This window comes from Chryseobacterium sp. HNCC26DJ240 (assembly GCF_057180485.1).
Map to the genome: position 1 here is coordinate 1 of NZ_JBXUGK010000005.1, position 57,671 is coordinate 57,671.

Annotated in this window: 56 protein-coding genes (1 of these 56 running past the window's edge); 22 read left to right on the top strand and 34 right to left on the bottom strand. The window is 34.9% G+C overall.

All coding sequences use genetic code 11. From position 1 onward, the window contains the following. Nucleotides 1-603 (top strand): Fpg/Nei family DNA glycosylase (locus AC2A1G_RS10580; RefSeq protein ID WP_484046884.1); only part of this gene is annotated, 603 nt, incomplete at its 5' end. A 628-nt stretch (nt 604-1,231) separates the two neighbouring features. On the opposite strand, the gene AC2A1G_RS10585 is transcribed toward AC2A1G_RS10580, so the two are convergent. The 3 genes from AC2A1G_RS10585 to AC2A1G_RS10595 all read right to left on the bottom strand — a co-directional run bounded on the left by AC2A1G_RS10585 (nt 1,232) and on the right by AC2A1G_RS10595 (nt 2,636). Further along, on the bottom strand, nt 1,232-1,648 hold the full coding sequence (locus tag AC2A1G_RS10585) for an arsenate reductase ArsC (RefSeq protein ID WP_484046885.1): 417 nt from the start codon (nt 1,646-1,648) through the stop codon (nt 1,232-1,234). 131 nt (nt 1,649-1,779) lie between these two features. Continuing rightward, nucleotides 1,780-2,250, bottom strand: coding sequence for a DUF6428 family protein (locus AC2A1G_RS10590; RefSeq protein WP_484046886.1), 471 nt, complete (start codon nt 2,248-2,250; stop codon nt 1,780-1,782). Nucleotides 2,251-2,309: 59 nt separating this feature from the next. After that, nucleotides 2,310-2,636, bottom strand: a complete 327-nt coding sequence (locus tag AC2A1G_RS10595; protein WP_262148106.1) for an ArsR/SmtB family transcription factor — start codon at nt 2,634-2,636, stop codon at nt 2,310-2,312. A 160-nt stretch (nt 2,637-2,796) separates the two neighbouring features. Between AC2A1G_RS10595 and AC2A1G_RS10600 the strand changes: the two genes are divergently transcribed. The 6 genes from AC2A1G_RS10600 to AC2A1G_RS10625 all read left to right on the top strand — a co-directional run bounded on the left by AC2A1G_RS10600 (nt 2,797) and on the right by AC2A1G_RS10625 (nt 6,857). Next, nucleotides 2,797-3,501 carry an AAA family ATPase gene (locus AC2A1G_RS10600; RefSeq protein ID WP_484046887.1) on the top strand — a complete coding sequence of 235 codons (705 nt, stop codon included), beginning with the start codon at nt 2,797-2,799 and terminating at the stop codon, nt 3,499-3,501. Beyond that, a complete protein-coding gene (locus AC2A1G_RS10605; protein WP_484046888.1) occupies nt 3,498-3,869 on the top strand; it encodes a hypothetical protein in 372 nt (123 codons plus the stop codon). The genes AC2A1G_RS10600 and AC2A1G_RS10605 overlap by 4 nt, the downstream gene beginning before the upstream one ends. Before the next feature lie 179 nt (nt 3,870-4,048). Continuing rightward, nucleotides 4,049-4,498, top strand: a complete 450-nt coding sequence (locus AC2A1G_RS10610; protein ID WP_484046889.1) for a hypothetical protein — start codon at nt 4,049-4,051, stop codon at nt 4,496-4,498. 174 nt (nt 4,499-4,672) lie between these two features. Beyond that, nucleotides 4,673-5,629 carry a hypothetical protein gene (locus tag AC2A1G_RS10615; protein ID WP_484046890.1) on the top strand — a complete coding sequence of 319 codons (957 nt, stop codon included), beginning with the start codon at nt 4,673-4,675 and terminating at the stop codon, nt 5,627-5,629. Nucleotides 5,630-5,754: 125 nt separating this feature from the next. Further along, the gene (locus AC2A1G_RS10620; protein WP_484046891.1) at nt 5,755-6,333 is read left to right on the top strand and encodes a hypothetical protein; all 579 of its coding nucleotides are present in this window, start codon (nt 5,755-5,757) and stop codon (nt 6,331-6,333) included. 62 nt (nt 6,334-6,395) lie between these two features. Then, nucleotides 6,396-6,857, top strand: coding sequence for a GNAT family N-acetyltransferase (locus AC2A1G_RS10625; RefSeq protein ID WP_484046892.1), 462 nt, complete (start codon nt 6,396-6,398; stop codon nt 6,855-6,857). A 337-nt stretch (nt 6,858-7,194) separates the two neighbouring features. Here the strand turns inward: AC2A1G_RS10625 and AC2A1G_RS10630 are convergent, their stop codons facing one another. Continuing rightward, nucleotides 7,195-10,197, bottom strand: coding sequence for a LamG-like jellyroll fold domain-containing protein (locus tag AC2A1G_RS10630; protein WP_484046893.1), 3,003 nt, complete (start codon nt 10,195-10,197; stop codon nt 7,195-7,197). A gap of 358 nt (nt 10,198-10,555) precedes the next feature. Here AC2A1G_RS10630 and AC2A1G_RS10635 point away from each other — a divergent pair, with 358 nt between their 5' ends. Next, on the top strand, nt 10,556-11,284 hold the full coding sequence (locus AC2A1G_RS10635) for a M949_RS01915 family surface polysaccharide biosynthesis protein (protein ID WP_484046894.1): 729 nt from the start codon (nt 10,556-10,558) through the stop codon (nt 11,282-11,284). Between the two features lie 186 nt (nt 11,285-11,470). Here the strand turns inward: AC2A1G_RS10635 and gcvP are convergent, their stop codons facing one another. Further along, nucleotides 11,471-14,329, bottom strand: coding sequence for an aminomethyl-transferring glycine dehydrogenase (gene gcvP, locus AC2A1G_RS10640; RefSeq protein WP_484046895.1), 2,859 nt, complete (start codon nt 14,327-14,329; stop codon nt 11,471-11,473). Nucleotides 14,330-14,789: 460 nt separating this feature from the next. Here gcvP and AC2A1G_RS10645 point away from each other — a divergent pair, with 460 nt between their 5' ends. Continuing rightward, a complete protein-coding gene (locus tag AC2A1G_RS10645; protein ID WP_484046896.1) occupies nt 14,790-14,945 on the top strand; it encodes a hypothetical protein in 156 nt (51 codons plus the stop codon). 81 nt (nt 14,946-15,026) lie between these two features. Here AC2A1G_RS10645 and AC2A1G_RS10650 read toward each other — a convergent pair whose 3' ends face one another. From AC2A1G_RS10650 to AC2A1G_RS10665, 4 genes are all read right to left on the bottom strand, one after another. Next, the gene (locus tag AC2A1G_RS10650) at nt 15,027-15,674 is read right to left on the bottom strand and encodes a DnaJ domain-containing protein (protein ID WP_484046897.1); all 648 of its coding nucleotides are present in this window, start codon (nt 15,672-15,674) and stop codon (nt 15,027-15,029) included. A gap of 374 nt (nt 15,675-16,048) precedes the next feature. After that, entirely contained in the window at nt 16,049-16,318 is a 270-nt protein-coding gene (locus tag AC2A1G_RS10655) for a hypothetical protein (RefSeq protein WP_484046898.1), read from the bottom strand. A 108-nt stretch (nt 16,319-16,426) separates the two neighbouring features. Beyond that, the gene (locus AC2A1G_RS10660; protein WP_484046899.1) at nt 16,427-16,774 is read right to left on the bottom strand and encodes a hypothetical protein; all 348 of its coding nucleotides are present in this window, start codon (nt 16,772-16,774) and stop codon (nt 16,427-16,429) included. Nucleotides 16,775-16,785: 11 nt separating this feature from the next. Further along, on the bottom strand, nt 16,786-17,364 hold the full coding sequence (locus AC2A1G_RS10665; RefSeq protein WP_484046900.1) for an RNA polymerase sigma factor: 579 nt from the start codon (nt 17,362-17,364) through the stop codon (nt 16,786-16,788). 496 nt (nt 17,365-17,860) lie between these two features. On the opposite strand from AC2A1G_RS10665, the gene AC2A1G_RS10670 reads away from it, so the two are divergent. Both AC2A1G_RS10670 and AC2A1G_RS10675 read left to right on the top strand, forming a co-directional pair. Continuing rightward, entirely contained in the window at nt 17,861-18,736 is an 876-nt protein-coding gene (locus AC2A1G_RS10670; protein ID WP_484046901.1) for an AraC family transcriptional regulator, read from the top strand. 67 nt (nt 18,737-18,803) lie between these two features. Next, entirely contained in the window at nt 18,804-19,970 is a 1,167-nt protein-coding gene (locus tag AC2A1G_RS10675; protein ID WP_484046902.1) for an iron-containing alcohol dehydrogenase, read from the top strand. Between the two features lie 75 nt (nt 19,971-20,045). Here AC2A1G_RS10675 and AC2A1G_RS10680 read toward each other — a convergent pair whose 3' ends face one another. From AC2A1G_RS10680 to tpx, 16 genes are all read right to left on the bottom strand, one after another. Then, nucleotides 20,046-20,489, bottom strand: a complete 444-nt coding sequence (locus AC2A1G_RS10680; RefSeq protein ID WP_484046903.1) for an SRPBCC family protein — start codon at nt 20,487-20,489, stop codon at nt 20,046-20,048. Between the two features lie 68 nt (nt 20,490-20,557). Next, nucleotides 20,558-20,986 (bottom strand): SRPBCC family protein, encoded by a 429-nt coding sequence (locus AC2A1G_RS10685; protein ID WP_484046904.1) that lies wholly within the window; start codon nt 20,984-20,986, stop codon nt 20,558-20,560. A gap of 252 nt (nt 20,987-21,238) precedes the next feature. Next, nucleotides 21,239-22,099: a VOC family protein gene (locus AC2A1G_RS10690; RefSeq protein ID WP_484046905.1), complete on the bottom strand. Its 861-nt coding sequence runs from the start codon at nt 22,097-22,099 to the stop codon at nt 21,239-21,241. A gap of 158 nt (nt 22,100-22,257) precedes the next feature. Continuing rightward, on the bottom strand, nt 22,258-22,671 hold the full coding sequence (locus tag AC2A1G_RS10695) for an SRPBCC family protein (protein WP_484046906.1): 414 nt from the start codon (nt 22,669-22,671) through the stop codon (nt 22,258-22,260). Between the two features lie 76 nt (nt 22,672-22,747). After that, nucleotides 22,748-23,185, bottom strand: coding sequence for a VOC family protein (locus AC2A1G_RS10700; RefSeq protein ID WP_484046907.1), 438 nt, complete (start codon nt 23,183-23,185; stop codon nt 22,748-22,750). A gap of 62 nt (nt 23,186-23,247) precedes the next feature. After that, entirely contained in the window at nt 23,248-23,772 is a 525-nt protein-coding gene (locus AC2A1G_RS10705; RefSeq protein ID WP_484046908.1) for a DinB family protein, read from the bottom strand. A gap of 85 nt (nt 23,773-23,857) precedes the next feature. Continuing rightward, on the bottom strand, nt 23,858-24,265 hold the full coding sequence (locus AC2A1G_RS10710) for a VOC family protein (RefSeq protein ID WP_484046909.1): 408 nt from the start codon (nt 24,263-24,265) through the stop codon (nt 23,858-23,860). 77 nt (nt 24,266-24,342) lie between these two features. After that, the gene (locus AC2A1G_RS10715) at nt 24,343-24,933 is read right to left on the bottom strand and encodes a Crp/Fnr family transcriptional regulator (RefSeq protein WP_484046910.1); all 591 of its coding nucleotides are present in this window, start codon (nt 24,931-24,933) and stop codon (nt 24,343-24,345) included. Between the two features lie 269 nt (nt 24,934-25,202). Further along, entirely contained in the window at nt 25,203-26,414 is a 1,212-nt protein-coding gene (locus AC2A1G_RS10720; protein ID WP_484046911.1) for a DUF763 domain-containing protein, read from the bottom strand. Between the two features lie 265 nt (nt 26,415-26,679). Beyond that, nucleotides 26,680-27,225, bottom strand: a complete 546-nt coding sequence (locus AC2A1G_RS10725; RefSeq protein WP_484046912.1) for a GNAT family N-acetyltransferase — start codon at nt 27,223-27,225, stop codon at nt 26,680-26,682. A gap of 53 nt (nt 27,226-27,278) precedes the next feature. Further along, a complete protein-coding gene (locus AC2A1G_RS10730) occupies nt 27,279-28,157 on the bottom strand; it encodes a YitT family protein (protein WP_484046913.1) in 879 nt (292 codons plus the stop codon). Between the two features lie 7 nt (nt 28,158-28,164). Further along, complete coding sequence (locus tag AC2A1G_RS10735; RefSeq protein ID WP_267264514.1) at nt 28,165-28,749, bottom strand: HD domain-containing protein; 585 nt, start codon at nt 28,747-28,749, stop codon at nt 28,165-28,167. 204 nt (nt 28,750-28,953) lie between these two features. After that, nucleotides 28,954-30,957: an adenylate/guanylate cyclase domain-containing protein gene (locus AC2A1G_RS10740; protein ID WP_484046914.1), complete on the bottom strand. Its 2,004-nt coding sequence runs from the start codon at nt 30,955-30,957 to the stop codon at nt 28,954-28,956. Nucleotides 30,958-30,969: 12 nt separating this feature from the next. Then, a complete protein-coding gene (locus AC2A1G_RS10745; RefSeq protein ID WP_484046915.1) occupies nt 30,970-32,973 on the bottom strand; it encodes an adenylate/guanylate cyclase domain-containing protein in 2,004 nt (667 codons plus the stop codon). A gap of 147 nt (nt 32,974-33,120) precedes the next feature. Beyond that, on the bottom strand, nt 33,121-35,454 hold the full coding sequence (locus AC2A1G_RS10750) for an adenylate/guanylate cyclase domain-containing protein (RefSeq protein ID WP_484046916.1): 2,334 nt from the start codon (nt 35,452-35,454) through the stop codon (nt 33,121-33,123). 87 nt (nt 35,455-35,541) lie between these two features. Beyond that, nucleotides 35,542-36,039: a thiol peroxidase gene (tpx, locus tag AC2A1G_RS10755; protein ID WP_484046917.1), complete on the bottom strand. Its 498-nt coding sequence runs from the start codon at nt 36,037-36,039 to the stop codon at nt 35,542-35,544. 202 nt (nt 36,040-36,241) lie between these two features. On the opposite strand from tpx, the gene AC2A1G_RS10760 reads away from it, so the two are divergent. Both AC2A1G_RS10760 and AC2A1G_RS10765 read left to right on the top strand, forming a co-directional pair. After that, a complete protein-coding gene (locus AC2A1G_RS10760; RefSeq protein WP_484046918.1) occupies nt 36,242-37,870 on the top strand; it encodes an NADP-dependent glyceraldehyde-3-phosphate dehydrogenase in 1,629 nt (542 codons plus the stop codon). A 218-nt stretch (nt 37,871-38,088) separates the two neighbouring features. Beyond that, entirely contained in the window at nt 38,089-38,505 is a 417-nt protein-coding gene (locus AC2A1G_RS10765; protein ID WP_484046919.1) for a VOC family protein, read from the top strand. A 62-nt stretch (nt 38,506-38,567) separates the two neighbouring features. Here the strand turns inward: AC2A1G_RS10765 and AC2A1G_RS10770 are convergent, their stop codons facing one another. Continuing rightward, the gene (locus tag AC2A1G_RS10770; RefSeq protein WP_484046920.1) at nt 38,568-39,398 is read right to left on the bottom strand and encodes an alpha/beta fold hydrolase; all 831 of its coding nucleotides are present in this window, start codon (nt 39,396-39,398) and stop codon (nt 38,568-38,570) included. A gap of 207 nt (nt 39,399-39,605) precedes the next feature. Here AC2A1G_RS10770 and AC2A1G_RS10775 point away from each other — a divergent pair, with 207 nt between their 5' ends. Together AC2A1G_RS10775 and AC2A1G_RS10780 are read left to right on the top strand one after the other, a co-directional pair. Further along, a complete protein-coding gene (locus AC2A1G_RS10775; protein ID WP_484046921.1) occupies nt 39,606-40,094 on the top strand; it encodes an RNA polymerase sigma factor in 489 nt (162 codons plus the stop codon). A gap of 90 nt (nt 40,095-40,184) precedes the next feature. Continuing rightward, nucleotides 40,185-40,775, top strand: a complete 591-nt coding sequence (locus AC2A1G_RS10780) for a hypothetical protein (RefSeq protein WP_484046922.1) — start codon at nt 40,185-40,187, stop codon at nt 40,773-40,775. A 70-nt stretch (nt 40,776-40,845) separates the two neighbouring features. On the opposite strand, the gene AC2A1G_RS10785 is transcribed toward AC2A1G_RS10780, so the two are convergent. Next, the gene (locus AC2A1G_RS10785) at nt 40,846-42,381 is read right to left on the bottom strand and encodes a S41 family peptidase (protein WP_484046923.1); all 1,536 of its coding nucleotides are present in this window, start codon (nt 42,379-42,381) and stop codon (nt 40,846-40,848) included. A gap of 121 nt (nt 42,382-42,502) precedes the next feature. Here AC2A1G_RS10785 and AC2A1G_RS10790 point away from each other — a divergent pair, with 121 nt between their 5' ends. Then, nucleotides 42,503-43,594, top strand: coding sequence for an MBL fold metallo-hydrolase (locus tag AC2A1G_RS10790; RefSeq protein WP_484046924.1), 1,092 nt, complete (start codon nt 42,503-42,505; stop codon nt 43,592-43,594). Between the two features lies 1 nt (nt 43,595). On the opposite strand, the gene AC2A1G_RS10795 is transcribed toward AC2A1G_RS10790, so the two are convergent. Continuing rightward, the gene (locus AC2A1G_RS10795; RefSeq protein ID WP_484046925.1) at nt 43,596-43,883 is read right to left on the bottom strand and encodes a GNAT family N-acetyltransferase; all 288 of its coding nucleotides are present in this window, start codon (nt 43,881-43,883) and stop codon (nt 43,596-43,598) included. Nucleotides 43,884-44,104: 221 nt separating this feature from the next. Between AC2A1G_RS10795 and AC2A1G_RS10800 the strand changes: the two genes are divergently transcribed. Then, on the top strand, nt 44,105-45,289 hold the full coding sequence (locus tag AC2A1G_RS10800; RefSeq protein WP_484046926.1) for an MFS transporter: 1,185 nt from the start codon (nt 44,105-44,107) through the stop codon (nt 45,287-45,289). A 54-nt stretch (nt 45,290-45,343) separates the two neighbouring features. On the opposite strand, the gene AC2A1G_RS10805 is transcribed toward AC2A1G_RS10800, so the two are convergent. The 6 genes from AC2A1G_RS10805 to AC2A1G_RS10830 form a co-directional block, all read right to left on the bottom strand. Further along, entirely contained in the window at nt 45,344-45,583 is a 240-nt protein-coding gene (locus AC2A1G_RS10805) for a hypothetical protein (protein ID WP_056032111.1), read from the bottom strand. A 38-nt stretch (nt 45,584-45,621) separates the two neighbouring features. Next, nucleotides 45,622-46,938: a hypothetical protein gene (locus AC2A1G_RS10810; protein WP_484046927.1), complete on the bottom strand. Its 1,317-nt coding sequence runs from the start codon at nt 46,936-46,938 to the stop codon at nt 45,622-45,624. 95 nt (nt 46,939-47,033) lie between these two features. After that, entirely contained in the window at nt 47,034-47,927 is an 894-nt protein-coding gene (locus tag AC2A1G_RS10815; protein WP_484047245.1) for a 3-hydroxybutyryl-CoA dehydrogenase, read from the bottom strand. Further along, the gene (locus tag AC2A1G_RS10820; RefSeq protein WP_484046928.1) at nt 47,927-48,358 is read right to left on the bottom strand and encodes a hypothetical protein; all 432 of its coding nucleotides are present in this window, start codon (nt 48,356-48,358) and stop codon (nt 47,927-47,929) included. Before AC2A1G_RS10820 ends, AC2A1G_RS10815 begins: the two co-directional genes overlap by 1 nt. A 31-nt stretch (nt 48,359-48,389) precedes the next feature. After that, nucleotides 48,390-49,268 (bottom strand): CGA/CIA family class A beta-lactamase, encoded by an 879-nt coding sequence (bla-A, locus tag AC2A1G_RS10825; RefSeq protein ID WP_484046929.1) that lies wholly within the window; start codon nt 49,266-49,268, stop codon nt 48,390-48,392. A 90-nt stretch (nt 49,269-49,358) separates the two neighbouring features. Next, complete coding sequence (locus tag AC2A1G_RS10830) at nt 49,359-50,321, bottom strand: Gfo/Idh/MocA family protein (RefSeq protein WP_484046930.1); 963 nt, start codon at nt 50,319-50,321, stop codon at nt 49,359-49,361. A gap of 250 nt (nt 50,322-50,571) precedes the next feature. On the opposite strand from AC2A1G_RS10830, the gene AC2A1G_RS10835 reads away from it, so the two are divergent. The 5 genes from AC2A1G_RS10835 to AC2A1G_RS10855 form a co-directional block, all read left to right on the top strand. Then, on the top strand, nt 50,572-51,222 hold the full coding sequence (locus AC2A1G_RS10835) for a protein-L-isoaspartate(D-aspartate) O-methyltransferase (RefSeq protein ID WP_484046931.1): 651 nt from the start codon (nt 50,572-50,574) through the stop codon (nt 51,220-51,222). 2 nt (nt 51,223-51,224) lie between these two features. After that, nucleotides 51,225-51,623 (top strand): DUF1801 domain-containing protein, encoded by a 399-nt coding sequence (locus AC2A1G_RS10840; protein WP_484046932.1) that lies wholly within the window; start codon nt 51,225-51,227, stop codon nt 51,621-51,623. A gap of 117 nt (nt 51,624-51,740) precedes the next feature. Continuing rightward, complete coding sequence (locus tag AC2A1G_RS10845; RefSeq protein WP_484046933.1) at nt 51,741-52,712, top strand: 2-hydroxyacid dehydrogenase; 972 nt, start codon at nt 51,741-51,743, stop codon at nt 52,710-52,712. Between the two features lie 214 nt (nt 52,713-52,926). After that, entirely contained in the window at nt 52,927-53,304 is a 378-nt protein-coding gene (locus AC2A1G_RS10850) for a hypothetical protein (RefSeq protein WP_484046934.1), read from the top strand. Nucleotides 53,305-53,505: 201 nt separating this feature from the next. Further along, a protein-coding gene (locus AC2A1G_RS10855) for a T9SS type B sorting domain-containing protein (protein WP_484046935.1) crosses the window boundary here: on the top strand, nt 53,506-57,671 show its 5' portion. It continues 34 nt past the right edge of the window; the window shows 4,166 of its 4,200 coding nt (coding positions 1-4,166); the start codon lies at nt 53,506-53,508; the stop codon falls past the right edge of the window.

Below are 57,671 nucleotides of genomic sequence, written 5' to 3' on the forward strand. Positions count from 1 at the left end.
AAGACTTTCGGCAAACAAACCTTTCTGATTTTTGACAAAATTATATTTAAGGTGCACCTGATGATGTTCGGTTCCTACAGTCTATTTAAGAGGAAAGATATTGATACACTAAAGCTTGGATTAAAATTTAAAGATGACGGAATGTATTTTTACACTTGCGTCGTAAAGGTCGTTAAAGAAAGTGATCTGTCAAAAATCGACTGGGAAGCGGATATCATTAGCAAGAAATGGAGTGATGAAAAAGCAATTGAAAAAATGCAGAAACATCCTGAAATGATGATTTGCGATGCTATGATGAATCAGGATATTTTTGCCGGTGTTGGAAACATCATTAAAAATGAAGCCCTTTTCCGTGCAGGAATTCATCCCGAGACTTTAATTAAAAATTTAACGAAGGCTAAACTTAAGCTGATTATAAAAGAAACCAAAGATTATAGTTTTGAGTTTCTAAAATATAAACGTACCGATACTTTGAGTAAGACATTTCAGGTTTACCATAAAAAGACCTGTCCGATCTGTGGCGGGGAGATTTTGAAAAAAGAAACCGGAAAAAGCAAACGGACGAGTTTTTTCTGTATAAAAGATCAGCAACTTTTCAAGTAAATAATTCGTCAAAAAAACTTCAATTTCTAATGTTAAGTTTTGTTTAAAAAATTACATTTTTTTGAATGCAAGGCATACTATTTTAGTATTCTTTTAATTAACAAGTCTACAACAACTACTGCACAATAATTATTAATTTGATATTTTTTTGATAATTTAATAATTAAAAACAAATAGCCATATCAAAATTCAATTGCAAATCACCAATTTAAAATCATATTAAAATAGCGTTAAAACCAATATAAAGAGTGACAAACATCATATTACAAGGTTTGCAGGTTCTAAAAAATGCCGTAAATTTGCATTACAGAATTCACAACAAAATTTAAATAAAATAAAAATTCAACAATTATGATCGCTTATATCGGAATCGCAACTTGTGCAGTATTAGTATCTTCTTATTTCGCAACTGCTAAGAAAGAAGGAAATTAATTTTAAATAAAGTTACAGCCTATAGAAAAAACATTTACAGATTAGAATATTCATATTCATTCATTTAACTAAATTATTTTTTACAAATTGATCAAACATTGCGTTTGATTTTTTTTTGGTCAAATTTCGGTAACTAAACACTTCGAATACTCTGAAATATTGTAGGACATTTTAGTCAACCGTTCCTGTCATTAAACTATAGATTTTTGAGAACAAAACTGTGACAATAGTCTTTAATCTGTTGCCTCACATTTCTGAATTCTTCAGCAATTTCTTCGTCTGTTCCGGTGGCTTTTGCCGGATCGGGAAAATTGTAATGAAACTTCTGAGCATTTGTCGGAAAAAACGGACAGCGCTCTTTTGCATTGTCACATACCGTAATTACATAATCAAAATCTATATTCCGATATTCGTCAATATTATTGGAGGTGTGATTTGAAATATCAATTCCGTCCTCTTTCAAGGTTTTGACTGCCATGGGATTTACGCCGTGAGTTTCTACACCTGCGCTGAAAATTTCGGCTTCCTGTCTGGCAAAATATCTTAAATAGCCTTCTGCAATCTGGCTTCTGCAACTGTTGCCTGTGCAAAGCACCAATATCTTTTTTGTCATAATTTTAAACGAATAACCAAATGATATTGATGATACAAAACTTCGGGTCGAAGCCGAAAAGAAGTTGCAAGACAATAACAGATGATGTGATTATAATAGGTTTTTTGTATCTGATCAGTTTTGCTTTCATCCTAACAACATCCGGAATTTGGTTTGCAGACATTTTGATTTACGGACAGCTCAACTGGATTTTTTTTCTGTTTTTCAGAAGGAATTCCACATGCATCCACAGCCAGACAAGCTGTAGTTTTGTTTTTCAGGACAAATGTTTTTCCGTTAAATTCTAAATCATATTTGCCAATAGTTTCCGTTTGATATTCTACTTCAATTTCATGATCCTCGATGCCTAATTTCTCTTCTGAAAGCCTGATGATGTCGAGCAATCTGTCTGGCTTCAGGCGGTGATCAAAATCGTCAGCGCTCCACAATTGAAAATTCACACTATTTTCTGTTCGAATGACACCACCACAGTCAATAAACCTTTTGGTACTCGTTCCTACTTCGGTCACGTGAAAATGTTCTGGTACAAAACTTTCGTTTTCCAATTGAAATTCGACATTTTCTAATGTCTGCAAAATCTGTTTTACTTTTGAAAGATTCATTATTAATTTAATTTATAGTTTAATTGCAATATTACGATACAAATTTTTAAAAAATATGCCTAACAGCATTTGGCTTTAGACACAGTTTCCACGATGTTGGAGAAATAGATATTTAAAATATTGATTACATTCTCATCAATACAGTAACAAATTGAATTTCCTTCTATATTTCCTTTGATAATACCTGCACTTTTAAGTTCTTTAAGATGTTGAGAAACGGTAGGTTGGGCCAGCGGAAGTTCGTTTACAATATCTCCGCAGATACATTCTTTTACTTTCATTAAATATTCAATAATCGCAATTCTCGCAGGATGTCCCAATGCTTTTGCGATGGTCGCAATCTGGTTTTGCTGATCCGTGAAATGTTCTGTTTTAGTAGCTCCCATTTATACCCTGATTCTATATTGCAATATTACGATAATAATTGAATTAGGTATGATTTTTTCCGATGTATTTATAAAATTTTCAATTTAGAAAATTGTTAAGTGCGTCTTGTCTGAGGATCAGGCATAAAAATTATCTTTGCATTTTATTAATCTGTAAATAATGAATCTGTACAACCTAATCATTCAGGACAAAGAAGCGGTGACGCTCGATGATGTTTTTTTGGAACCTCAAAATAAAAATCAAATTGTACAGCTCATTAAAGAACAGAAATTCGCAGACGAACTCCAGAAATACGGACTTCCCGTCAACAATAAAATCCTTCTCGAAGGCAGTTCAGGATGTGGCAAAACCATGACAGCAAAAGCGATTGCGAATGCCTTGGATAAAAATATTATCATCCTCAACCTCAGCAATATTGTTTCTTCAAGAATTGGCGAAACTTCCCAAAACATCAAAATGATTTTCGATAAAGCAGCGAGAGAACGCTCTGTTCTTTTCCTTGATGAACTTGATCAAATCGGAAAAGCCCGTGGAAGCGATGACAAAGACGTTGGCGAAATGCGAAGATTGGTCAACACATTGATTCAGCTGATCGACTACTATCCCGAAAATGCGCTTCTCCTCTGCGCCACCAACCACGCAGAAATCATCGACTCCGCCATCATCAGACGTTTTCAGTTGAAATTACAATACGAAATGCCTTCAAAAGATTTTCTGGATTCTTTCTATGACAGCCTTTTGTTAAAATTTCCAGAAGACCTCAGGAATATTGAAAGGAAATATAATGTTTCTTTTGCTGAAGCGAAAGATTATGCTTTTACGATGGTGAAAGGAAGGTTGATTGAAAAACTGGAATCACAATGATGAAATACATCTTCTTAATCTTTGTCTCAGTTTTCCTTTCTTCCTGTAGCAAAAAATATACAGGAAAAGTTAGTTTTAAATCTTGTACTGTTAATTATGAAGTAGTTAACGAAAGGAAGGAGAAACAACTTTACGGTCAAAACGCAGTTGGGAATCAGTGGAGATTAGAATCTGCCAAACAGGAATTGGCACTCTGTCTTTGTGAAAAATATTTAAAAAACAAGGATGAGGAAATAAAAGCGAAAATCTTAGAAATTTATCACGAAGACATGGATTATTTTCACAGAAAGAAATCCTATAAAGTGAAGTTTGATTCTGTTTTAATTAATCGGAAAGAGGTTTTCGATTATAGGATTTTGGTTGATTAATCAGGTATTTGCTATTCCTCTTTTCTAAATCACATTTGAAATAAAATTGCCATTTGTTCGATTTTATTTATTTTTAGCGTAATTATTTTGGATTGACGCAATGCGTGAAGCCAAAAGTTAGTTGCAATTATGTTAATACATTATTGACGAAATTTAATCATTTGACATCAAAATAAAATATGAGTAGGGCAGATATTGATTATAAAGATAAAGGATTTGTAACATCAGATTTATTTATCCAACTGGCATTGTTTTACATAAATGAAGAGTTAAAAAATGATAAATACACTTTTTATGAAAAGAATTCACTCCTAAAGTATAATGAGGAAGTGATAAATGGAGTATTTGCAGGATGGTTTACTTTTTTTTGGGATTCATACTTACTAAATTTAAGAGATGAACAAACAATGATTCAAATTTTGGAAAATGTAAAATTCGCAATAAGAATTAAAGGGGATTTTATTTCAGTAGAAGAATTGCAATCAATACCAACAAAAGACGGAGATTTTAAATTACTATATCGTAGACCATTTCCCACAACAGAATTAATTAGAATTTTTAATGCATTATCAGAATTACTGAAAGGAACTTGGCAATATGAAAATTATGAAATGGAAATTGAATATTGATAATAATAACTTATAACACCTAATTATAACTGCAGCTAACAAGGGTTTCCAATGGTGGGGTGAAACTGCAAAGTTCAACGGTAGTTCTTCGATTGAACTTTTATGCTTCGATTGTACAACCCTCGCAAAGCCCCGAAACGTTGTAAAATATTTTTTACCAAAAACAAAAAAAAAATGAAAAACATATTAATTTTTACTCTATTTTTTAATCTTCTACCTTGTAATGCACAAGAATTTGAAAAAGTATCTGTTTCAAAAACAGACAAATCTGAACTGTACATCAATGATGAAGATTCTACAGAATTATTTTATTATAAATATTTACCGAAAACCAGTATTAAAGGTGTTTTAGTTATTATTCCTTCTGGTGGAGAACTCGTTGAAAATACAGTAAAACAAATAACGCTTCACAAAATAGCCGTTGAAAAAGGAATTATGGTCATTGTTCCATCCATAAACTGGGGAACAGATGATCGGGATGCAGAATTCAAAGTACTTGATAAAATTTTCAGTGAAATTGTCGCAAAGCATAAAGTATCAAAAGACAAATTCATACTCGGTGGACTTTCAAGCGGTGCAATGATTTCTTTGACGTACGCCGAAAAGTCAACTAAAAATCCCGAAAAGTTTTTCCTGATTCCAAAAGGTGTTTTTGCATTAGATGCACCTTTAGACCAGGCAAGATTTTATAAATATTGTGAAAGAGAAATCGAAAGAAATATCTATAAGCCGGCAGTAGACGAAGCAAGATGGATAAAGGATAATTGGGACAGCATTTATGGCGGCTCTCCAGAAAAATTCCCAGAAAAATATGTAGAAAATTCTATCTATTCTTATGGAGTAAAAGATGGCGGAAACGCAAAGTATTTAAAGAAAATGCCTCTTTTAATGTTTACAGATTTGGATACAGATTGGTTAATCAATCAAAGACATCGTGACTTAAATGATTGGAATGGAATTGACATCGTCTCAATGATAAACCAATTAAAAATAATGGGAAATGAAAACGCTAAAGTTATAGTTAGTCAGGGAAAAGGAGTTCGTTTAGATGGAACGAAAAATCCGCATTCATGGTCAATTATGGATTCTGAAGTTTGCCTGAATTGGGTCGTAGAAACACTTGAAAAATAAAAAACTTTATACAACAAGGATTGCAGTAGAAAGACTAAAATTCAAAGTTCGATAGAATTTCTTCATTTGATTTGTTTTATTAATCTCTGAAAAGTCAATTGCAATTATATAAATTTACATCAAAAATGAAGTTCTTTCAAAGATTATTGAAACCAAAAGAAACTATTGTTGAAAAAGAGGCATTGAAGATTTCAGATTTTGAATCTGTAAACAATTTTTGGGAATTTATAACCAAAAAAGACAAATGGTATCTTGAATATTTACCTCAACGATTTGATGATTTAAAATCAAAATTACAAGAATTAGCTCCGTTAATCATCGAAACTACAAATGGATTAAGATATAATCTCAATTTTAAAAATGATGATTATTGGATGATAATTCCGTGGGACAATCTAGTTTTAGACTTAAATTTAGAAAATAACCTGAAACAGTATTGTGCAAATTGTAAAAATGAAATAAAATTCTTGCAGAGATATCCAAAATTAATTTGTAAAAACTGTAGAAGTATTTTGACCAGTTCTGACAAAAGAAGAGTGGAGTTTTTTAATTCAGAAAGTTTAGGGTATGGTTGCCAAGGTTATTATTGTGATACAAATCAAACTGAAAAATACAATACAAATGAATGCTACATTGATGACAAAGTTTTTATAGCAGAAGAAGGAAGATTTGGAGGAATTGTAATCGAATTAAAAGATCAATAGTAAGACTAAATTCCAAAGTTCAATTCAAAATATTGGTTACTTACAAAACTTAAAGCACAGATATGATTTTTAGAGAAGCAAAAATTGAAGACATAAAGCAGATTCAGGTTGTCAGGAATGCTGTTAAAGAAAATATGTTGTCCAATCCGGATTTAGTGACAGATAAAGATTGTGAGGAATTTTTATTTGAGAGAGGAAAAGGTTGGGTTTGCGAAATTAAAGATCAGATTGTGGGTTTTGCGATTGCCGACTTGAAAGATGATAATATCTGGGCACTTTTCGTACATCCTGAATTTGAAGGAAAAGGAATCGCATCAAAGCTTCAAAACATAATGCTGGATTGGTATTTTGAAAACGGTAAAGAGAAAGTCTGGCTTGGAACTGCACCCAACACAAGAGCCGAAAAATTTTACGCAAAATCTGGCTGGATCAAAAACGGTATGCACGGAACTAATGAAGTAAAATTTGAAATGTCTAAAAAACAGTGGGAAGATAGCAAAAAAGCATTCCGTCGAGGTAATTAAGTATTTCGTTAATACCGTCAATCACTCTGTTGAGGCAATCAACCATTTTGAATAGCCGAAAAACCACTCTGAAGAAGTAATTAATTATTCTGAAGAGACAAGCAACCATTCCGAAGAGACAATCAATCACTCCGAAGAGGCAATCAAGTACAATTCATTACATTTCAGTACTTTACAGATTTATTAATGAAATTTATTTTTCAAAACAAAAACTTCTCAATACGATTTCCTGCAAAAATCTACTTGAAGTGACGGTTCTCAAATCAAAAAAAATCCTTTCAAAAAACTGAAAGGATTCTTCTAATGAATATGAAATTAACTAAGTGTGCGCTTGTTTTTACTGAACAATAATTTTAAAATTGCTGTTCAAATTGTCGCCGGAAACATTCAGAATATAATTTCCTGAAACTCTTTTACCTGCGATATTCAGATGAAAGACTCCGTTTCCGTTTGCTTTCACCTCTTCTTTAAGGATTACTTTTCCGCTCATATCAATAACCGTAGCGGTAAGACTTGATTTTTTATACTCAGGAAGTTTAATATTGATCTGATCTTTCACAGGATTCGGATAAACTGATCCTACATTTTTGCTGATGCTGAATTCCGCATTTGCCAACACTGCCTGACTGTACAGGGCATTGATTTCAGCGGGTGTTAAAGCATAATTATACATTTTCAACTCATCAAATGCACCTTTGTAAGGAGCCGATGCGTTCGCCGTAGACTGGAATTCAAGCTCACCAATGTTTCCGATAACAAAATCACTCGCTTCACCGATTCCGCCAACTGCAGTTTCGTCGGTTTCCACCATAAATACACCGTTTCTGTAAACTCTGATCTTGTGTGCCGTAATATCTCTTTGAAGAACCACATGCACCCATGTTCCATTGAAATAATTTGCAATAGGTGAAGTAATTTCCTTTTTAGTCACATCATCATCGATAGCAAATCTTAACTGGCCACCTTTCATTTCTACATTAAAACGCTTTCCGGTAGCACCCGTTGCTGTATTTTTTGTAATTGAACCTTTACACAAAACATATAGACTCGTTGTTGATGACGAAGGAATCATACTTGCCGGAGCTTTCATCCAGTAAGAAACTGTAAACGAATTGGTATTAAATAAAATCTGATCCTGATGAGGAATACTTGCGATGTAAGGTGTATTTGGCGAAGTGGCCAAATCAAGGGCAAAATTTTCTTTCCCTGGAACCCTTACACTTGCATTGTCATAAGCTACATTTAAAGTTCCGTTGTTGGCATAAGTGGTTACATCAGCAATCTGCTCACCATCCCCCGGTGTTTCAGAGAAAGGCCAGTTTCCTACAAGACTCGGCGTCAAAGCACGGAAATTCCATACATCACCTGTTACCGAACCAAGATTGTTTGAAGAATCTATTCTCCAATAATAATCGGTTGATGTATTTAAATTGCTAAGCTGATGAGAAGGATTTGCAGAATAAGGAACAGTAGCAATATTATTTAAATTCTGAGGATCAGTACCGAAATTCACAGTGTAATTAGTAGTATTTGTACTTCCCGTCCATTTTAAAAGTAAATTACCGTTGGTAAAATCTACATTTAAATTATTGTTGACAGGAGTTGGTGTAGTTGCTTTAGTTGGAGCTGAAGGTACTGGCGGAGTCGTAACCGATGCATTGGATGTATAAACAGAAGAATCTGTAGCGTTTACCGCTTTTACTCTGTAGTAATATTGTGTATTTGGCGTTAAACCAGTCTCATTATGACTTGTAGTATTGGCAGGCAGTGTTGCAATAACCGTCCAGACTGTTCCGTTTGGAGAGCGTTCTACAACAAAGTTGGTTTCATTATTAGAATTATCACTCCAGTTTACTGTTAATGAGCTTGCAGCAGGACTGCCTGAAGTTAAGGCATTGGTAAAATTCAATCCCGTTGGCGGATTTACAAAATCCGGAGCTACAGTGTTGGGTAAACCATTGATATAAACTTCAATATTCAGATAAGGTGCGTTGGTAGTACTTACATTCAAAGCATCGGCAACGTTTGGATTGAGTCCGTTGGCGGTTTCCCATGCATCTGGCATCCCGTCGTTATCTGTATCTAAAGCAGCCGGAGCACCGTAAATGTGACCTGCCCCATTATTGGTAAAACCATATTGGTTTGCAAGATCAGACTGCACGTAAACATAAGCGGCTGAAGTTCCTTTAGACTGAAGATCAGAAATCATCAGACCATCTACCTGATCTCTTTTCGGATAAGATGCTCCAACGTCCAAAACCACCTTGTCATATGCCTGCTGAGCTGTCAATGTCGGATTTTTTACTGGATAATCATAAGCCGTAGACTGAATTGCATTCATATCTCCAACCGGATATCCCGTTAAATCCTGTGGAACCAAAGTTCCGTCCAGCGTTCCGTTTTTATCGTTATCAAAATAATTTCCGGGACCGTATAGATTAAAATTAGCATTTCCAACACTGAAAGGTGTGGTAACTGAACTACCTGTATGAGGTCCTCCTATGAAATAATTGTTGATGATATTCACAAAAGAACTTCCGGCAGAATCTCCACCCATAATGTAAGCTTCACCGGATTGGGAATGACCATAAGTATTACCGTAATTTCCCCAGTTATAAACGACGTTATTCACAAATTCGTTGATACCTTTTACCTTGTTGTTACGGGTTTTATTGGATGTATATAAATTTCCGATCAGACTGATTTTACCGCCGGCAGAAGGCTGCATCAAACCACCCGCTGAGTGATTGTGACGATGCAAACCCTGTCCGAAAATAGAATTCTGAATCGTGATATTATCCGGACTGTTTCCGTTATTATCCCAGTTGATAGAGAAAACTTCGTCAGTTCCCCAACTGAAAGACATATGATCTAAAATTATATTGGCACCGTTTGAAATCCCCGATGCATCCTGATTCTGAGCAGTTCCGCCATAACGGATACGCATAAATCTTGCGATGGTATTATTTGAGCCTGAAAAAGAAACTCTGGAGCCTAAAAATAAAATTCCTTCTCCCGGAGCTGTTTGTCCTGCAATTGTTGTATTGGCTGCAACTGCAATCACTGATTGTGGTGCGATAATTCCCCCAACTTTAAAAATTACAAATCTTCCCGGCTGGCTTACTGCATCACGGAATGATCCTGCTCCGCTGTCATTCAAATTGGTTACAAGATAAATCTGAGGATTTGCTGCTCCTCTCGCTCCGGTGGTGTATCTACCAAAACCTGTAGCTTCAGGAAATGCCAAAGTCTGCGCTTCAAGACCTGTTGCTGAAAGTGTAATTCCACACACGAGCAAAGATTTTAAAGCCTGCTTAATGAGTAAAGTTTTCTTGTTCATTTTAATATTAATTTTGTGTTAACCAATCTACCCACATTGGCAAATATGAGCATCCTGCACAGTCCTGCTACACCGTTAAAAATCAAATATTTACGTTTTAAATCATATTATTTACACTAAGTTAAATTAATTTTAATAGGTTGGAAATCATTGGGAAAATGAGTTGATTTTTTTTGATTTTTTTGAAATAAAAACTTAATTTTTAAAAAAATTTAAATCTGTTTGAAAGGATTATAATAAATCAACTTTTGAAGATTTTTGTTATATTTGGTTATAGGTTGGATTGACGAAATGCGTCAATCTGAAAGTTGTGCGATATGCTTAACCAACAGCTGTCCAAAAATTGAAACGATAGAAAATGAAACAACTAATCATAATACTTTTGGCAGTATTTCTTTTCCAATCTTGTGGAAACGAAACCAAAAATCGCCAACAGACTGAACCTGAAAAAAAATTAGAAGACAATTCGGTTTTAACTTCCAAAATCAAAAAAATCAACCCTATTATACTTAATGCCAGTGAACTCCCTAACGATATAAAATATGAGGGAAAAATTGTAAATGAAATCAAGTGGACGGATAACTTGGGAGAAAACATTGTCATTACCACTGAAACAGGTATTTATGAGAGTAAAAAATTCAAACACGAAAATGACGGAGGAGATGCAGAAATTTTTGCTTATCATTTTATTATAAAAAATAACAATGCTAAACAAACTTGGAAAGTTTATGACTACATAAGTGATTGTCCTGTTGATATTGTTGCTGAATTTATTGATAATACGCTTCAAATAACTGACCTTAACAATAATGGAGTTGCTGAAATATGGTTGATGTATAAAACTGTTTGTCACGGAGATGTAAGTCCTTCTGATATGAAAATCATAATGTATGAGGGACAGCAAAAATTTGCCATAAGAGGTGAAAATAAAGTTATGCACGGAATTGATGATGACGGAAATGAGATGTATATGGGAGGAGAATATAAAATTGACAAAGCCTTTTCTGATGGACCAAAAGTATTTTTAGTTTTTGCCAAAAAACTTTGGGACAAAAATATAATTGAAACGTGGAAAAATAAGTATTGAAAACAGCACAATCGCACAACATGAATTGTGCAAACATAAATCAAAACCCAATCACATTTCTATAAAGGATTTCTTCTAATTAAAATTAAGATGTTCTAAACAAAACTCCACTTAAAACTATTCCACGATAAAACAAAAAAAATCCCTCTCAAAACTGAAAGGGATTCATTATATAAAAAACTTTAATTACATATAAGCTTCAATCGGCTCACAAGTACAAACTAAGTTTCTATCTCCGTAAGCTTCGTCAACTCTTGATACAGATGCAAAGAATTTGTGCTCTCTTACCCACTCTAGCGGATAAGCTGCCTTTTCTCTGCTGTATGGTTTATCCCAAGAATCAGAAATAACCAACTGCTCCGTGTGAGGAGCGTTTTTCAATACGTTGTTTGCCTGATCAGCTTCTCCGTTGGCAATCTCATCAATTTCCTGTTTGATAGCGATAAGCGCTTCTGCAAAACGGTCGATTTCAGATTTGCTTTCAGATTCTGTAGGCTCGATCATCAGTGTTCCTGCAACAGGGAAAGAAACCGTTGGTGCGTGGAAACCGTAATCCATCAATCTTTTCGCTACATCAGCTACTTCAATTCCTAAAGATTTGAACTGACGGAAATCAACGATACATTCGTGTGCTACTCTACCTTCAGTATTCGAGTATAAAATAGGGAAATGTTCAGCTAAGATTTCTTTTAAATAGTTCGCATTTAAAATAGCGTGTTCAGTTGCTTTTTTCAAACCTGAAGTTCCCAACATTTTGATATAAGCATAAGAAATATTTAAAATCAATCCAGAACCGTATGGCGCTGCAGAAATTCCTTCGATCGCTTCTTTTGAACCTACTTTGATGTTGGCATTCGTTGGTAAGAAAGGAACTAAGTGTTTTGCAACACAGATCGGACCAACTCCAGGACCTCCACCTCCGTGAGGAATTGCGAAAGTTTTGTGAAGATTAAGGTGACAAACGTCTGCTCCGATGTTTCCAGGGCTTGTATATCCTACCTGAGCGTTCATGTTGGCACCGTCCATATAAACCTGTCCGCCATGCTCGTGAACAAGTGCAGTAATTTCTTTAATGTTGGCATCAAAGAACCCGTAAGTTGACGGATACGTGATCATTACACAAGATAAGTTCTCAGAATGCTGTTCAGTTTTTGCTTTGAAGTCTTCAAAATCAATTTCTCCGCTTTCAAGGTTTTTAACAACAACAATTTTCATTCCAGCCATCGCTGCAGATGCCGGATTCGTTCCGTGTGCAGACTGAGGAATCAAAACTACATTTCTGTGACCTTCACCTCTTGAAATGTGATACTCTCTGATGACCATCAAACCTGCATATTCTCCCTGAGCGCCAGAATTTGGCTGAAGTGAAGTTCCTGCAAAACCTGTAATTTCAGAAAGATCTTTCTCTAATTCTTTAATCATTTCCTGATAACCTGCTGCCTGATTTACCGGCACAAATGGATGAACAGCTCCCCAATTATCCCACGAAAGTGGCAACATCTGAGTGGCAGCATTCAGTTTCATTGTACAAGAACCAAGAGAAATCATAGAATGTGTTAATGATAAATCTTTTCTTTCAAGACGCTTGATGTAACGCATCAATTCTGTCTCTGTATGGTATTTGTTGAATACTTCTTCCGTTAAAATCTCATCTTTTCTAAGATTTTCTTCAGGAATACTGTATCCTTCTTTTATTTCTAATTTAAAGCCTTGTTTGTCCTTAAACTGAGCGAAAGAAGCCATCAAAATATTCAGTTTTTCAAGCGTAGTACTTTCGTTGATCGCAATACTGATAACGCCTTCTGTGAAATAGTTTAAGTTTAATTTGTGATCAAGCATCATTCTCATCAATCTTGCTTTCTCATCTTCAGCCATCAGTATTTTTACCGTGTCGAAGATTGGCTCTTCAACCGTCTGATAACCCAAGGCTTTCAATCCGCCTTTCAAAGCATTTGCTTTAAAGTGAATTTGGTCAGCGATATAGTTTAATCCTTTCGGACCGTGATAAACAGCGTACATTCCAGCCATTACAGCCAAAAGAACCTGAGCTGTACAGATATTTGAAGTTGCTCTTTCTCTCTTGATATGTTGCTCTCTCGTTTGCAAAGCCATTCTCAATGCACGTTTTCCGTACATATCCTGAGAAACCCCGATAATTCTTCCCGGAATATCTCTTTTATAATCTTCTTTACAAGAGAAAAATGCTGCGTGAGGACCACCATAACCTAATGGAATACCGAATCTCTGAGAAGTACCAACCGCACAGTCAGCGCCCATTGATGCAGGAGATTTCAATTTAACCAAAGCCATAGGATCACAAGCTACAACAACCTGTAAATCTAATTTTTTGTACTCAACGATATCTTCAGTATAGTCTAAAACGATTCCGTTTTTACCCGGATATTGTAGTAAAACTCCGTAGTAAGATTCGTCGAACTGGTGCGTTTTGTGGTCACCTTCAACGATTTCAATCGCTAAACCTTCAGCTTTTGTTTTTAAAACAGAAACGGTTTGAGGCAAAACCAAATCAGAGATAAAGAACTTGTTGGCTCCCGCTTTTTTCTGATCTTTCGTTCTATTGTTGAAGAACATGTGCATTGCCTCTGCAGCCGCCGTAGATTCATCCAACAAAGATGCGTTTGCCAAGGCAAAACCTGTCAAATCGCATACAACAGTCTGATAATTAAGCAACGCTTCTAATCTCCCTTGAGCGATCTCTGCCTGATATGGCGTGTACGCTGTGTACCAGCTTGGGTTTTCAAAGATATTTCTCTGAATCGCCGATGGCAACAGGGTGTTGTGATATCCGAAACCGATATAGCTTGTGTAATCAGTATTTTTCGATGCCAATTCTTTTGAGTGATTCAGCATTTCATATTCTGAAAGCGGTTCTGAAATGTTCAGATCATTTTCTAAACGGATAGATGATGGAATGGTTTGAGAAATCAATTCTTCAATACTTGAAACGCCAACTTTTTCCAACATTGCCTGCTTATCGGCTTCGTTTAGGGAAATGTGACGGCTCACAAACTGCTCTGTATTCATTTTTATATATTAGATTTTGTTTGAAAAAAAAGATTCGTAAAATTACGATTTTTAAAATGATTTCACAACCTAAGTAGCGGTTGGCGGTTGGCATTTTGCAATTGGCTTTAAAATACTAGTCTTGAAACTTCGCAATATCTGATTAAATGCGATAATATGGAATTTATTTAAATCTTCTATTGAAACGATTTTAATTGATAACTCATGAAAATGCTCACTCTATTTGAACACAAAGGACACAATTTTTTTTTCGCGACTGACTGTTTTTAGTTTCACAAAGCCGTTTGACTTCGCGAATCTTCGATTTTACTAATAAGAGCTAATGACGCTTTGTGATGATATATTTAAATTTCTTTTAAATTTTAAAGCAGAATACATTCTCAAATCATTTGTTAATCAGCATTTAAAGAAAGTTTAAATTTTATTATCTATATTTATTCTAAATTAATATATTTGCAAGATGAATAACATTACTCCGTTTAAAGTTCCGCCACTCACTCCGGTATTTTCTTTTAATACTGAAGAAATGTTTTGTGGCGATAAAAAATCTTGCTGTAAAAAATTCAAGAAAGGTAAGCGTTGCAAAAAATGTCCGGGAAATAAGAAGCTGGCTTAGAGCTGGGTGTTGGATGATGGATGATTGGTGTTTGCAATTCGGAAACTGTGAACTTTGAATCTTGAATCTTGAATCTTGAATCTAAGCAAAATTACTGATCAAAAAGTAAAGCGCTACCGCTAAAATTACCAGTGCCAAAATCAATCTGAATATTTTTGGTAAACCTCTTGGATTAATTACTGTTCGCGGTTGCGGCTTGAATAATTCCTCCGCTCTGTCTCTGAATTTCTCACCGTCAGATTCAAAAACTTCTGTAATCGTAATTCCTTGAACGACCGTCTTGTGCAAAAGTGAATTGGTTGCATGCAGCAAAAGCTGGAATTTTCCGTTTTTAAATTCTGTAATCTTAAAAACTCTTTCTCCGTAAGCTTTTTCCAATCCAAACGGTAAAACTTTGACTACATCGGCATTTTGAGTCTGCCATGTGATAATTATCTCCTCTCCTTTTTTCGCATGAATTTTATTTGCGGAAAATGTTTTAATCGAAGGCGGAACTGTATATCTGAAACTTTTCTGTAAACTTTCTAAATTCTGATCGTAGGTAATTCTTCTTCCTTTATCACTTAAAGTTTCATACGCTTCCTGAATTTCTTTAAATCGCTCAGCAAAAAAATCGTCGTTCTGGTTTTTATCGGGATGGTATTTTAATGAAAGTTTTCTGTATGATTTTTTGATGTCTTCATCTGAAGCATCGCGAGAAATCCCGAGAAAATAATAGTAGTCTTTCATTTAGGCTAACAAAAATAAGGATTTTTATTAATTGTGAAAATTTTAGATGTCGATTTTAAACGCAAAGGGTGCAAAGTTTTTTTGTGATGATTGAGAATATTTTTCGGTCGCAAAGGCGTTTCACTCAGCAAAGAAAAACTTATCTTTTATAATAATTACCTTGTTTGTCTTTCCGCAGGAATCTAAGCTATTATTTAGATTCGTTGCCGAGATTCCTACGGATTGACAAACTTTATGTTGATTTTTAAATGACCAAAAAGAGATTAGTTGCTGACTTTTACAACCTCACCCATCATTTAAACAAAAAAATTCCGGCGCGGGAAGCTTTGCTTCCCGCGCCGGAATAAGACAATTTCAATTTAGTTACTTTCTATTTATACTTCTGCAAATTCTTCTTTTCTCGCATCTTTTCTGCAACATCTTGAAGCAAACTCTTTCCTGAACTTTCCTTTCAGTTCCTGATATTGCTTCTCATCCATTTCTCTGATCTTATCAGCTAATCCGAATGGCGATTTTTCTTTGATTCCGTATTCATTAAAAATACCTCTTACAAATCTTTTTCTCTCAATTACTTTTTTGGCAATTATAGCGACTCCTGCTACTGCAACAGCTCCTAAAACACCTTTTAATACTGAATTTTTCATTTTCTTAAATTTTAAATTTTACTACTACAAAGTTGTCGCCTCTCTGAGGCTTTTTTATTTAGACGAATCCGTTTTAATTTTTACTTTACTATTTCTAAAAATTTTAAACTACTCGTTTGTTCTTTTGTTGCGGTTGAAGAATCCGCTTTCGCATTTCTGTCTCCAAACTTCTTTGAATTTTTCTTTTTCTTCGTCAGACATCCCTTCCATTTTATGCTGCAGATGTTTCTCTTTCATATCTCTCATTCCTCTTCCGAATTTTCCGTGAAAACCTCCAAAAAGAATTTTACTTAATACCAAAATTCCCATCGCTTGCCAGTAATTAATCGTTTTAACACCGATAACTTCTGGTAGAATGCAGTTCCAAAGCCACATCACAATCAGCGCAACGGCAAGAAAAATCAAGGGCGGACATAGAATTAAAAGTGCCCAGCTTTTTTTATATTTATTGTTCATTTTATTTATTTCTAATTATTTAAATCTTCGTACAACTGTCTTAATCTGTTTCTCAAATGCTTTACAGCATAATTTTTTCTGCTGATGATGGTTTTTATGTTTTCTCCCTGTTCATCGGCAATTTCCTGTAGCGTTTTATCGTTCAGTTCATTTTCCATATAGACAAGTTTCTGTTTTTCGGGAAGTTCTTCCAGAGCTTCAAACAGTTTTTTCCAAATTTCATCCTGAAACATTTTCACATCCGGACCGGCGCTTTCATCCAACAGCAAAATATCTTTTATAGAAAACGAACCATCTTCATCTTCGTAGACAAAATCTTCCAGGTTTTCAGTCTTCTTTTTTCGGTATTTATCGATGATTTTGTTGGAAGTGACGCGATACAGCCATCCGCCGACATTTACAATTTCAGAAAGATTGGTCAAACTGCTGAACTGATACCAAACCTCCTGCAGAATATCCTCCGCATCTTCGGTATTTTTCACTTTCGGACGAATGAAAGACATCAGTTTTCCGCCGTAATTCGATACGGTCTGCGAGATGATATTTTCTTTCTCCTTCTGTGGCATTGTTATTTTCTCGGCAATCTCCATATTGCTATGACGATTGTGGTTTTTGTTTTACTTTAATAAATTTAATTTATTTTTTTGAATTTCTGAATTTTCTTTTATTCATAAGGTTTTTATCTAAAATCATTTGTTACAGATTTTAAATTTTTGTATTTCTAAGTTAAGTGAAATCCACAGATTAGACAAAATCAAACGGCTTTGTTTAACTTGCTATTTAAGTATACTTTTAAAATTCCCTGTATATCCTTGCGTTTATTAATGGCAAAGAGAGACAAAGTTTTTGTATTAAATACTGCTATTAAGATAAACAATGGCATTTCATTTAAGAAAGAAATACAATTTTAAAAATTATCTCTTTAAAAAGCATAATTTAAATTGAAACAAAAATTGTTTTTCGAAGATGAATTAAAACCAGCTCATATCAATGATTAAATTTCGCAATAAATCGGTTTTGGAAAATCAGGTTGTTTTAGTTTAAATTTGTCGCTTCGTTTTTAAACAAAGGATAGAAATGGGAACAATGAAGAAACTGGAAATCAAAAAAAATATTCAAAAGCTGGAAGATAAAAATCTTTCTTTCAGAGTTTTTGATTTGAATGAGGAAAGTTTAAAAGAGTATTTTAAACCTCACAAAAAAGACCATTTCTTTATTATTGTTATCGAAAACGGAACTTTACAGCTTCATATAGAAGACAAAGTTCATCATTTAAAAGCAGGAAAAATTTCCGTTGTGTTTCCTGAACAGGTTCAATTTATCTCTGATTTTAGTGAAGATTTAAAAGGAAAAATCATCTTGTTTGAAGAAATATTATTCTGTTCTGATATTCTGAAAAATGAATTGAGTACCTACAATGTCAACCTTTCCACACAATTGAATTGTACTATTTTATCCCGAGAAGATTTTGAACAAAGCTTAAATGCCATCAAAATCATCAAAGGAATTTATGAAAATCCAAGTTTGATAAAAAAAGAACAGGCAAGATTTCAGATTAAAATTTTTCTTTTAGGTTTAATAGAATCTGTGCATGGCCTGCATCCTATTTTGCACAAAGAAACGGCTGATAAACCTACATATGTTCGATTTAAAAAACTATTAAACGAACATTACAAGCAATACAGAACTGTTCAATATTATGCCGAAGAATTGGCAATTACGACAAAAAAATTAAATTCAATTACAAAAAAACATTGCGGAGAAACGGCGATTCAGGCAATTCACAATAGAATTTTAATGGAAATAAAACGACAGCTGATGTTTTCTGATTTGTCTCATAAAGAAATTGCTTTTGATCTTGGTTTTAATTCTCCTTCTGCACTCAACAAATTTGTAAAAGCTAAACTTAAAGAAACACCGACTGAACTTCAGCAGGAGTTGGCTCAAATGTATAACGCATAGTCCTGTTTGTATAACATTACCCGTTTTGGCTTATCTAATTTTGCTTCATCAAAAATTTAGATAAAAAATGAGCAAATTATTTATTGCAGGAGAGGTTTTCCACGGTGCAGGAACTCTTGAAGAATTAAAAAATATCAAAGGTACAAAAGCCGTAATCGTTACAGGAGGAAGCTCAATGAGAAAAAGCGGAACGCTGGATAAAGCAGTTGCTTATCTTGCAGAAGCTGGAATTGAAACTAAAATTTTCGAGGGTGTAGAAGAAGATCCTTCATCTGAAACTTGCGCAAAAGGAGCTGAAATGATTCAGGGTTTCCAACCTGAATGGATCATCGGTTTAGGAGGTTGTTCAGCAATCGATGCTGCAAAAATTATGTGGGTTTTCTATGAATATCCTGATGTAGAATTTGATGCTTTAATCAAACCTTTTACAGTTCCGGTTTTAAGAAACAAAGCGAAATTTATTGCAATTCCTTCTACAAGCGGAACAGGAACTGAAACTACGGGTCTTGCGGTGATTACAGACAGAGAAAAAGGTGTAAAATATCCGGTTGTTTCTTACGAATTAACCCCAGATATTGCAATTATCGACGGCGAAATCTGTGCTTCAATGCCAGCTCATGTTACTTCAAATACCGGTCTTGATGCTTTGACCCATTGTGTGGAAGCTTATGTTTCGAATATCGACAATAATATCGCTGATGCCCTATCAAAAGGAGGTTTAGAGATTGTTTTTGATAATTTAAAAGAAGCGGTAGCAAATCCGGACAATATTGTGGCCCGTCAAAATATGCACGATGCTTCATTTATGGCAGGTTTGGCGTTCAACAATGCTTGGTTAGGAATCGTACACTCTTTATCTCATCAGGTTGGTGCTTTGTACGGAATTCCTCATGGTGCTTCTAATGCGATTTTCCTTCCGAATGTTATTCGTTATAACTCGGCTGCAACAGATCGTTTTCCGGATTTAGCGAGAGTAATTGGTAAAGAAACGACAGAAGAATTGGCTCAGGCTATTGAAACTTTGCGTTCTGAAGTTAATAATCAATCTGCAATCAAGGAATTTGGAATTTCAAGAGAAGATTGGGATAAAAATCTTGATTACATCGCTAACAATGCTTTGGTTGATCCTTGTACAGGTTTCAATCCGAGAGTTCCGACTTTGGAAGAATTGAAAGCTATTTACAACGCTTGTTATGAAGGTGTTGTGTATGCTGAAGAAGTTGTTGTAGCATAATTTTAAGGTTTTAATTTTAAAATAAAAAACAGGAAGTCGAATTGATTTCCTGTTTTCTATTTGAATAAGACTAAATTAATTCGTCTCCGATAGTTTTTTTACAACTTCCAAGCCTTTAACAAAGCCATTGTTGATATGTTCTTTCCAGTCTTTTTCTACCTGAACTTCTGTATGAAGTTTTGTTTTACCATCGTAATCAATGAGAATATACTTTTCAAAACAACCGCTCCATTGTTTGATTTCCATGCTTTCGGTGTCTTCTACTCCATCTTTGTCCACCATTCCCAAATGTTTAAAAATAACCTGATCAGGTTTTTCCAAACTGTCGATGGTAGAAACCATTCCTGCACCTTCAGGATTTACAAAATAGGTTTTTCCGCCGACTTCCCAATCTGTTTTCATCTGCGAACCCGGACTGAAAAACTGAGTCCATTCACTGTAAGTTTCACGTCCAAAAAGAACGTCCCAAACCTTTTCTTTTGGGGCATTGATGATGATTTCGTAATCTAAAGTTTCCATATTTTTGTTTTTAATTTAAAATAAATCATAATTTTTCATGCACAAATTACACAAATCAATTTGTATAATTACAGTTGATTTTCAGACAGATGTTTCACATTCTGAATTGCCAGCGGAATTTTTTCTTCAAAAAAGCTTTTAAATTCTTCTGAACTATTAACTTCCATTCTCAGTTTGGTAGAATCTTCGGTTTCCTCAAGAAAATAAGATTCTGTGGCATCTCCCCAATCCATCGGGGTTTCAATACCGCTGTAGATTTCACCTAAATGTAGAAATACCATTTCTTTTCCGGGAATATTTTTTACTACTTTACTGAACATTCCATTGTTATCGGGATCTAAAAACTGTACTTTACTGTCTTCTTCCAAAGTCCCGATGTAAAAAGATCCTTCACAGAAAGCTGATGTCCACTGACGATAAGAAAACTCGTCCCAAAGCACGCTCCACACTTTTTCGGGAGCTGCATCTATTGTTATTTCAAATTTTAAAAGTTCCATATTTTTTAGGTTGAGATTAAGGTTAAGGCTAAAGCTAAGCGTTAAGCGTTAAGGTTAAGCGTAAGATTTAGACTTACGTTATCTGAAAACAGTTACAAACAGCAAGCCGAAAATTATTTTCAGGATACCATGGTTTTCACCCACGGCTACTGTTGTTCAATTCCTTCGGAGTTACGTAGCATTGTTTAAAACAAATCCCGTCCACTTGCTCACTATATTTTCACTTGGTTCTTTTTACTTTTCCCTTGGCTCTTAACTCGCCGCCTCTTCCAAATCTTCAATCACAATTTTCTGCATTTTCATCATTGCCTGAACAACTTTTTTAGCTTTCAACTGGTCGGGATCGCCCATCAATTCTATCAATCTTTTTGGGACGATTTGCCAGCTTACTCCAAACGGATCTTTCAGCCAGCCACACATGCTTTCTCTGCCTCCATTTTGGGTTAACGAATTCCATAAATGGTCGGTTTCTTCCTGATTATGGGTCATCACGACGATTGAAATTCCTTCATTGAAATCAAATTGATGGTCGTAAGAATTATCCATACAGTAAAAACTGTAGCCATCGATTTCAAAATGGGCGTGCTGTACGTTTTCAGGAACCTCATGATTTTCGTCGCCCACGCCTTCTCCGTATTTTAAAACTCCCCCGATTTTAGAATTCGGGAAAATTTCAGTGTACAATTCCATAGCTCCCAAGGCTTTTCCATTGTTTTGATGAATGAACATCAATGTGGGAACAATTTTTTGTTCGCCTTGTTTTTCACCTAAATAAAGTTGCCAGGTCACGCCAAATCTGTCCCGAACCCAACCATATTTTTTGCTCCATGGATATTCGCCAAGTTCCATCAAAACGATTCCGTCATTTGATAATTGATTCCAATAATTTTGAACTTCGTCCTCCGTTTCGCATAAAACCATAAATGAGATAGATGCATTTTTCTCGAATTGTGGGCCACCATTCAGTAGCATGAGTTTCTGTCCGAAAAGTTCAATATTTAAAACGACGGGAGTGTCTGCAGTAATTTTTCCGCCAAAAACTTTGCAGTAAAAGTCAGCTGATTCTTTCGCATCTTCGTTGTACCAAAGGCATGGGAATATGTTGTTGTTCATAATTGTAATTTTTTTAAATATATATTTTAAACGTCGAATTGCACGCGCCCCGACCTGAGTGGAGCTCTTTTTGTAGGCCAAGGGTAAAGCAACGGCACAAAAAAGCGGGAACGGAGGGCGGATAAAGGCGCCCAAGAAAGAAAAGTCGTGATTAAAACTTAATTATTTTCCACATGTTTGTGAAAATTATTCAAAATCGCATACCATCCTTCACGTTGCATTTCTAAAGAATTCTGAGTTTCCGGATCGAAACTTATTTTCACTTTTGTGGTATTTTCATCTACCTTTTCAAAAATGATTTCTACGTTTCTGCCGTCTTCCATGTGGTATTTTATCAGTTCATTTTTAATCACTTCATCATAAATCCCAACAAAATCAAATCCAAAACTTCCGTCTTTTGCTTCCATTCTGTTTTTGAATTTTCCGCCGACTCTCAAGTCATTTTCAGATTTTGGACACTGCCAACTTTCATGTGCAAAATTCCATTTTACAATATGTTCAGGCTCGTTATAATAATCCCAAACTTTTTCTACAGGTGCTAAAATCGTGATGTCAATTTTTATTTTTTCCATTTTCTTGTTTTTTTAAAGTTAAAAGAAGGGCAACTTTGCAGCTACCCTTTCATCCGTTAAATATAAAGTTAATTTTTTATCCTTCGTAACCTTGGTCGGTAGAAAAATTGATCATCCAGTAGACTCCGAATTTATCCTGAAAACTTCCGAAGTAATCGCCCCAAAATTGGTCTTCCAACGGCATTTCAATATTTCCGCCTTCGGAAAGTGCTTTGAAAATTCTATCGGCGTCTTCCCTGGAATCGGGGAAAATAGAAACATAATTGCTGTTTCCAACCGTTAAGTTTTGTCCGAATGACGGCACAATATCCGAAGCCATCAACAGGTCGCCACCCACCGGAAGGGCGATGTGCATCACTCTGTTTTTCTCGTCGTCTGAAAGATTTTCGGTACCGGGAGCGTTACCCATTTTGTGAATTCCGCCAACAAATTCGCCACCGAAAACAGTTTTGTAAAACGTAAAAGCTTCTTCTGCTTTACCGTCGAAATTTAAGTATGGATTTAATTTAGGCATAATTTTAATTTTTAGATTAATGTTTAGATTAAGAATTAGTTTAGTTTTTAGTTGGAGCTGATTTAGTATTTCATATTTTCGTCAAAGTCATATTTCATGCCTTCGTAGTTGAAGATTCTGCGCATCAAACCAATTTGTCCGGAAAGATAATCTTCACGTCCGATACACATTCCGACAAAATTGAGAACGTTTTCGGGGAAGAAATCGATGTTCATTCCCATTGGAAAGTCTTTGTCTAAATCTTCATCAGTAGCTTCCAATAATTTACTGTAAACCAACGGAGAAATGTGATGAAAACTTTTTTTGAGTTGCTCAAGTGTAGGATATTTAAAGCTTTCATCCAAAGCTTTCCCTTCAGAGAAATATTGTTTGAATTCAAATTCCTCTTCCAAGCCAAGCACATTTCCCATTGCGTAGCGCATATCGAGAAAGTTCCCTACCATCCAAATGATATGGTTGGTTCTGCCTTCAATTCTTTTCAAAGTATCTTCCTCAGAAATTCCATCGAGAACCATCAGAAAATTCTGACTGTGACCGCGAAACGCAGGAATGATGATGTCTAATTTTTGTGATTTTGGTTTGTCCATAAATGTTTGATTTGAGATTTGAGGTTTGAAATTTGAAATTTGCGGAGATTAGCTAAAAAATCTGCTAAATCTGCGAGAGGTATTCTTACTCAGTCGGCATTTGAGACATGTCCGCAAAAGTCACGTTCCAGCCGTGACCGTTGATGTCCCAGAATGAGTTTTGATACATCCAGCCATAATCCTGTGGCTCTTCGTGTTGAGTGGCTCCATTGGCAACTGCGGCGTTGACAATCTGATCAACTTCTTCCCGACTATCAACGCTAAGGGCAACTAAAACTTGAGTGGTATCACCTTTTGGCAGAGGTCTTTCAGAAAAAGTCATAAAATATTCTTCAGTAATAAACATCACGCAGATGTTATCGCCCAAAATAAAACACACCGCTCTTTCATCGGAAATATTTTCGTTAATCGGGAAACCCAAATTCGTCCAGAATTCCCTTGTTTTTGGAATATCTTTTACAGGAAGATTGATGTAAACTTGATTGATTTTCATGTCTGTAAATTTTAAGATTAATCTTTAAACCAAAATTACCAAGTCGTCATGAAAATCAACTTGTCATAAGACAAGATTTAAATTTTCTTGGGATGCGAAACCAATTCTTTTCGGATTCTGCTTAAAGAAGTGTCTGTCACACCCAGATAAGAAGCGATTTGCTTCAATGGAGCAAACTGTATGACATGAGGTTTTTGCTCTAAAAGATTAAGGTAACGCTTAGTTGCAGAAAGGGTAAACATTTCCACTGAACGCTGTTTGTAAGCGAAAAGTTCTTGAGACATCCATGCTCTTCCCCACTCGCTCAAATTCTGGATTTTATGATATAGTTCCTGAAAAGTCTCAAAATCTATTTTCCAACATTCGCAATCTGTGATACAGATAATATTTTCCTGCGTCGGAATTCTTTGAAACAGTGAGGAAACTTCGATAATAATTTCATTTTCTACGAAAAAGTGTGTAGTTACTTCGTTTCCGTTAAAATCATTAACAAAAGAGCGGGCTAAACCTTTTTCGAGAATATAATATTCGTTGGCTGTTTTTCCTTCTTCTAAAATAAAATCACCTTTATGAAAAAACACTTTTTCGTGTGCCTGAAAGACTTCCTGAAGTTCTTCATCTAAGAAAAAAGGAAAATCATAGCAAATTTCTAAGGCTTTATTCGTCATTTTAGTTCTGTTTTAATCGAACTTAAAAATAGAATTTTTATTGGAATTGAAAGTGAAATATTACTAGTTCTTTTGCCTTGAAGCAAAAGAACCAAAAATTCAAGACTGGAAACTCCGACTAAAAATTAAAATTTACTCCTAAAATCCCCAAAACTCGCACGATTCACGATTCGTGTTTTCATTCTAATTTATCACGTGCTCAAACAGTGGGAATTTTTTTACGGATTAAATTCTAATCTTCTTAACGTCTCCGTTTCCTAAGTCAATATTTAAAACAGAGAAAGCTGAATCGGTTTTGAAGGAACGGGTTTTTCTGCGTCACCAAAAACTGTTTTCCCACCGAAACGCCAGGAGTTTTGCCTCTCTTCTTCAATCACATCATTGATGTCAAAATCTGGTGTAAAGTTTTTTTCAGCATCAGAAATAATTGTATGAAGCTTATTAATCGACTGTAATTTATCTGAATTTCCGAGCTTCGATTTTTCAATTCCTTTTTGTAAAATAGAAATGGTTTCATCGTAAACATTGATAGGAACGGGAAACGGATGACCATCTTTTCCGCCATTGGCAAAAGAAAATCTCGCTGGATCTCTGAATCTTGAAGGTGCACCGTGAATCACTTCACTTACCAAAGCCAGACTTTGCAAAGTTCTTGGACCGACTCCTTTCAGCAATAATAATTCTTCGAAATTCTCAGGCTGGTTTTCCCTGGTCATATACAACAATGTTCCAAGTTTTTTTAAATCGACATCTGAAGCACGAACGTCATGATGATTTGGCAATATAAGATTCGCAAAATCCTGCATGATTTTTTCTGAATTGGTGTGAGAAATTTCTAAAATTCCTTTTCGGTTTTCTTGGGCTTCGTGAGCGGTTAAATTTAAAATATTTCCACGGTTAATTCCTTGAATTCCTTTGTGTGGTTCATCGACAAAAGATTCCATGTTTTCGGAATGCCAATGATAACGACGTGCGGTTCCATCAGAATCGTTCATTCCTTGTTGTACGACCGACCAGCTTCCTTCATCAGATAAAATAAAATTATGGAGATACAGTTGATATCCATCCTGAATCGCCGTATTATCAACTTTCGCAGAGAGTTTGCTTGCACGAACCAAAGCGTTTCCGTCTAAACCGGTTTTATCAGCAATAACTAAAAGCTCGTTTGGAGTTTCTTTTGAAAACCTACCTTTTCCGCCACAAATATAAATTCCTAACTCTTTAGATTTCGGATTGATGGAACGTTTTAAAGCTCCCATAACGGAAGTCGTAATACCTGAAGAATGCCAATCCATTCCCATCACAGCACCAAAGCTTTGAAACCAAAACGGATCTGCTAATCTGCGAAGGACTTCATTTTTTCCATAATCTGCCAACATTACTTCAACAATTGAAAGTCCGAGTGTGGCCATTCTTTCGTACAGCCAAGGTGGTACTTTGCCGTAGTGAAGGGGTAATGTAGCGGTTCCGGAGCGTTTCATTTTAAGGTTAAGGTTAAGGTTAAGGTTAAGGTTAAGGTTAAGGTTAAGGTTAAGGTTAAGGTTAAGGTTAAGGCAAAATTAAAGCCTTACGAACGAAATTCATAAGACTTTAAGCATATTTTATTTTTTAACGCAAAGTTCGCAAAGAATTTTTTACTACTAACTGTTTTTTAAGTTCGCAAAGGCTTTTGACTCCGTCGAATCTTCGATTTCACTTAGCAAAGAACACAAAAGTTTTACACCACAACTAAATAAAGAATAATTATTAATTTTTTTCTGTTTTGTATAAAATACAATCTCTTAACCGAGAATCATTCAACAGTAAAGGGTGTTCAAATTCGTACTGTTTTTTTAAACCTATTTTTACCATGATTTGTTCAGATTTTAGATTTATTTTCGGAGCGATTGAGTATATATTTTCAAGTTTCAAGTCATTAAAAGCATATTCGAGACATCGTTTTGCACCTTCTGTAGCAAATCCTTTATTCCATTCGCTGAATTTTATTCTCCAGCCAATATCTATACAAGGTGTGAATCCTGATTCAAATGTTTGTTCAGAAAGACCGATAAAACCAATAAATTCATTATTTTCAAGTTTGTCAACTGCAAAATAGCAAAATCCTCTGTTCAAAAATTGAGTTTTCATTCTTTCAACGAAATCGATGGTCTGTTCTTTCGTGGCAACCTTTGGAAAAAACTCCATGACTCTTTTGTCGGAATTTATTTCAAATAATTTTTCGATATCAGTTGATTTCCAATTTCTAAATCCAAGCCTTTGAGAAGTAAATATATATTCTTCTGTGTCTTTCATCAGATTTCTATTTAAATAAAAAAACCTTGAAAAAATTCTCAAGGTCTAAGTTTTTAATGCTTCACAATTTCCTTTACAATTCCGCCTTGAGGCTCTCTTACGGTTTGGGTGAAAATAAAAGCTTTCGGATCAATTGCACGAACGATATTCTGTAATTTTCTTACTTCCAATCTTGTTACAATGGTAAAAATAATATCCGCATTCTGACTTTGCTCAAAAGATTCTTTCATAAAACCTCTTTCACCTCTGTAAACGGTAATTCCTTTATTCATCGTTAAAACCAAAGCTTTTTTGATTTCTTCACTATTTCCGGAAACGATGGTTACGCCAGTGTAAGCTTCAATTCCTTCAATAACATATTTAGTTATCTGACTTGCCACTAAATACGTCATTATTGCATATAAAGCCGTTTCCACTTTTAAGAAAACTGCAGCGATGATGAAAATGATAACATTCATTCCCAAAATAATCTCAGTAATGCTGAAACTGCTTTTTTTGAATGTTAATAAGGCTAAAACTTCCATTCCGTCGAAAGTTCCGCCTCCACGCATCGAAAGTCCGATTCCGATTCCCATGAAAAATCCGCCAAACATTGCGACTAGTAATTTATCATGTGTCATTTCCGGAAAAGGAACGAAAGAAATGGTTACAATAATTAATAAAATCGTCAGAAAACTTCTAATTGCAAAATGTTTTCCGATTTGAAAGTAAGCCAAAATCAGAAAAGGAATATTTAAAACCAATAAAATGACACCAAGATTCCAATGATAAACTTCGTGTAATAAAAGTGAAATTCCGGTAACGCCACCATCTAAAAAGTGGTTGGGAACGAGAAAAGATTTTAGAGCAAAACTCGCTGAAATCACACCTAAAACCAGATAAATAATATCTGATAGCGTAAATAGCGGGCCATGTTTGGTTGCTGAGCTCATAAGATGATCAGTAGTTTTTTAGTTTTGTTTTAATAATATCCAGGTTATCCTGTTTTTTTTGGTTTCTGCTATTGATTGCTGTTTCCGTAAAATAATGATGACTTTCAAGGAATTTCTCCTGTAATAAATTCCAGTCACGTTCAGAATTCACGATTCCAAACATGGAAAGTTCTTCGAATAATTTATCGCCAATCACAAAGAAATCTTTTCTACCCAAATAATCCAGATCGGCATCGGCTAAAATTTGCTCTAAATGATTGTGGGGCGTCTGAGGAATTTTTGTTGCCATAATCATTCCTTTGATTTTCTCAATCTGTTCCTGAGAATAACCATGATCTGAAAGATATTCTTCCGCAATTTCGCAAGATTTTGCCTCATGTTCTTTTGAACCGTACAAAAATCCGGTATCATGAAATAAAGCTGCTGTTTTCAGCAACAATAGGTCTTCATCATTCACGTTTTCAGATTTCGCAATTTTTTCAACTGAATCGATGACGTCCTTTACGTGCATAACGCTGTGATAAGAAAGGTGCTCAGGAAGATTTTCTTTGAGTCTTTTTAATATTATTTTATTTAATTTTTCGTATTCCATATTTTAAAATAGAAAATGTGTTTATATGATGTTAATTTTAACGCAAAGAACGCAAAGATTTTTTTAAATATTGTTCTGTATATTCTTCGTTCGCAAAGGCGTTTCACTTAGCAAAGACAACAATTTAGAATTACATCTTTTGTCTGACCGCTATTTAAATTGCAAAACTTTTAAAATAAAAAATCTCTTTTGTGGCTTTTGCTGTTAATCGTTTATAGTTCCTAATGCAAAATACATATCCATATCGCCTTTTCCTTTGGTGTGAATTTTCCCTCTGTATTCGCAGTTTATTTTTTCTTTTACCAATTGATAAGTAGATTCTGAGATATTTATTTTTCCTTTTTCACTGTTTTGTTCCATTCTTGCAGCGGTATTTACGGTGTCACCCCAAATATCGTAAGCGAATTTTTTCACGCCGACAATTCCTGCAATCAAAGAACCAGAATTGATTCCGATTCTGATATCTAAAGTATTAGGATTTATCTTTTTCCTTTCTTCAATAAAATCAATAATATCCAAAGCTACCAATGCTGTTTGATAAGCGTGGCATTCATTCTTCATCGGTAAACCACAAACTGCTAAATAAGCATCGCCAATGGTTTTTATTTTTTCTAAACCATGCTTTTCCATGATCATATCAAAAGCAGTAAAACATTCGTTGAGCTCAACCAACATTTTTTCGGCTCCCATTTTCTCTGAACTTTGGGTAAAATTAACAAAATCAGTAAATAAAACGGTTACTTCATCATAATATTTAGCTTCAGAGCTACCATTTTCTTTTAACTCTTCGGCAACTTCATGCGGAAGAATATTCAGCAATAAATTTTCTGTTTTCTGTTTTTCCTTTTGTAGTTCAAAAGTTCTTTCGTCGACCTGTTTTTCAAGTAAATCATTTTGATCCTGAAGAATCTGCTGTTTTTCCTGTTCCTGTTTTAAATTGACATCTGAAAGACGGTTGACTTCATCTAACTGTTTTACTAAACTTAAATTCGTTGAAGCAAACTGCCATCCCAAATAAGCCGAAATGGAAATTGGAAAGCTTACAATAATGACAACCAGCAGAGACAAACCAAATTCATCGCTTGACAATACATCCGGAACACCGATATTTAAAGAATCCAAAATATTAAAAATGATGATGAGAATGATGATTGCAAAAAATGTAAGAATTCCACCACCAACGATGAACGCAGATTTTTCTCTTCGTATCATAGCTCTGATGATGAGATATAGAGACTCAAACCACACAAAAAATATGTAAAAGACAACAAAACCTATAGATGCTTTAGCACTGAAATAGTACAGAAGCACTAAAGATGCTGCAGTGATAAGCATAATTTTGAGTCTGAGTTTCGTTCTTCCGAACAATGTATTGACAAATCCTGTGAGCGATGCGCCAAAAACCAGTATAGAAAGAAAAGTAAGGAAACCGTAGGTATTTAAGTCAGCAGGATCCGATATTTCGTAAAACGATAAAATCATGTAGCTGAGCAAACCAATAGAAAGGTTATACGTTGAGAAATACAGATTGTAAATCGCTTTTCTGTAAAATAAAAATAAAAGCAAATGAATAAAACCTAATGCGGTAAAAACCCCACAAATAAGCATGGTTAGAAAATTGAAACCCTCAGTCATTTCCACTTTTTCGTCAAAAAACTCGTTGGCAGAAGCCAATTCTACATCCAAAGTTGATGGACTGTAGTTGATGACCATCTTCTCTTTGCCCACAATCGGTAAAAAACGGATGGCTAAAACGTTGACATCTGTGTTATTTAAGGAAAAAATTTCTGGAACATTATTTTTCATAACAAATTTCCTAACGTTTTCTTTTCCTATTTTCCCAATTGTTTCGATTTTTTTGCCATTCAGAAAAATCTCTGAAGCTCCGATTTGTTTTATATCAAAACATAACGATTTATTGAGTAACGTTGAATCTATTTTAAAATAGTACCGAACCCAATAGACCTGATCTTTAGTGTAAGATTTTTTTGAACTGATGTCGGTATGTTTCCAGGCAGAATCATCATATTTCGGCTGAGCAAAAGCAGGATTGTCGCCAGCAATGAATTTACTCTGTTCATCAATTTCTGCTCCGTGCTGTACATCTTTTGCAGTAAAAACACTTGGTTTTTCAGGAGAATTCTGGGCAAAATAAAAAGTCTGCGTTGCAATGAAAACTAAAAATGTAAAAAGTATATTTTTTTTCAAAATTCTTAAAATTTAATTTAACGGATTTACAAAATACATATCCATCGCACCTTTTCCTTTGGTTTCTATTTTTCCTCTATGTTCAAAAGTAAAATCATTTTGAACCAGATGATAAGTTGCTTCTGAAATATTCAATCTTCCCGAACGGCCGTTCTGTTCCATTCTGGCAGCCGTATTTACAGTATCTCCCCAAATATCGTAAGCGAATTTTTTAACCCCAACAATTCCGGCAATCACAGATCCTGAATGAATTCCGATTCTGATATCCAAAGCATTTGGGTTATCAATTTTCCTTTGCTGAATATAAGAAAGAATTTCCAAACCTGCATTCACCGCATTTTTGGCATGCTCTTCATTGGTAACCGGTAAACCACTTACTGCGAGATAAGCATCTCCAATGGTTTTTATCTTTTCCAAATTGTATTTCTCCATAATTCTGTCGAACTCAGTGAAACATTCGTTCAGTTCGGTTAACATTTTTTCAGCTCCCAATCTTTCAGAACTTTGAGTAAAATTAACGAAATCAGTAAATATTACGGTAACCTCATCGTAATATTTGGCTTCTGAACTTCCTTTTTCTTTTAACTCTTCAGCAACTTCATGAGGAAGAATATTCAATAAAAGATCTTCCGTTTTCTGTTTTTCTTTTTGTAACTCCTGAGTTCTTTCATTCACCTGATTTTCGAGCAAATCATTTTGATTTTGAAGAATCTGTTGTTTTTCATAAGACAGGTTTTTCACCTGCTCAATCTGTAAGTTAAGATTCTTATTATCATTGGCAGAACGCCATGCCAGAAAAGCAGAAAGCGTAAATGGCAGACTAAAAATAAAAATGATGAAAATGATGAAAACAGACATTTCACCAAAACTATTTCCTGGATTGACCTCTAAATTACCGCCTGAATAAATTAAATATAATATTGTACCAATCAAAATGATAAAGAAAAAAAGCAAACCAACGCCAATTATTATTGACCCCGGTATTTTTTTAATAATGGCCCGAATAACAAGATATAAAGCTTCTAAACAGACCGATGTTATAACGAAAATATATAACGGTTTTTCAAAGTCTTCTCCGATACTAGGAAATGCCATAAAAAAACATAAAATTACCGATAAAGCAGCTAGAATTTTAAATCTTAATCCGATTTTACCAAAAAGACTATTAAGCATCACACTTAAAAAAACTGCTGCAAACAAACCTGCAAAAGAACTCATGTAACCAAGTTGCACATTCGTTTTAATATCTTCTGTTTCATAGGAGAAAAACCATGCTAGTAAAAATACAGACATCCCAAGATTAAATAAGGAAAACAGCAGATTTGAACGATCTTTCCTATAAAATAAAAAAGAGAGAAAATGAATCAAAAATAACGTTAAAAATATAAAAGCAATACCTTCAATAAGTACTCCCCTCATAAGAATTTGCCTCATCATTACTGCTACAGTCGAATTGGGATTTGAAATAGAAATTTGAAATCCGTGTATTACCTGCTCAGCAAAAGGTTCAATATTTTCGTATCTAACTGCAAGTAAATGAGCACCTGCAGCACCGCCATTTAAGATAAGAGGAAGAGTGGGATTTACGTATTGGGGTTCTTCTCCTTCTTTTGCAAATTTCCCGTATCGCTTGATAAACTTTCCATCCCAATAAATATCCATCGCAGCACCACTTCTAAATTCCAAAGCTAGAGGTTGATGCTCTGCAGTAGAATCTATGCAGATTACTGTTCTTAGCCAAACAATATCTTTTGAAGTTTTCTCTTGAAGTTTTGAATTTATGAATTCATCAGTAAGCGAATTTTCCCATTTCGAATCATCCAAATTTTTATTTGCCCAGATTTTATTATCTCCAATTTTAAATTTCCAAGGTTTATCGAGTCGGATGTATTGATTTTCCTTAAAGAATTTATCATTTATTGTAACACTGCATGAATTTTCAGTCTTTATTTGAGCCTGAAAAAACAGTGAGAACAGAATTAAAAATAATAAATAAATGTTTTTTATGTATTTCATGGAAATGATAGCATCAAATGAGAATATTTATTGCAAGATATTAAAAAAGCCCATCATTTTTATGGGTTTTCAAAGAATTATCTGCAAAAGAAAAATTCTTAAATATCATGAAAGCAAAAATTATATTTTCTCTCAAAATCTTAGGTTTTAAGAATTTACAAAATACATTTCCAATGCACCTTTACCTTTAGTCTCTATTTTACCTCGATATTCAAAAGTGAAATCATTTTTGATTAAATTATAGGTCGCTTCAGAAACATTTAATTTTCCTAAAGAACTGTTTTGTTCCATTCTTGCCGCAGTATTTACAGTGTCTCCCCAAATATCGTATGCAAATTTTTTCACACCGACAATTCCCGCAATCACAGGTCCGGAATGAATTCCTATTCTGATATCCAAAGCATTGGGATTGTCTTTTTTTCTCTGTTGAATATATGAAAGGATTTCCAAGCTTGCATTCACTGCATTTTTTGCGTGTTGCTCGTTGGAAACCGGTAATCCGCTTACCGCTAAATAAGCATCACCAATGGTTTTTATTTTTTCTAAATTATACTTTTCCATAATTCTGTCGAATTCTGTAAAGCAAATATTAAGTTCATTCAAAACCTCCTGAACACCTATCCTTTCTGAATTTGCCGTAAAATTGACAAAATCTGTAAATAAAACTGAAACCTGGTCGAAATGTTTTGCGTTTGTTTTTCCTTTTTCTTTTAATTCTTCAGCAACTTCAAAAGGAAGAATATTGAGCAGTAAATCATCAGATTTCTTTTTTTCTTCTGCTATTTTTTTGTTGTCTTTACGCTTTTGATTATAAGAAAACCCTGCAAATCCCAATAATAATATTGAAAGTCCCGCTCCAATCGCCCACATATTTTTTTCGGTTTTCGAGCTTTCTAAGTCGGCTTTTGCGAGGGCGTCTTTTTTCTCCTGATTGATTTTTGCAATACTTTTTTCCTGATCGTACTTTAATGCAACAGCTTTTTGCTCTTCATCAAATTTAATCTGAATTTCCTTTCTTTTTAAATCTTCTTCAAGCGCCAATCTTTTTCTTTCTTCTTCTGTTTTTGCAGCTGCCTGTTTTTTTTCATACTCAAAACGTAGTGCTTTTAATTCGATTTCTTTTTGAAGCTGGATGCGTTTGGTTTCTTCTTCGAGTTTTATTCTGGCTCTTTCGTTGTCTATTTCAGTTTTTGATTGTATCTCTGAAAGATTTCTCATGTTATCAAGACCATACGTCTCTTCCTTTTTATCTTTTGCCTTTTTCAGATAAAATAAAGACTTTTTATAATCGCCTAGCTTTTCATAGGCTTCCTGAAGAATCTCGTAATTTTGAATAAAAACTTCAGCTGATACCACTGTTTTCAAATTCAAAAAATACTCTAAATTTTCAGACTGTTTATTTATAAGTTTTTGAAGCTCCTGTGTTTTTGTTACGTTTTGATTAAAATCTACATCGTCATCAATTAGAGTTTTTAAATCAATCAGTCCTTTTTGGTGCGTAAAGTAATGATACATTGGATCATTTTCTTTAGTTAATTTCAAAGCTTTATTAATGTAGAACAGAGCAGTTGTATAATCTTTCTGTTTATAATTTATATCCGAAAAATAGTAATAAACAAGCTTTGAACTATCATTTAATTGATGGTTTTCAAAATAATTTTTAGCATCATTTAATAACAACTTTGCTTGTTCATATTGCTTTGTTTCAGAGTAAATATTACCTATCAACATTTTAGAAGTCGCAATCTGTTGTTCGTTTTTATTTTTCTTTCCAGTTTCAAGTGCTCTCTGATAATAATCTAATGATTTTTTATAATCTTTATTTGAAAGATAGAAAGTCCCTGCGAAAAAATACGCTTCATATAAATTATCCGGATAATTACTTCTTGTAAACTCAATGTATGTATTCAGAGATTTGTAGCTGTCCACAACATTATCTTGTAAAAAGTTATTTTGAAACAATCTTTGATAAGCCGCCAAAACTACTTTTTTATCTTTAATTTTCTTTTGATTATACAGATTTAAGATTTGGTTACAATAATCATTAGCAGCTTTATTTTTCTTATTAACAGAATTTATCGTAGCAAGTAAAAAGTAAGCCCACGCTCTTTTGTCGTAATTTTCAGTTTTATTGAGATACTTTTCGCCTTCTAGTAAATATCTTTCACTATTTACAAAATCCATTTTTTCCAGAAACAAACCACCGATAAAAAGATTTGTTCTTCCAATTTGTTCAGTATCGTTTAATCTTTCATAAAAAGGTAAGCCTAATTTAGAATACGTTATTGCACTATCAACAATCTTGTTATCTATGTATAAATTTCCGAGATCAACATAAATTTTAGCTTTTTCTCTGTCGCTTTTTGTTAAAGATAATTTCTTTTTGAGTTCTAAAATCCCTACAGATTCTTGCGCTTCAAAAACTGCATTTCCTAAAAAGAAAAAACAGATTATTGCAAAAGAGGTAAATTTATTTTTCAATGAGTAGCTATTACGTTGATGCACAAAAATAAAAAAATCATTCCGTTAAACAACAGAATGATTCAAATTGATGAGAAATAAATTTATTTACTTCAAAGAAGCAATAGCAGCTTCATAATTAGGTTCTTGTCCGATTTCTGGAACTTGCTCTGTGTAGATTACTTTAGCTTTTTCATCCAACACAACTACAGCTCGGCTTAAAAGTCCTTTTAAAGGAGAATCTGAAAGCGTCACTCCATAATCTTCACCGAAGTTCCCTCTGAAATCTGATAACGTTTCCACATTATTTAAACCTTCTGCTGCACAAAATCTTGACAAAGCAAAAGGCAAATCTCTTGAAACATTGATCACAACTGTATTATCAAGCGTTGAAGCTTCCTCATTGAATTTTCTTGCTGAAGCTGCACAAATTCCTGTATCAATGCTCGGAAAAATATTTAAGACAACTCTTTTCCCAGTATAATCTGCAAGATTTTTTTCAGATAAATCTGAAGATACCATTGTAAATTCCTGAGCATCTTTTCCAACTTCAGGAAGGCTTCCTATTGTATTTATCGGGTTTCCTTTAAACGTAATTGTAGACATAAATTTTATTTTTAAATGTTCCCTCAAATTTAATCAAATCATAAATATTTTCTTTCTGATAAAGGTTAAATAAATCTTAAAATACAGTTTTGTGCAATCGATTTAAATATAGACTAAATCAATTAATAATCATCTTTAAAAATTAAAAAAATCATCTTAACTTTAATCATTCAAAACTCCAAACTATTAAAATACATCATTTATGAATTCAGAAAACGCATCAGTATTCGGACAGATTTTTAAAAGTGAAAACGAAATTCCTGAAGAATTTAAAAGTGAAGAAATTCATCAGAAAGAATATCTTCTCAACGGTGAACTTATCCCCTGGAATGGCGAAACAACGAACATTTATTCTCCGGTTTGCATCCGTACAGAAAACGGTTTAGAGAGAAAACTGCTAGGCAGCATACCAAATATTGGAGTAAAAGAGGCGATGGAAGTCCTTGACGCCTCTGTAAAAGCTTATGATAACGGATTGGGTGAGTGGCCGACCATGTCTGTAGAAAACAGAATAAAATGTATGCAGAAATTTGTGTACCTGATGATTAAACAGCGAGATCTTATAATAAAATTACTGATGTGGGAAATCGGAAAAACTTTACCTGATTCTACAAAAGAATTTGACAGAACCGTAGATTACATCAACCAAACCATTGATGCTCTGAAAGATCTCGACCGTGAATCTTCCCGTTTTCAACAGGCCGAAGGAACAATTGCACAAATCAGAAGAGCACCGCTTGGCGTGGTTTTGAGCATGGGACCATTCAATTATCCTTTAAACGAAATTTTCACAACATTAATTCCTGCTTTGATTATGGGGAATACAATTTTGTTTAAACTTCCTAAACATGGTGTGTTAGCTCATTATCCTTTGCTGAATGCTTTCAAAGAAGCTTTTCCGAAAGGTACAGTGAATACTTTATATGGCAAAGGTTCAGAAATCATCACCCCAATTATGGAAAGCGGAAAAGTAAACGTTCTTGCCTTTATCGGATCAAGTAAAGTAGCCAACGGACTGAAAAAATTACATCCTAAAGTGAATCGTTTGAGGGCAATTTTGAGTTTAGATGCCAAAAATGCAGCGATTGTGACGAAGAATGCAGATTTGGATGTTGCCGTTAGCGAATGTCTTTTGGGAGCATTATCTTTTAACGGACAAAGATGTACCGCTTTAAAATTAATTTTCGTTCAGAAAGAAGTTGCCGAAGAATTTACTCAAAAATTAAGCAAAGCTGTCAGCGAAATGAAGGCCGGTTTGCCTTGGGAAAAAGATGTGAAAATCACTCCGCTTCCCGAAGTTAATAAGCCTGATTATCTGAAAGAATGTCTTGAAGACGCTCAAAATAAAGGTGCAAAAATTTTAAATGAAAATGGTGGTTTCACCGAAGAATCTTTTGTATTTCCTTCGGTCGTTTTTCCGGTAAACTCTGATATGAAACTGTATCATGAAGAACAGTTCGGACCGATAATTCCCGTGATTCCGTTTGAAAATATTGATGAACCGATAGATTATCAAGTCAACGCCTCTCACGGAATGCAGGTGAGTATTTTCAGCGAAGACGCATTGGAAGTTTCAAAACTGATTGATTCTTTCGTCAATCTGGTAAGCCGTGTGAATATCAACTGTCAGTCTCAGCGTGGCCCTGATGTTTTTCCATTTACAGGACGAAAGGACAGTGCGGAAGGAACCTTGTCGGTGTTTGATGCGTTGCGTTCGTTCTCGATTCGCTCATTGGTAGCTACAAAAGCAACAGATTCCAACAAAAATCTTTTGAATACGATTGTGAGAGACCATGATTCTAATTTTTTGAGTACGGATTATTTGTTTTAAAATTAGAATTGAACACAAAGGGCACTAAGATTTTTACCTACGAAATGTTTTTAATGTTCACAGAGCCGTAAATTTGTAAAAGATCACTGAGATAATAAATTAAAATCGCTAAAACTTATACAAGCTTTAGCGGCTCTGTGAAACGAAGAGTTTTATTTTTTTTAAAACTTTGTGAACTTTGTGTTCATCAATCCAACATAATCAAAATCCAAAATAATATGAAATTCAAACAGATCTGGGCAAATTTTGCCGTAGAAAATCTTGAAAAAACTGAAAAATTCTACACAGATTTAGGTTTAAAATTAAATTATTCCGGTGTAAAAACTTCTGACAAACCAAAACTCGTGAGCTTTTTCTTTGGTGAATCTGATTTTGTGATCCACTTTTTCGAAAAAGAACAATTGGAATTTGCAATGAATGGAAAAGTATGCGATACACAAAATGGTAATGAAATTATCTTCTCAATCTCTGCAGAAACTGAGGAAGAAGTGAATGTATGGGCTGTAAAAGTTTCAAACGCAGGAGGAAAAATTCATAAAGAAGCAAAAAGGCAGGATGATGGCTATTATTACTGCGTTTTTGCTGATCCAGACGGACATAAATTTAATGTTTTACTGGTCGAGAAAGGAATGTAAAATTGGAATAAAAAAATTCGGGCGAGCCTTTAGGCTCGCCCGAATCGCTGATATATAAATGTCTAATTTGAAGTTAAAAACCTTCTTAAAATCTCGTTTAATTTATCTGCATGAGTTACATTTAAACCATGCGGCGCCCCTTCAATCACAATAAATTCGCTGTTTGCAATTCCCGTCGCAGCTTGTCTTGCAGAAGTTTCAATAGGAACAATTTGGTCATCGTCACCGTGAACAATCAGTGTTTTTTTGTCAACATTCACCAATTCTGAACGGAAGTCGGTGTCTGCCCAAGCTTCAGCCGTTTTTATTGTTGCCAATGGCGATGCCTGAGAAGAAGTCTGCCAATCGTAGTTTAACTGTGCCTGACTTACTGTTTGAGAAAGCAATCCGTAGTTATAGAAATTTTTGTGGAATGTTTCAAGGAAAGTAACTCTTTCTTTTTTCAGACTTTCTAAAATTCCATTTAAATCTTCCACAGGAACACCTTCAGGATTATCGTTTTTCTGTTTGACCAAAGGAATGATGGATGCAATCAAAGCCACCTTATCAATATTTTCTGAACCGAAATTGGTAAAATATCTTACCACTTCACCTCCACCCATCGAGAAGCCCATCAAAATCACATTTTTGAGCTCAAGTTGTGTAATCAATTCATGTAAATCTGCAGTTAAAGCATTGTAATCATACAATTCTCCAGAAGCACAAGAGTTCCCGAATCCTCTCCTGTCGTAAGTTATCACTCTGTAACCTAAGTCGGTAAGTGCAGGAATCTGAAGTTCCCAGCTTCTGCCGCTCAAAGGCCAACCGTGAATAAGTACAATAGGCTGTCCGGATCCGAAATCTTCGTAGTACAGGTTAAAATCTTTGTCATTTTCTTTTGTGATGTAAGGCATAATTTTGAATATTTTTTAATTTGATGTTGATTAGATTTTAACAAATACTAAGCCATGAAAAATACTGTGGTACGACAGGTTGGATTTATAAAACCCTGCCAGCGTTTTGAACGCTGGCAGGGTTGATACCAGCCGTACAAACAATTTCTAATAAAATCTGTAACATTATTTAATTTTGTACACTAACTTTTCAGAGTTAAATAAACCATGAGCTTCGAAAAAGAATTTTTAGAACGTATCGAAAAACATAAAGGAATCATTTTTAAGATTTCAAAAATGTACATGGATGATTCTGAAGACCGCGCCGATCTTTTTCAGGAAATAACATTCCAGGTTTGGAAGGCTTATCCGAAATTCCGTGGAGAGTCTGAATTTTCAACGTGGCTTTACAGAATTGCTTTAAACACAGCAATTGTGTTTTTAAAATCTGAAAAGAAAAGAAGTTTCATCGGAAATGAAGACTTTTCAAATTATAAAATTGTACAGGATGAATACGACCTTGAAAAAGAGGAAAAACTAAACCATATGTACAAAGCAATTAATCAGCTGAACGCTATCGACAAAGCTTTTATCTTCTATTATCTTGAAGATTTCTCTGGAAAGCAAATTGCCGAACAAATGGGAATTTCTGAGGGAAATGTGAGGGTAAAGATGAACAGAGCCAAAAATAAACTGAAAGAAATTTTGAGTAAATAAGATGGAAGCGGGAAAGTGGAAGTCAGAAGAAAAAATACATCCAGCATCAAACTCCCATCATCAAATCCAATAATTAAAAAAAAAAAAACTATGAATATAGATGACCTAAAAGATACGTGGAACAAAGAAAGCCTTGAAGCCACACCCGAAATCAGCACCGAACAGCGTAAAACCCTGAATCTTCCGCTCGAAAAAATGCGCAAAAGTATGCGTGGGGAATTCTGGTCTACAGTTGGAATATTTGTTTTTGCATTTGTTTTGATGGCATTCAGTCCGGCTCCGTTTAAATTTAATTTTTATGTTAATTTGTTGGTTACCTCAATGATGTTTGTGACTGCTTTTTTCTTCAGTAAGTTTTTCAAACTGTACAAAGAAATGGGAAATCCTGCACTGAATACCTACGACGGACTGAAAGATCTTCTGCATCAGCTTGAACTAAACAAACAATATTATATGTCATTTTACGTAGCATTTGCGCCGTTCATCGTTTGTGAAATGATTATTGTTTTAGAGTTTATCCCAAGACCAGTTCCTCTATCCAATATTCAGATTGCTTCAATATCGATTGGAACTTTAGCTGCAGGTATTTTCGCACTGTTCTTTCTTGGAAAATGGTGGTTTAAAAGATTTTACGGTAAAAACATCGACACTATAAAAAAACTGGTGGATGAATTGAAATAAATCAAAAAAATCGGCAATTCTTGAGGATTGCCGATTTTTTTTAATCTTAATTTTAAACTTGGCTCCAGCCTTAACCTCCTGCTTTCTCCTTCTCAATCTCCGCCTTTATCCAATCCAATTGTGGATCCTGTTTATTTAAAGTGCTTTCGAAAGTATTTAAAATTTCAACATTCGGGGTCACTCCTTTTTTAGTTCCTGTAAAATCAATATTTGGCTGTACTAAAAGCAATCCAATCGGAAGCTGAAGTTTGGAATTTGGAAGGCTTTGGTAGGAATAAAAACCCGCAACCGTGCCGTCATTCGCTCCGCCCGTTTCTTCGCCAACCAAAATCGCACGCTGGTCATTTTTAAGTTTGGAAGTAATAATTGATGAAGCTGAAAAACTTCCACCATTGATTAAAACATAGACTTTTCCGTGAAAAGCAGTCTCTTTAGGCTTGGTTTCCTTACTTTGTTTCATTCGGTAATATGCTTTTCCGTCTTTTCCTTTTTTACCTACCAAAAGCTGTCTTGTAAAAATAATTGGCGAGAAAATCGCTTTGAAAATGTAAGCAATTGGACTGGTTTTTCTGAAATAATTGATTTTAAGTGGACTGTATCTTGACGTCATCTCAGGCTTATTAACCAAAGTGAACGGCTCTTTTGCCAGATACGAATAGAGATTGTTGATTTCAGAAAGTGAGCCACCATAATTTTCCCGCACGTCAATTACTAAATGCGTTGCTTTTTTATCTTTAATTTTCTGAAAAGTTTCCTTATAAAAACGGTCAGAATATGATCTTGAAAAACTCTTCACTTTAATGTAAGCAATCGTGCTGTCCGAATCCAGATATTTTAAACTTCTGTTGTAAGAATCAGTTGCTGCAACATAGTCGTTGGTTCGTTTTTCTGCATTTCCTTTTTTCTGTAATTTATCTTTTTCTTTGTCTTTTTCAGATTTAGATTCCCTTGTGAGATATACCGTTTTAACAACATCTTCATACTTTGTTTCAATTTTTGCACTGTCTAAAAATCCGTTTTCTGCAGAATAATAATTAAAAAAACTATCTTTCAGATAGTATGGATAAAATGTAGAATTATATCCGTCACTCGTCATCAGTTTTCTGTATTTCTGAATATAATTTCCTACCGGAATATCGTTGATTGAAAGAATTTCCGTTCCCGGAAGAATGTTTTCTATGGAATCTTTATTGGCTTTTACAAATAATTTTTGGTTTTCTACGTAATAATCCAGTCTTGTAAACAGGCCTTTTTTGTTTTTCATTCCACGGATTTCTTTGTTGGAATATCTTTTCCCGGGAATTCTCACTGCCAAATGGCCTTCTCTGATCTCAGCAACTACAGGTTGAATTTTAAAATAAAAATCTACCGGAGAAAGTGAATCTGTGATGGTAAGTTTAAGACTGTCAAATTTTTTATTTAAATCTTGCTCAGACACATACCAAAACAAGTTCGGATGCAGCTCTTTCAGTTTTTTGTAAGCATAATCCACATCATCTTTGAGCTCATTTGGAGGCAATTTTGTATCACGCTGACGGTTGTATTTCTGGACAGAATTGCAGGAAAAAATCAAAATCATTAATCCTAATAAGGAGAGTTTTTTCAAGTTAATTTGTTTTAATGATTAAAAGTAAAAAAAGTTTTAGAAATTTAAAGGTATTTTTAAAGGTAATGCGTCTTACAAATCAGGTTTTAAAACCAAAACTCAAATTTAATACACTGAAAATATGTTTTATTTAATAGCAATAATAGCAGTTGCAGCAGGTTTTATATCTTACTTTTTCTCAAGAGATGTTTTTGGAGCAGAAGCTGATGGAAGAAGGAGAGAAAGAATGTTGCTCTCTGAAAATTATAAAAACGGACAGTTTCAAAATCTAAGCGAAACACCACAGCTAGCGGAAGGTGAAAGCATGCCCAAAGTAATGCTCAACTTTCTTTTTGGCAAAAAAAATCCTGATTTGAAGCCAAAAATCAACATTCCACATGTAGAAACAAATTTGAAAAATCTCAATAAAGATGAAAATGTTTTCATCTGGTTTGGGCACTCCTCGTATTTCATACAGCTCAATGGCGTTACTTTTTTGATTGATCCCGTTTTCAGCAAGTTTGGCTCGCCGTTGCCGGTTTTCAACAAAGCTTTTTCCGGAGCCGATTTTTATACGCCGGAAATGATGCCCGAAATCGACTATCTTGTGATTTCTCACGATCATTATGACCATCTCGATTATCCTACAGTAAAAGCTTTAAAGCCGAAAGTTAGACAGGTCATTCTTCCTCTCGGGGTGGGTGCACATCTTGAAAAATGGGGTTATGCTGAAGAACAGCTATTGGAAGAAGACTGGGGCGGAAGTTTTATCTTAAAAAATAATCTTCAAATCACCCTTACACCTGCAAGACATTTTTCTGGAAGAAAATTTAAGCGAAATACGACACTTTGGACATCTTTTGTGCTGGAGAGTTCGGATTTGAAAATATTCTTAGGCGGAGACAGCGGTTATGACACTCATTTTAAAATGATTGGAGAAAAATATGGACCTTTTGATTTTGCGGTTATGGAAAACGGGCAGTACAACGAAGCCTGGAAATATATCCACACGCTTCCTGAAGATTTAATTCAGGCTTCTGATGATCTTAAGGCGAAAAATATCATACCGGTGCATTCTGCAAAATTTGCATTGGCACTTCATCCCTGGTATGAACCGTTACAGAAGATTTCGGCTTTTGGAAAAGAAAAAAATCTCTCCGTACTTACACCAAAAATCGGAGAGATTTTAAATCTTGACAAAGCAAACAAGCCTTTTGAAAAGTGGTGGGAATAGGCTAATCATGCCAGATTCCGTTGTATCTTTTGGGGTGATTTTCGAGCTGTTGTCTTACAAAGTCGCATTCCGGGTCAATCATATAATCTTTTTCTTCGGCAACACGCACGAGCTCATCCAAAAGTAATTTAGCATAACCCTGACCTTCAAGTTCGGGGTTTATTTTTGTATAATACACATCAATCAATCTTCCATCGATGGAAATCGACATGTAACCTACTTTCTCACCGTCTTTAAACATTTGAAGCTCATCCTGATATTCTGATATTTTAAACTGTACATTATTCATAATTTTAATGATTTAGTTAGACTTTACTTTTCAGTTTTGGAAAATTTTTATCGTTTTGTGCTTCTTAAAGTTACAAATTAAAATTAAATGGGTTTTGTTTTTATTAAATTTTAAGATAAAATTATTCATTTTAAAAATTAGAAACATTGATGAATAATTCATAACATATTCTTTTAACAGAGAAAAAAAGTAGAATTTTGTGGGCTGAAAAATTAATGCTGATGCTTACAGAAAAAAACAAATTTATTGCCACAGTTCTGGCTTTTGCGGTGATACCGATGTCTGGTTTGGCGACCGATATTTATTTACCAAGTATGCCGAGTATGGCGAGGGATCTTCATCTTCCTGAAAGCAGCATACAGCTTACACTTTCGCTTTTTCTCATCAGCTATGGAGTAACCCAATTTTTTGCGGGAAGCGTCGTAGATTCTTATGGGAGATACAGAATTACTCTTATTTCTCTTGCGCTTTTTGTATTTTCATTTCTGATAACGGCAAACACGGGAAATATTTATGTGATTTATGCGATGAGAATTCTACAGGGTGTACTTTCCGGATTTGCGGTGGTTGCCAAAAGAGCATTTTTTGTAGATGTTTATGAAGGTGATGAGCGCAAACATTATCTAAGTATTATGACGATTGTCTGGTCTGTAGGTCCGATTATTGCCCCGTTCATCGGTGGTTATCTGCAGAATATTTTCGGATGGGAATCCAATTTTTATGTGCTGGCGGGTTACAGTTTTATCCTTTTTATATCTGAATATTTTTTCTCAGGTGAAACTTTAAAAATAAAGAAAGTTTTAAGTTTAAATCTGCTGAAGAAGGAATATGAAATGATGTTCAGAGCAAAAGATTTCTTCTACGGGATGCTGATGTGCGGTTTGAGTTATTCAATGATTATGTTTTTTAATTTGTGCGGATCGTTTATCATCGAGCACAAAATGGGATATTCTGAAGTGGTTGCAGGATACGTTTCTTTAATTTTAGGATTTGCGTGGATGCTCGGCGGTTTTATTGGTAAAGCTTTAATCAACAAGGCATTTTTACCTAAAATAAGAATTGCCAATTTTTTACAGATCATTTTAATTGGACTGATGATTTTCGCATCGTTTTTTCTGAATACAATCTATAGTCTTGTTGCTTTTGCTTTCGTAATTCACGTAACGGCAGGATTTATTTTCAACAATTATTTCTCTTATTGTATTGGAAGATTTCCGAATTCTGCAGGAATTGCAGGTGGATTAACAGGCGGAATGGCATTCATCATCACTTCTGCAATCAGCTACGGAATTGTGGCTGTTTTAAAACCTGAAATCCAACTTGAAGTTGCTGAAGGCTATCTGGTGATGGGAATTTTGGGGCTCTTGGTTTTAAGTTTGATTAAATTCAGAAAAGCACACAGCTGATTTCTGAGCACAAAAAAAGCTGCCAATCGGCAGCTTTATATTTTTTGTTGATTCTTAGTCTTCCTCTTCTTCGTCGTACTTAGCCAACTCCTCGTCGCACCATTTGAACGCAGCTTCAACTACTTTTGTAGCCTCGTCAGCCATTGATTCTTCATCATCGCCTTCCAAATCATCTAGCCACTCAACTTCCTCTTCTTCAACGTTCAAGATAAATCTTGGATACTCTGTGTGAACCACGAATAAATCTTCAGGAAATTCCGAATTGTCTGCTAATAAAAACTTTGGTAATTTCATTTTTTGTAATGTTTTAACTTTAATCAAAGATAATAAAATTATTGAAACTTATTCTTTCTGAGCTTTATTTTTTCTAAAACTTTATGTTGTGTTAAAGTTGTTTTTTTCAGCGTGTCTTCCGCCCTGGAAGTAAAATCAATATCCGGATTTACAGTACTTATGAGCTCGCCAACCTGTACTTCATCAAGGTTTTCAATATCTTTTACATAAAACAACAGTTTTGTATTTTCAAGTTTTTCCTGTTTCAGAAATCGGGTGATTTCTTTTCGGTTTTCAAGATAATCTCCTTTAGATAACCATGTAAATAAAGCTCCTGAAATTAAACTTAAAAATCCCAACGCATAGGTTTTAATATTAAATATTTCAAATAATTTTTTAAAATAAACCAACCAAATCGGAAAGGTAAATGGAGCTAACAAACGATAATCCAGCGGTGTAATCCAATAAAAATACTGTATAAAATAAGAACAGACAATACCGCAAACACCTATTAATAAAAGAAATTTTTCAGTCTCAGAATGCTTCTTAGAAATGAAAAGATAAAGCATGACCAAAATATTGAGAGCGCCAATTCCGTAAATGGCGACATTAATTTTTCCCCCGCCAGGATCTGCAATATGAATGAAAGGGTTAAAAGAAGTTGCAAGTCCCTGAAAAAATTCCGGAACTAATTTTGAAGTTGGATTGAGCCCGATTTCTAAGGCTTCATTAATATAATTTGAGTTAAAATAATCAATGAATGAAAATTTATATCCGACAATAAAAACAAGACCTATAAATGCTGAAATAATAAAGGTTTTAGCGTAATTTCTCTTCCAGAAAATCAATCCGAAAAGTCCGGTTCCTCCTATAAAAAACAAAGAACTGTATCTGATGTTATATAAAGCAATCAGTGATAGTGAAAGGTAAAAAATAGCTTTTCCGCCAGAAATTTTCCCGTTTATAATCTGATGAGCACAATAAAAAAACAGGAATACGAAAGGCAAAATCAACGCTTCACTCATCGTAAAAGAGAAGATTGAAACAAAACTGAAAATGGATGAGATTAAAACAGTTTCCCTGAAATAAAATTTCTTTTTCCACGCAAAAAATATGATGAAAAGAAACGAAACAATTCCGACAATTTTACTTGCCCAAAATTCATCAGTTCCGAATAATGTAAAGAATTTGATGGATAAAGGATATCCGAGCGGTGTAATCGTGTTATCCACTTCTGGCAAAACGTGGGCAAACCTCATGTATCGGATTGAATCCGGATTCACCCTACCCTTTTCGTTCAGTAAAAAACGCAAAATGGTCATCACTAAAGTAATGATGACCATTGATATCTGAATATTCTTTTCTTTAAAATTCAAGTTTAAAAATTTGAGGTTTGAAATTTGAGGTTTGAGATTGCATCAGTGAAGTTAACATATAACTTTTTCTCATCCGGCACCCAACACCCATCATCCTACTTCTTAGCAAACATCTTCGCTACTTTCTCCGCTTTTTTGCTTTCAGAATAATCATAGAAACCTTCACCTGATTTTACTCCTAACTTACCTGCCATAACCATATTGACCAATAACGGATTTGGTGCGTATTTCGGATTTTTGAAACCGTCGTACATTACATTTAAAATCGCCAGACAAACATCAAGTCCGATAAAATCTGCCAGCTGAAGCGGTCCCATCGGATGAGCCATTCCTAATTTCATTACGGTATCAATTTCCTCAACACCTGCAACGCCGTTGTACAAAGTTTCGATGGATTCGTTGATCATCGGCATTAAGATTCTGTTTGCCACAAAACCGGGATAATCGTTCACCTCAACAGGAACTTTCCCTAAAGTTTTGCTCATTTCGTAGATCGCATCGAAAGTTTCCTTTGAAGTAGAATATCCTTTTATGATTTCCACCAGTTTCATAATCGGAACCGGATTCATAAAATGCATCCCGATTACTTTGTCTGCTCTTTTTGTAGCGGCAGCAATTTTAGTGATAGAAATAGAAGAAGTGTTTGTAGATAAAATGCAGTTTTCAGGTGCAAATTCGTCCATCTGAGCAAAAATTTTCAGTTTCAGATCCTGATTTTCTGTTGCAGCTTCCACTACAAGATCGGCATCGGTTACTGCGTTTTTCAACTCTGTAAAAGTTAAAATATTTCCTAAAGTTTCAGCTTTTTGCTCTTCCGTAAGGTTTCCCTTTGCAATAATTCTGTCAAGATTGGTGGTTATCGTTTTTAAACCTTTATCTAAAGCATCCTGAGAAACATCTACAAGATTTACTTTGAAACCGCTTTGTGCGAAAGTGTGTGCAATCCCATTTCCCATGGTTCCTGCGCCGATAACTACAATGTTTTTGATCATTTTATTTTCTGTTTTGTTAATTCTTTTTTATTTAAAGTAGTGTTGGGTAAAGCTGATAAAGCACTCTTCGAAACCATCGAGGTTCCCATGAAATCTACCGTTCCATCGCTTCCTCCTTTTGAATTATTCTGTGCATTAATCGCAGCTTCAAGACCAGAAATAAATTTTCTTCTGTTTGATTTTGAAAGCGCATCAATTCCCAAAAAAAGTTTGAATTCACCTTCTCTTCCCAAACCGGTCTGCTTATAAATTTCAACGGTTTTGCTTTTATTTTTACCCTGAAATTTCTGGATATAATCACGCACAGGCTTTTCTGAAGGTGGCCCGCAGCAGATGCTGTTGTAGCTGATCTGATAGAAGTTTTCGCTCGTCTGTGCAAAGAAAATTGCAGAAGTGAAAATCCCGAATATTAATAATACTTTTTTCATTTTTGAAGTTTTTAAAATTAAGCTTAAATTTCTATTTATTAAAATAATCCCAGACAACTTTAGAAATATCTGAAATCATTTTACAGTTGACCTCGCTGCTTTCTGTTGAGTTGCTGACGAATACAGCTATTGCATAATGTTTGCCATTGGGTAAAGTGACGATGGCAATCTCGTTTTCAGCACCAGTAAGACCGGCATCATTCTTTCCTGAAGCTCCCGTTTTCCTTGCAACAGGTGTGTTTTTTGGAAGTTGCTCAGTCAATTTATTTTTTCCGGTAGACGTCGAGAACATTACTTTCATCAGATATTTTGTCGATTTTTCAGAAAGAAGTTTTCCGTCGTAGAATTTTTTTAAAGCATCAACCGCGGCGTTTGTGGTAGAATAATTTTTATACTGAACATTCCAGTCTTTGTGCATTTCTGCCTCGCCGGAAATAATCTGAAAATTCTTTACATTCTTAGAATCAAAAAACTGCTGCACTGTTTTTGGTCCGCCCAAAAGTCCGAGCAAGATATCGCAACCGCTGTTATCGCTTTGTGCCACGGTAAGCTCAACAATTTCACTCAAAGGAACTTCTACTCCACCGTTTGGATATTTATCACGCAAAGGCGACCAGGTGTTTTGCATTAAATTATCCTTCGTCAGTAAAACCTTCTGATCGAGAGACAGTTTTCCTTTATCTACAAAATCCAAAATCGCTGCAGCGATGTGAAATTTGAAAACACTCTGCATCGGCAGTTTTTTTTCTGCGTTTTTGCTGTATTTAAAACCATTTTCAAATCCCAAAACAGAAATTCCAACCGTTGCTTTTTTATCTTTTACAATTGAATTTATTTTCTTTTCTAAAACTGATTGCTGTGCATAGAAAAATGCGGAAATCAGGAGGAATAGTAAGCTTATTTTTTTCATTTGAAGTTGAGTTGTTTTTTGTTCTATGTAATATAACTAAATACATATTTAAGATTCAACAGATTGCTTCGTTCCTCGCAATGACGTTAACTACGAAATCAACTCCATAATCTCCAGCGCCACTTTCAAAGCTTCAGTCCCATCTTCCAAAGAAACTTCTACATTTTTCTCCTGAAGAATGGCATCTGCAAAAGAATTCAATTCATCCAAAATGGCATTATTCGCCTGAATATTAGGATATTCAAATAAAATCTGATTCTTTTCACCTTCAGCATTTTCAATAATCATATCGAATGGCGTTGGGTTTTCCGGTGCTTCTTTCATTCGGATAACTTCGGCCTTTTTTTCCAAGAAATCTACAGAAATATAAGCATCTTTCTGGAAGAAACGGCTTTTTCGCATGGCTTTCATTGAGATTCTTGAAGTCGTTAAATTGGCAACACAACCATTTTCAAATTCAATTCTCGCATTCGTTATATCCGGACTTTTACTCACCACACAGACACCGCTTGCGTGGATATTTTTTACTTTAGATTTCACCACACTCAACAAAATATCAAGGTCGTGAATCATTAAATCTAAAACTACTGAAACATCGGTTCCACGTGGATTAAATTCCGCCAAACGGTGAATTTCAATAAACATCGGATCCTGAATGTAATCTTTTGCACCAATGAACGCAGGATTATATCTTTCAACATGTCCAACCTGTGCTTTGATCCCGTTTTCACGGCATTTTCTTACAATTTCTTCGGCCTGTTCCAACGTTTGAGTCACCGGTTTTTCGATGAAGAAATGAAGTCCTTTTTCAATTGCTTTTAAAGCATAATCGTAATGATAAAGTGTTGGCGTTACAATATCCAGCATCTCAATCTGATCCAGCAACTCATCAAAATTTTCAAAATATTTGTACCCGAATTCTGCTTCCAGTTTTCTGCCGTTTTCTGCATCTTTATCGTGAAAACCTACAAATTCATATTTATCTGACTGATTAAGAAGCCTCAAATGGATTTTCCCCAAATGACCTGCACCTACCAAACCTGCTTTTAACATAGCTTTATTAAATTTTTGTAAATATAAAAGTTTAATTTGAAAAAATGATTTGAGATTTAAGGTTTGAAATTTGAGATTCGATTCGGGGTTCGGGGTTCGGGATTCGACGTTTATTTAATTTTATTATTTAATCGTCACTTGGAATTTTGAAAATTGTATCATGAAATGCGTTGGTTTAATTTCGAAAAAATCACGGCAAAATTTCAAATCACAAACTTCGAATTTCAAATGAAATCATTATTTTTGCTCAATGCAGGATTCATTTGTACATAAGGGAAAGAGGAAGAATTTGGTTGAATATCTCAGACGCAGCATCGGGATCTGTGACGAAAACGTTTTGGCTGCCATCAACCAGGTTCCCAGACATCTTTTTATTGAAAGTATTTTTGAAGATTATGCCTATGAAGACCGCGCTTTTCCTATTGCGGCTCACCAGACGATTTCGCATCCTTCCACAGTTGCAGAGCAGTCTGAACTTCTGGAAATAAAGGAAGGTGAAAAAGTTTTGGAAATAGGAACCGGATGTGGTTACCAGACTGCAGTTTTAATAGCAATGAAAGCCTTGGTTTACACTATTGAAAGACAGAAAGACCTTTTTGATTTTTCTAAAAAGAAATTGCGAGAAATGAATCTCTACCCTAAATTTCAAAGTTTTGGAGACGGCTTTGCAGGTTTGCCGACTTTTGCTCCTTTCGACAAAATTATCGTGACTTGCGGAGCTTCGGTTTTGCCTACAGAATTATTAAAACAGCTTAAAGTAGGCGGAAAAATGGTGATTCCATTGGGGCCGACCGATCAGCAGGTTTTGTACAGATTTTCCAAAATTTCTCCCACGGAATTTGAGAAAGAAGAATTCGGTGCCTATAAATTTGTTCCGATGCTGAATAATACCAATCAATAAATATGATTAATCCTGATATTCTTGATTACATTGAAAAACAGTCAGATTCAGACAAAGAAATCTGCGATATACTTTCAAAAATAATTGATGCGGAACTGAATGATGCAGAAAATAAAATCTGGCATGCTCATCCCGTTTGGTTTCTGGAGGAAAATCCGATTGTAGGTTTCAGCAGACAGAAAAAGGGAATTCGCCTGATGTTTTGGAGCGGAAAATCTTTTAATGATGAAAAACTGAATGTAGAAGGCGAGAAATTTGAGGATGCTTCAATATTTTTCAATGATAAAACTGAGATTAACGAAGTTGATTTGAAGCGATGGCTTAAAAAATCTGTGGAAATACAATGGGACTATAAAAATTTAGTTAAAAGAAAGGGCGAATTGATTAAACTTAAGGGCTAAAATGAGGCGTTCGGAATGATAATTGAATTTAAAAGTTATCTGAAAATTAATTTAAAATAACACTAATACACCTCATCATTAAAAAGTGAGGTTTTTTATTTGAACACACCATAAATTATGAGAGTATTTGTAAACAAAAGAATTCCTGAAATTGGAATAAAGATAATGCAGGAGAACGGGCTTGATGTATTCATTCCCGAACATGATAACCTTTCGGATGAACAATGGCTGAAATATTGTCAGGATTCTGATCTTATTTTAAATGTCGGCTTCCATAAATTTGACAAGGATTTTTTTGACCAATGCCCGAATCTGAAAGCCATTGCGCTACTGTCGGTTGGTTTTGATCATGTAGATATCAAAGAAGCCAATGCCAGAAACATCCCTGTAGGAAATACTCCGGATGTTTTGAGTGTAGCCACGGCAGATACAGCTTTTCTTTTGATGCAGTCGGTAGCAAGACGCTCTAGCTTTTATTTTGAAAGAGTAAAAAACGGAGATTGGGGAGATTTTGATCCACTTTTTGCACTGGGTCAGGAACTTACGGGCAAAACTTTGGGAATTTTTGGTTTGGGAAGAATTGGTTTTGAAATGGCTAAAAAAGCGAAATATGCTTTCGGAATGAATATCATTTACCACAACAGAAATCACAACGAAGAAGCGGAAAAAGAGCTCGACGCAAAATACGTTTCTTTTGACGAATTGGTAGAGCAATCTGATGTTTTGTCTATTCATGCTAATTTTAAGGCTGAACAAAGTGAACTTTTCAACGCTGAAGTTTTCAAAAAAATGAAGCCCAATTCTATTTTCATCAATACTGCAAGAGGTGGTTTTCAAAATGAAAAAAATCTGTATGAAGCTTTAATCAGCAAGCAAATTTGGGGAGCCGGGCTAGACGTAACCAATCCGGAGCCGATGAGTAAAGAAAATCCGCTACTACAGTTATCAAATGTCTGTGTACTTCCACACATCGGTTCAGCAACCGAAGAAGCCCGAAACGGAATGGCAAAACTTGCAGCAGAAAATCTGGTCGCTTTCTCAAAAGGCGAAAAAATGCCAACCTGCGCGAATGAGGAGGTATATTTATGATGAGTAATGAGCAATTGGTAATTAGTAATAGGTGATGATTGATGATTGATGATTGATTATTTATAGATTTATAAATCTTCGAATCTCTGTTACTTGGTTTTTTTTACTTTTTCCTTGGATCTTAAATACGACTTGGCTCTTTTAACTTTTTACTTGGCTCTTTTGAAATTGGACTCATTTTTGTCTTGAACTAAACATCACAAAAAATAAAATTATGAAAACAGAAGACAATGCTGCAGAGCAAGAAAGAAAGCTCGATGAGATGGATTACAATCCTGGTGAAGATATTTTCAACAGGGAAGAACACATCCCTTTGGATGGAGATGGAAACCCAATTTTAAATCCCGGCCATGTAAATGATGGTATGCCTTACGGACTAGATATTCCGGGTGCGGAAGATGACGACAATTTTGAACAGATTACGGATCAGTTACCCGCAGAAGAAGACGATGTTTACAATATCGCTGATGACGAAGAAGATCTATTTGAAGATGAAGATGATTTGATCGATGACATGGAAAATGAAGAGGAGGATGAGAATTATGAAACCGAAGATGAAGATGAAGATGAAGAAGATGATATTGATAATTAAATCATTATAAAATTATAAATTCAATATAAGCAAAAACAAAGGCTGTCTCCATAAGGACAGTCTTTCTTATGTTAATTCATTTTTAAATAATTATAAATAAATATTTATGAATATGTAATTAATATTTTAAAAGTTATAAATTTGCAAAATATCTAATCATAACTAGATTTAATTAAAAAATAACTAAAAAATTTATTTTTAATGAAAAGAATTTTACAAATTATATATTTTTTCACCTGTTTTTCAGTTTATTCTCAAAATAACTTAAATGTATTAATTAAAGATAATACAGGAAACGAAAATTTTCATGTAACCTGCACCAATGATCTCAACGCAAACGGTTGCATAACACTTCATGCAGAATATCCTGCTATCAAACAAACCACATCTTACGTCCTTACACAAGGAACTTACACTCCCGCAATTCCACTCAATCAGGGAACTTCGCTGAATGCTAATTTTGATGATACATTTACTCAAGCCATCAATCTACCGTTCAGTTTTTGTTTTTTTAATCAAAATTTCAATTCATTAGTAATTGGCTCCAACGGAATGGTCACTTTCGACGCCACCCAGGCAGGTAAAATCAATTTCCCAAACGTCAACTGGCAAAACCCAAACACTTCACTTCCAAAAAATTCAATTTTCGGAGTTTATCACGATATGGTTTTTTCGGCTGCCGATCAGTCTGAAATTTACTATTCAACGATCGGGACAGCGCCCAACAGAAAATTTGTTGTGAATTTTTATGAAGGAAGAATGGCCGGATGCACCGAAAGATCATCTTCCCAGATCGTACTGCACGAAACCACTAATATCATTGAAGTTTTCATTGATAAAAAGCTCATCCCATGCGCAACAAGAAAATTTGAAAATGCTCTTGTGGGAATCATCAATGACAGCGGAACTTTGGGCTACTCCCCTGCATCAAGAAACACAGGGAACTGGGAAGCACAGCAGGAAGCATGGAAATTCACCCCCTCAGGAAACGATATTACACCTGAAGTGATCTGGAAAAATGCGGCCGGACAAACCCTTGCCACGGGAATTCAGGCTACACTTTGCCCGACTCAAAATGAAATTTACACCGCTGAAGTCAATTTCAACACCTGCGGAAACAGTGTTTTGACGCTGACAGATACTTTTAATCTTACTTTTGACCCGACTTATCCGACTGCGATTAATTACAGCCAGACTTTTTGTGGTAATAATCCAATCAATCTTAATTTAGATAGTTTTAAATCTAATTTAACTTCACAAAATCCATCCAACTTTAATTTTACTTATCATAATAGTTTACAGGATTCACAAAACAATGTAAATGGATTATCTAATTCTTATTCTTTAAATTCCAATAAAATCATTTACGTAAGGATTCAAAACCCAAGTACAACCACGTGTTTCAGAGTAGCGACACTGACCTTAGGGTTTTTCACAAAAGAGCTTCTTACCAGTTCAGTAATTCTTTGCGACACCAATAATGACGGAATTGAGACTGATTATGAATTAAGCCTTTTAAACAATTCACTATTGGCACCCGGAAATACTTCTATTGTTTATTTTTCATCTCAAAATAATGCTCAAAATAATACAAATCCGATCACTGTAGCTACTATTTCTGCAGGAACACAAGTCTGGCTGAGGGTTCAGGATGCCAACTGCACATACGTTCTCGGACCTGTAACTTTTTATTTTAAGCCTGGCGTAAACGCTCACGGAATCAATTACCCACTGACGATTTGCGACATTAATGATGACAATAATGAACCTTACGAATTTGCCATTAACATGGGACCTCTCATCAGCACGCAGCCAGGAGCAATTTTCACGCCCTACTCCACGTACGCAGCAGCTTATTCGGCTCAGGGACCGGTTTTACAGACAATAAAAGAAGGTATCTATCCTGTTTTCATCAGAGTTCAGATTCCGGGAGGCTGCTTTACGGTTGTTCAGGTGAATATGAATGTTACTTTCACAAAAATAAAGGCCAATCATAAAAACGAATACATTTGCTTCAACGGAACTGAAGATATTACAGTAAATCTCAACACACTGTCTGCAAATATGCTTTTGGATCCTCTTACAGTGCCTGTTACAGAATTTTATGCAACTTCAGACAATGCATTTTATGCGGTTGACCCAATTTCACCTACTCAAACTATTACAGACAACGGAAATTTAGTTTCACAGACTTTTTATGTAAGATTCGAGCAGAGTGATGACTGTTTTACGGTACGCCCAATTACTATCAATTTAGTTCATCCTGTTATTGTCAGTTCCAACTTTACAGTTTGTGATTTTAATAATGATAATTCGGAAAATGTAAATTTAGATCAATTTTCAGCTTCCATTGTCGGCAACCAAAATGCGACAACTACATTTTATAGTTCTCAAGCCAATGCACAAGCGGGAACAAATCCTTTAACTACAGTCAATTTAAATGGTTCTCAGCAATATTTTGTAAAAATAAATTCTTACAACTGTACACAAATCTATCCTTTCACAGTAGGTCTAGTTGCAACACCAAACGTTAATCCGAATGTCAATGTTGTACTCAATAATATCTGCGACAATAATAATGACGGGGTAGAAAATTACAATCTTACGCTGGCTCAACCGCAGATTTACTCCGGATCTTCAGCTGTGACATTTACGTATTATCAAAATTACAACGCTACAAATCAGACATTTTCCAATGAGATAACCAATCCTAGTGCTTATCCTATAACAGGAAATACGACTGTTTATGTCAAAATTCAATTTAATTCAGGTGAATGTTTTTCAGCTTCAAAACTCACCATTCAAATGAATTTTCTTCCTGTAGTTGTTTTGACGAACAGTGCTGTAATCAACAGATGTGATGAAGATTTTAATTTAAGTGAAACTTTCACACTTACAGATGCGATTCCACAGATGTACAACCCTGCACAGAACACGTATGCTTTATCGAATATAGATGTGAAATTTTATCACACACAAGCAGAAGCCAACGCAGGAAACACAGCCAATCAGATTGGAAATACTTTAGTAACTGATATTTCCAGCGTGCAGGTATGGGCAAGATTTACCGCTAAAACGACGGGCTGTTTTTCGGTAGCTCCTTTGCAACTGAACACTTATTTCCCACCTAAATCTATTAATTCTACCTTAAAAATATGTGATGAAAACCTTGATGGAAATTATGAAGTCAACCTGATGAATTTTACGAATCAATACGTCGACCTTCCAAATTCCATGAATACATTCAGCTTTTATCTTACTCAGCAGGATGCCCAAAACATGGTCAATGAAATACAGAATCCTACTCTGTTTGCTGTAAATCCTTTCCCTGCACAGATTTGGGTTAGAGTAATGAATATTCCCGGGTGTGACGATATTGCCAGCATCAACTTTATATTTGGTGACAAACTGATTATCCAGCCGGGACCTTTCCTGCTTAATAATGTCTGCGATCAACTCAATGATGGAATTGAGACTGTAAACCTTACTCAGTTTCAAAATCAAATTTATTCAGGAAACAATCCAACTTTTACCTACTATCCTTCTTTAGCTGACCTTCAGGCGAATTCGAATATAATTTCAAATCCGAATGCATATACTTTTAATCAAAACACAGGCTCTGACATCATCTTTGTAAAAGTGGAAGCACCTGGACTTTGCCCAGAATATACAACCATTAAAATCAGCCTCAAAAAAGTACCTGTTTTTCAGATTCCGACGCAATATTTCTGTCCGGATGGCAAATTCAGTTATACTTTAAAAGTAGAAGGACACACTATTGTAAGCTACGTCTGGACAAATCCTGCAGGTCAGGTCGTATCCAATTCAAACACCATTACGGATATGAATATGGTTGGAACTTATTCCGTTACCGTAACTGCAGATAACGGATGCTCGTACACAGCGACATTTGAAGCAAAATACTATGATGTTCCCGTGATTCAGCAGATGGTTGCAAACGGAAACACCTATACAATCACAGCAACAGGTTCACAGCCGATTGTTTATTCAATTGACGGCATCAACTGGCAGGAAAGTAATGTTTTCATGAATCTTCCAACAGGAATTACCACATTTTATGTAAAATATCTCGAAGGAAAATGTATCGTAAAACAGGACGGAGTAATCCTGGATATTAAAAACGCCATCACACCTAACGGAGACGGCATGAACGATAAATGGATCATCAAAAATCTTCACGTTTTCGGAAAGAAAATGACGAATGTAAAAGTATTTGACCGTTATCAGTTCAAGATTTTCGAACAGGATACCAACACTCAAATCATTTGGGACGGAACGATTTCCGGAAGGCCAATCCCGTCATCAAGTTATTGGTATGTTATCACACTACCCGACGGCAGAAGCTT

What these genes read in the sequence shown, in the direction of transcription:
- AC2A1G_RS10585 (WP_484046885.1), bottom strand. Translation starts at nt 1,648, where the DNA reads ATGACAAAAAAGATATTGGTGCTTTGCACAGGCAACAGTTGCAGAAGC.
- AC2A1G_RS10590 (WP_484046886.1), bottom strand. Translation starts at nt 2,250, where the DNA reads ATGAATCTTTCAAAAGTAAAACAGATTTTGCAGACATTAGAAAATGTC.
- AC2A1G_RS10595 (WP_262148106.1), bottom strand. Translation starts at nt 2,636, where the DNA reads ATGGGAGCTACTAAAACAGAACATTTCACGGATCAGCAAAACCAGATT.
- AC2A1G_RS10600 (WP_484046887.1), top strand. Translation starts at nt 2,797, where the DNA reads ATGAATCTGTACAACCTAATCATTCAGGACAAAGAAGCGGTGACGCTC.
- AC2A1G_RS10605 (WP_484046888.1), top strand. Translation starts at nt 3,498, where the DNA reads ATGATGAAATACATCTTCTTAATCTTTGTCTCAGTTTTCCTTTCTTCC.
- AC2A1G_RS10610 (WP_484046889.1), top strand. Translation starts at nt 4,049, where the DNA reads ATGAGTAGGGCAGATATTGATTATAAAGATAAAGGATTTGTAACATCA.
- AC2A1G_RS10615 (WP_484046890.1), top strand. Translation starts at nt 4,673, where the DNA reads ATGAAAAACATATTAATTTTTACTCTATTTTTTAATCTTCTACCTTGT.
- AC2A1G_RS10620 (WP_484046891.1), top strand. Translation starts at nt 5,755, where the DNA reads ATGAAGTTCTTTCAAAGATTATTGAAACCAAAAGAAACTATTGTTGAA.
- AC2A1G_RS10625 (WP_484046892.1), top strand. Translation starts at nt 6,396, where the DNA reads ATGATTTTTAGAGAAGCAAAAATTGAAGACATAAAGCAGATTCAGGTT.
- AC2A1G_RS10630 (WP_484046893.1), bottom strand. Translation starts at nt 10,197, where the DNA reads ATGAACAAGAAAACTTTACTCATTAAGCAGGCTTTAAAATCTTTGCTC.
- AC2A1G_RS10635 (WP_484046894.1), top strand. Translation starts at nt 10,556, where the DNA reads ATGAAACAACTAATCATAATACTTTTGGCAGTATTTCTTTTCCAATCT.
- gcvP (WP_484046895.1), bottom strand. Translation starts at nt 14,329, where the DNA reads ATGAATACAGAGCAGTTTGTGAGCCGTCACATTTCCCTAAACGAAGCC.
- AC2A1G_RS10645 (WP_484046896.1), top strand. Translation starts at nt 14,790, where the DNA reads ATGAATAACATTACTCCGTTTAAAGTTCCGCCACTCACTCCGGTATTT.
- AC2A1G_RS10650 (WP_484046897.1), bottom strand. Translation starts at nt 15,674, where the DNA reads ATGAAAGACTACTATTATTTTCTCGGGATTTCTCGCGATGCTTCAGAT.
- AC2A1G_RS10655 (WP_484046898.1), bottom strand. Translation starts at nt 16,318, where the DNA reads ATGAAAAATTCAGTATTAAAAGGTGTTTTAGGAGCTGTTGCAGTAGCA.
- AC2A1G_RS10660 (WP_484046899.1), bottom strand. Translation starts at nt 16,774, where the DNA reads ATGAACAATAAATATAAAAAAAGCTGGGCACTTTTAATTCTATGTCCG.
- AC2A1G_RS10665 (WP_484046900.1), bottom strand. Translation starts at nt 17,364, where the DNA reads ATGGAGATTGCCGAGAAAATAACAATGCCACAGAAGGAGAAAGAAAAT.
- AC2A1G_RS10670 (WP_484046901.1), top strand. Translation starts at nt 17,861, where the DNA reads ATGAAGAAACTGGAAATCAAAAAAAATATTCAAAAGCTGGAAGATAAA.
- AC2A1G_RS10675 (WP_484046902.1), top strand. Translation starts at nt 18,804, where the DNA reads ATGAGCAAATTATTTATTGCAGGAGAGGTTTTCCACGGTGCAGGAACT.
- AC2A1G_RS10680 (WP_484046903.1), bottom strand. Translation starts at nt 20,489, where the DNA reads ATGGAAACTTTAGATTACGAAATCATCATCAATGCCCCAAAAGAAAAG.
- AC2A1G_RS10685 (WP_484046904.1), bottom strand. Translation starts at nt 20,986, where the DNA reads ATGGAACTTTTAAAATTTGAAATAACAATAGATGCAGCTCCCGAAAAA.
- AC2A1G_RS10690 (WP_484046905.1), bottom strand. Translation starts at nt 22,099, where the DNA reads ATGAACAACAACATATTCCCATGCCTTTGGTACAACGAAGATGCGAAA.
- AC2A1G_RS10695 (WP_484046906.1), bottom strand. Translation starts at nt 22,671, where the DNA reads ATGGAAAAAATAAAAATTGACATCACGATTTTAGCACCTGTAGAAAAA.
- AC2A1G_RS10700 (WP_484046907.1), bottom strand. Translation starts at nt 23,185, where the DNA reads ATGCCTAAATTAAATCCATACTTAAATTTCGACGGTAAAGCAGAAGAA.
- AC2A1G_RS10705 (WP_484046908.1), bottom strand. Translation starts at nt 23,772, where the DNA reads ATGGACAAACCAAAATCACAAAAATTAGACATCATCATTCCTGCGTTT.
- AC2A1G_RS10710 (WP_484046909.1), bottom strand. Translation starts at nt 24,265, where the DNA reads ATGAAAATCAATCAAGTTTACATCAATCTTCCTGTAAAAGATATTCCA.
- AC2A1G_RS10715 (WP_484046910.1), bottom strand. Translation starts at nt 24,933, where the DNA reads ATGACGAATAAAGCCTTAGAAATTTGCTATGATTTTCCTTTTTTCTTA.
- AC2A1G_RS10720 (WP_484046911.1), bottom strand. Translation starts at nt 26,414, where the DNA reads ATGAAACGCTCCGGAACCGCTACATTACCCCTTCACTACGGCAAAGTA.
- AC2A1G_RS10725 (WP_484046912.1), bottom strand. Translation starts at nt 27,225, where the DNA reads ATGAAAGACACAGAAGAATATATATTTACTTCTCAAAGGCTTGGATTT.
- AC2A1G_RS10730 (WP_484046913.1), bottom strand. Translation starts at nt 28,157, where the DNA reads ATGAGCTCAGCAACCAAACATGGCCCGCTATTTACGCTATCAGATATT.
- AC2A1G_RS10735 (WP_267264514.1), bottom strand. Translation starts at nt 28,749, where the DNA reads ATGGAATACGAAAAATTAAATAAAATAATATTAAAAAGACTCAAAGAA.
- AC2A1G_RS10745 (WP_484046915.1), bottom strand. Translation starts at nt 32,973, where the DNA reads ATGAAATACATAAAAAACATTTATTTATTATTTTTAATTCTGTTCTCA.
- tpx (WP_484046917.1), bottom strand. Translation starts at nt 36,039, where the DNA reads ATGTCTACAATTACGTTTAAAGGAAACCCGATAAATACAATAGGAAGC.
- AC2A1G_RS10760 (WP_484046918.1), top strand. Translation starts at nt 36,242, where the DNA reads ATGAATTCAGAAAACGCATCAGTATTCGGACAGATTTTTAAAAGTGAA.
- AC2A1G_RS10765 (WP_484046919.1), top strand. Translation starts at nt 38,089, where the DNA reads ATGAAATTCAAACAGATCTGGGCAAATTTTGCCGTAGAAAATCTTGAA.
- AC2A1G_RS10770 (WP_484046920.1), bottom strand. Translation starts at nt 39,398, where the DNA reads ATGCCTTACATCACAAAAGAAAATGACAAAGATTTTAACCTGTACTAC.
- AC2A1G_RS10775 (WP_484046921.1), top strand. Translation starts at nt 39,606, where the DNA reads ATGAGCTTCGAAAAAGAATTTTTAGAACGTATCGAAAAACATAAAGGA.
- AC2A1G_RS10780 (WP_484046922.1), top strand. Translation starts at nt 40,185, where the DNA reads ATGAATATAGATGACCTAAAAGATACGTGGAACAAAGAAAGCCTTGAA.
- AC2A1G_RS10790 (WP_484046924.1), top strand. Translation starts at nt 42,503, where the DNA reads ATGTTTTATTTAATAGCAATAATAGCAGTTGCAGCAGGTTTTATATCT.
- AC2A1G_RS10795 (WP_484046925.1), bottom strand. Translation starts at nt 43,883, where the DNA reads ATGAATAATGTACAGTTTAAAATATCAGAATATCAGGATGAGCTTCAA.
- AC2A1G_RS10800 (WP_484046926.1), top strand. Translation starts at nt 44,105, where the DNA reads ATGCTTACAGAAAAAAACAAATTTATTGCCACAGTTCTGGCTTTTGCG.
- AC2A1G_RS10805 (WP_056032111.1), bottom strand. Translation starts at nt 45,583, where the DNA reads ATGAAATTACCAAAGTTTTTATTAGCAGACAATTCGGAATTTCCTGAA.
- AC2A1G_RS10820 (WP_484046928.1), bottom strand. Translation starts at nt 48,358, where the DNA reads ATGAAAAAAGTATTATTAATATTCGGGATTTTCACTTCTGCAATTTTC.
- bla-A (WP_484046929.1), bottom strand. Translation starts at nt 49,268, where the DNA reads ATGAAAAAAATAAGCTTACTATTCCTCCTGATTTCCGCATTTTTCTAT.
- AC2A1G_RS10830 (WP_484046930.1), bottom strand. Translation starts at nt 50,321, where the DNA reads ATGTTAAAAGCAGGTTTGGTAGGTGCAGGTCATTTGGGGAAAATCCAT.
- AC2A1G_RS10835 (WP_484046931.1), top strand. Translation starts at nt 50,572, where the DNA reads ATGCAGGATTCATTTGTACATAAGGGAAAGAGGAAGAATTTGGTTGAA.
- AC2A1G_RS10840 (WP_484046932.1), top strand. Translation starts at nt 51,225, where the DNA reads ATGATTAATCCTGATATTCTTGATTACATTGAAAAACAGTCAGATTCA.
- AC2A1G_RS10845 (WP_484046933.1), top strand. Translation starts at nt 51,741, where the DNA reads ATGAGAGTATTTGTAAACAAAAGAATTCCTGAAATTGGAATAAAGATA.
- AC2A1G_RS10850 (WP_484046934.1), top strand. Translation starts at nt 52,927, where the DNA reads ATGAAAACAGAAGACAATGCTGCAGAGCAAGAAAGAAAGCTCGATGAG.